This is a genomic window from Gramella sp. MAR_2010_147 (assembly GCF_900105135.1).
In the GTDB taxonomy this organism is placed as follows: Bacteria; Bacteroidota; Bacteroidia; order Flavobacteriales; family Flavobacteriaceae; genus Christiangramia.
This window is the reverse complement of the sequence record NZ_LT629741.1, coordinates 634,385-692,055: the sequence shown is the minus strand read 5'-3', so window position 1 is coordinate 692,055 and position 57,671 is coordinate 634,385. Positions and strand designations below refer to the sequence as shown.

The following is a 57,671-nucleotide window of genomic DNA, read 5'->3' as shown; positions in this document are numbered from 1 at the left end:
AATTTGAATCTGGAAAATTAAAAAAGTTTAAACTATTCTTTTTTAAACCCTTGTTAAACTTAATGCTCACGTTTGGAAATAAATTCCAATCATTTCAGCGATCTGGATTAAATTAGAGTATAGTTTCTTTTAGATAAAGAAAGTTTCATACATAAAAATCTACAGTAGTATCATTGGAATCTTCAAATTTAGAGGTCAAAAAAGTTATTTACACATAAAATTCTGACAACCAAACAATTGAGTTTAAATTACTCCTAGGCATCTTTAAAATTTTAAAATGTTAATTCTTAAAATTTCCTTAAATAAACACAATAGGATTTTTAACTTTACGTTCCAGTTAAACCAAACAAAAAATCCTATACCCTATGAAAAGATTTCAAATTGTCTTGGTCTTGATCGCAGTTAGCGTTTTTATTTCTTGTGATAAAGATTTGGATGACGTAGACCGGTCTACTGCCGAAGCAAATGAATTAAATATCATTGTTCAGGAAGGAGAATGGCGCATCACCCATTTTACATTGAACGGTAGTGACAGAACCGCGAATTATACAGATTATATTTTTACTTTTGAAAAAGACAATAATCTTTCAGCCACTTCTTCTATAGATCAGGTTATTGGAACATGGAGAATTAGTAATGATTCCGGGAGTGAATTTGATTCTTATAATGATGTAGATTTTAATATCTTCTTTATGTCCAGTGAAAAACTTGGAGAACTAACCCGAAATTATGATGTTATTTCAGCTACCAGGAATGAGATTAATCTTGATCTTCAAATGGACGAAAATGGAGATACCGCAATTTTAAGCCTAAGCAAAATATAGATCCTGAATTTCAATGAATAAAAAGGACGTTAAACAACATAAGTTTAGAGCCCTTTTCATTTAGAACTCAAGAATATTACAGGTCTTTTATAAATTAGAAGTAACTATCTGGATTATTGGATATAAATTTCAAGCAATTCAGCTTCTGTAGCTTCGATTCCAATTTCAGTTGCGATGGCAGGTATCATCAGGCTTTCTCCTTTTTTCAAAATCTCAGTACTTCCTTTTAAGTTTATTGTTGATTCACCCTCCACACACATAAGAATAACAAAAGAATCAAGCTGAGAATAGTCCTTTTTTACGCCCCCTTTTACCGGTAAATAGTTGGTAGTAAAATATTTACAGGATGTGATTTGAGAAGAAATATTCTTTTGCTTAGCATAATTGAGCTTATAGTCATCTTTCTTTATAAAATCTATGGCATCTATTGCCAGATCTGTATGCAGGTCCCTTCGCTTACCTTCAGCATCTACCCTGTCCCAATCGTATATTCTATAGGTAATATCTGAAGTTTGCTGAATTTCTGCAAGTAAAACACCTCCGCCAATCGCATGAACCTTTCCGGTATTTATGAAGACGGAATCCCCCTTTTTAACTTTTTCAAAATTTAGAACCTCTACTATTTTTCCCTTTTCCAGGTATTCAACATATTCCTTTTTTTCAAGATCTTTTTTAAACCCAATAATTAATTCTGAATTATCATCTGCCTGCATTACATACCACATCTCGGTCTTTCCAAAAGAACTGTGACGTTTTTTTGCAAGTTTATTATTTGGATGTAATTGTACTGAAAGATCTTTTTTAGCGTCAATAAACTTTATAAGTAATGGGAATTCATTGCCGAATTGCTCATAAATCTTCGTGCCCACTAATTTTTCTTTATATTCAGAAATTAGCTCTGAAAGAGACCTGCCAGATTCGGTACCATTTGAAACTTTTGAGATATGGCCTTTTACACCAGAAATTTCCCAGCTTTCACCAATATTTTCCTTCGTAGTCTCCTTATTTAAAAGATCTCTTAATTTATTTCCACCCCATATTTTTTCCTGAAGTATAGGTTTAAATTTGATTGGATAATTAAGCATCTGCTAATATTATTTTTTAGTGACTAAATATAAATTTCTAAATAACCTGTCCCGATGATTATCTGGATTGGCATTCATATTTATTTCATCAATTTTTTCAATATTAAATTCGGAAAGAAGATTTCTCATTTCCCCAGTTTGTTCCTTGGTTACCAGCAAAAGAAACTTTTGTGATTTTGGAATGGTGTAATCATTCCCGTTCTTAATGGCTTCAATTGGCTCTCCATATTCCCAAATGAATTCTGGCGTAAAACCATTGAATTCATATAAAGGCATAGGATGCTTTTCTAAATAATGGTCAACGGTTGTAATACTCTTGAAAGCCGGATTTAGTTCAAGCTTCTTTACTATAGGCAGGCCAAAGAAAATAACACATATTATGAACCAAACCGTCAAATAAAAAACTGGCTTAAACCGGTTTCTCCTTAAATAGTAAAATATAAGTATGCCAATAGCAACCAGGCATACAGAGGTTAGAATAAACCATGGCCATATTTTTGTGAACTGGTCTTTAAACAGGTAGAAACCAACTAGAGGAAAGATTAAACCTATAACAGCGATAATGGAAAAATTGAAATAAACGACCAGCTTTTCCTTTTTCGGCATCATATCAAACCTCCTGAAAAGGTATTCTATATAAAAAGCTGTATTTAGTGCTAGTGGGATTAGTACTGGTAATAAATATCTTGCTTTTTTTTCAGGAATTATTGAAAGAAGGATTACGGCACTCAAAGTCCAGACAAGTGTAAATTTATACCCGGTTTTATTAAATACCCGGTTTTTGAGATAAGGATATAGCAAGCCAACAAACGCAGGAATTGTCCATATACCGGTTTGAATTACAAAACTCCAGTAATAGTAAAATGGTCTTGTATGATAATCCAGCCAGCGCCCAGTCTCTCTTTCAGTGATTTTAGATACAGCATTTGTGTCAAAAAAATAGACATACCAACTCCAGGACGCTGAAACTACGAAAGCCACCAGAATCATCAAAAGCAGTGCCTGCCATTTTCCTCTAAAGTTTCTGTATTTATAAACAATCCCATATGATATTAAAAATGGTAAGAGTAATGCATACATAGACACTGGTCCTTTACTTAAGAACGAAAAGCCTAATAACAAGCCTGTAAGTATCCCATTGATATACTTATTTCCTTCTTCAGTAAAAATTCTATACATACCGTAAATGGCCATCATCATCCAGCCATGCGTGTGAATGTCCCATTGTCCATCCCTTCCGGAGTGGAGTATATAGAAAGAAGTTACCGCTATTAACCCTGCAATGAATGCAAACTTTCTGTGGCCGGTAAATTTTAGTCCAAGTTTATATGTAAAAATAACCGTTACGGTTCCCATGATTGCGGCAGGCAATCTTAATGCAAATAGACTCTTCATACCAAACAGAAACATAGAGACAGCTGTTAACCACGTTGGTAGCGGCGGTTTTTCATATCTGGGTTCGTTATTTAAGGTTGTGAATATCCAATGATCCATCGTGATCATTTCTCGTGCTGTAGCAAAATTACGGGCTTCCATGATATTTACGATTATCGCATCGAGATTTACGAAAAAAACCGCTATACAAACCATCACTAATAAAAGAAGATAATTATCCTTTAACTTCATTTTTCTGAATATAAATATTTCTAATATACATGATCAATCCAATTCCATGACCAGCCAATAAAACCGGGTCTCTTCTAATTACAGCATAAATAATAATAATGGCCGATCCCAGTAAACTAAGCAGCCAGAAACCAAGTGGCAAACTGGAAACTTTCTTTCTTTCTGAATAAACCCATTGATAAATAAATCTCAATGTAAATATTACCTGTCCTAAAGATCCCAATATCAATAACCAGAATGGAATCGCATCGTTTCTGAACAATTTTGCCGCATCATATTGATCATTATTGAAACCATAGATAACTATTAGCAACGGAAATATCCATAAAAATAGCCTGAAAATTTTTGGAAACCTATACCACTCACCCTGTAATTGTAGGTTTCTTATATAAATAAAATAAGTAAGGGTTTGTCCCATCATAATGGCAAAATCATCCCTTAAATATCCGTATACAAAAAGCAAAAAAGAAGCAAACAAACTTAAATGCCAGAAAAAGATTGGGGTGATAATTTTTTTACTCTTTTCTGAAAGGAACCATTGAAGAATCATTCGGCCTGAAAAAAGTAATTGTGCTGTAAACCCTAAAAAATAAATTAACCAGCTATCCATTACTTTAAATCAGTTTAAAAAGTGAAAGAAGATGAATAAAAAGCATATCACTAAACTGAATTATAGGTATCATAAATTAACAGGGAAAATTTGAGCTAAATTAATATTATTTCCCGAACCTCATATATGGTCTTTTAGCGATTAATTATAGCTGTTTACAGATTTTTTAGTAGAGAACACACTTCGATAGATAATTACTTATATATTTATCTCACCAAATCTATTTTAACTCCCTGCTTGGCTAACTGAAAAACAATTAGTTATGCTAGCACAACAGGCTTATATCCTTAATACGGAGGAGGATTATCAGCAGATCGATACTGTAAAAGACTGGATTCAAAATATACATGAATCCGGTACATTTTTTCATCTATCATTGAAAACACTGGAATTGATGCGTCGTTTTAGTACCTTATATACTCAGGTTTTTGATAAGGATGATATACATCCAAGTACCCTGAATCAATTGATTATTACTTCCAGGGGGCTGGAAGTAGAATTAATCAGAGAAAATTAGAAAAATCTTAAGGCACTATATACTGATAATCAAAAACTTCCTTCTGGAGGTTTTTCTTTTTTTAGAAAAGTATGATTTTTTAAATCAAAAACATTGTATTATTTATAAAGTGGCTTATATTTGCAACCGCAAAACGGTGGCATAGCTCAGCTGGATAGAGCACCTGCCTTCTAAGCAGGCGGTCCCAGGTTCGAATCCTGGTGCCATCACTTCGCAAATTATAAAGCCCTGATTTTCAGGGCTTTATTTGTTTTTATACTAACCTTTTGCACGACAGTTGCACGGCAACCACTAAATTTAGACTTAATTAGTTTCGTATCAATTTCTGTTTTGATTCTGTTTTTGTTTAAAACGGTTTCAGTTTTAATAAATAAATTTTGATAATTAAACCAAATTAGTTGATAATCTGTTTAATAACTTTTCTTTCAATTGTAAAAACATAGTTCTTAGTGTCGTAATTTTACCCCTAACCGTATAATTTCAGTTCTTTAATCTACTGTTATAATGGATCATAAGTAAGAATTGAAATAAAGGCTATTTAAGTAAAATTAATGATATGTTTGAAGGTAAAAACTCAAAAAAAATAGATTATTTAGAAGAAGAAAGACAGAAACTTTGGGAAAGATTAATTCTTTTAGAAAAAAAGATTGATGAAAAACCCTCAGATATTGAAAAGGAAGCTAAACAAGCTTCTAAAAAGGCTGCTGAATATAGAAACCGTACAGAAGAGCGTCTAAATCAAGCTGAAATCTATATCGAAAAATTTTCAACCATTGAAAATGAAATAGAATCCAAACATCGAGAGATAAATTTAAAACATACCGTTGTTCTTGACCGAACGAATGAAATATTAACCAATGGTGAAAATCTGGAAAGTACTCTAACTACTATTACAGATATTTTAGAAAAACATCCAAACCTTAAATCGGAAGTTCAACAATTAGATACTTTGATAGAAACAGTTGAGGAGAATTCAAGCAAGGCTAATACCACTTACAAAGGTATATTATCTAAGAAAACTGAAATCGACGAAGTTTATAGAGAAATTATTGGATATGAAGATGAAGATGAGGAGGGCAATATAGTGGAAATAGAAGGGTTGAAAAACAAACTTGATTCCACTTATAATGAACTTAAAACTAAATCAGAAAAATTAGAAGAGGGATTAGAAAAACTAACCATCTCTAGTGAAGAAGATTACAAAAAATATATTGAAACACATCAAGATGAGCTGGATGAATTAAAAGATTCATCCCAATCTGAATATAACCAAATAAACAAAAAAATTGAATCTCTTCTACCGAATGCTCTAACCGCTGGCTTAAGTTCAGCTTTTGTGGCAAAAAAGGCTGAAGAGGAAAAGCTACATACTGAATATAAAGCAAGCTTTAGAAATGGAATAATATTTTTAACCATCGCAGCGGTTATTCCTATTAGCATCAGTGTATTTTTTTTAGCAACAGGCTCAACACTTACAGAGGTTATTGAAAGATCCCCAAAAGTTATTCTGTCTTTTTTACCATTATACATTCCACTTGTTTGGATAACTATTTCGGCAAATAAAAAAGTTAACCTTTCTAAAAGATTAATTGAGGAATACTCCCATAAACAAGTTTTGAGTATGACCATTGAAGGGCTATCCAAACAAATCGAAAATATTGAAAACAGTGTACTATCTGAAGAACTTAGAATAAACCTTATTAGAAATTTCTTAGAGGTCACAAATGAAAATCCAGGAAAATTAATTTCAAACTATCAAAAATCTGACAATCCAATTCTAAATATTTTAGACCGAGATGGAAAAGCAAAGGAAGAAAAAAGTATTGTAGAAACTATTGAAGACAGTACTAAGGAAATAATCGCTACAGCCTCTAATGAAATTGAGGAAAAAATCTCAAAAGAAGTAATTTAAATTAATAGGGATTGAAGAGTGAAAGCAAATAAATTTTATTAAAAATATTAATTTGAATTACGAAGTCTATTTTATCATTTTTTTTTACCAACCTTAACTATTTTGCCATTTACTATGAAATTTTTCTGCAACGATATTTGCACGGCAATGACATATACCAAATAATGTTATAATACTAATAGTATAATAAAAGAACACCATAAGCGTATTTTTTGTATGCTGTTATCGTGTTTTAGTGTAATTTGTATGCACTAATAGTATAAATCCTAATTCTGGTGCCATCACGAAAAGCCTTCCTTACGGGAGGCTTTTTTGGTTTTATAACTTGTTCAGCTTCGTTTAGGCCATAACGGTATATAGAATTCAATTTCTAGAAATACATTGTGTGAGCTATTCTCATATAGATAATTGATAGCTTTTAGGCTAACTTAAGATCTCTTTTCAACCTTATAATTTATATAATTCTTCTTCATCCATAGATATGTAAAGCAATCCATCAATGGTTTAAAGAGCCTATTTCTCAGTCCAAATTTTGGGGTTCCGGCAATTCTAGGGAAGTGTTTTATAGGCACCTGTTTTATACGGCCACCCTGTAACATAATCATAGCAGGAAGAAAACGATGAAGTCCACTAAACATAGGGATTCTTTTTGCGTAATCTGTTCTTATAATCTTTAATGGACAACCAGTATCATCCATTCCATCATGTGTGAACCAGTTTCTTACAGTATTGGCAACATATGAAGATAAATTCTTTATTCCAGAGTCTTTACGTTCATGACGAAATCCGTTTATGAGATCATAGTTTTCAATTTCGTTTAGTAATAGTTCAAAATCAAAAGGATCAGTTTGTAGGTCTGAATCTATATATCCTGTAAGATTTGTTTCTGAATAATCAAATCCGGCTTTAATAGCTGCACTAAGACCACAGTTCTTTTCAAAGCTGATATACTCAAACTCCGGATTTCTATTACAGATTTCGATCATTATCTTTTCAGAGTTATCCTTAGAACCGTCGTTCACGAATAGAACTTTACATTCTATACTGGCCCTGGAAATATATTCCTTCATTTTCTCCTCTACCCTTTTTAGGTTTTCTTCTTCATTATATAAAGGAACAATGATCGTTAGACTGTTATCCATACTGCTAAATAAATTTCGGCAAAAATAGCCTTAAAATTGAGAAATGACAACTTATGCCTATTGTCATGTTTAGCCGTAAAAATTAGTTAAATGGAAACGCTTCATTATACTGAAAGGTCATTATCTCTTAATAGAAATCCATTCACATTAATTTATAAGCCTTTCATAAAAAATTGTCAAAATATTGAAATTGACAAGCATTCACTTTGAATCTTCCTAAATTAGGTGGTTAGACAAGTCTAAACCAATCAACAAATCAATATTAGTGATGCATAACAACCATTTCTAATAATAAGTTTTCTAAATAATGCAGGAAATACCTGACCTATCTGAAAATTCCATTGATCAAATTTTAACAGTCCTTGATGAAAAGAAGGAAATAAACTGTCGGTTACCCGGCAAAGGTATCTTACATATCGAAAAGGAATTACCATATCTTGTGATATACCGAAGAAAAAAAGAAGATAGAGGAACAAGAAGATTTGTCACCAATGAATCATCCTATTTGGTTATAGGTACCGAAGATTTTCAAGGATATCAAAAGTTACTTTATAGAATTTCAGATCAGATATCGGCAAATATGGAGTCTTATCTTTTATTTGAAATTTATGCAGGGACTCGTGATTCTACTGAAATTAAAATTAAAGGACCAGCTCAAAAACTACCTTCAACCTTAGAGACTTTAAAAGAGGATTTTTTAAAAATAAATTCAGAATTCACCGGGCTTTATTTAAATACCGAGATTATAGACACCCCAAACAGGCAGCAAGAAGGTAAAACTCCATTGATGGAAATTGAAGATGCAAAAAGTTGTGGTGCCGTAGTGGTAGGTCTGGAAGTTCCTCCTATTTATAGAAACGAGAATAACCAGTTGTACCCGGTATTTTTCCGGAATTTTAAAGATTATCTCATTAGAGCGATACACCGTTCTTTTTTTGAGTTCATTCGGGTTCAAACAGCGGGAGGAGTTGCCAGTTTTAATGCCCTTGGCAGGAAATATTTAAAGCAGATCGTATTTGATATTGATAAGCAACTGGCAGATATAGAAAGATCTTACCAGTTTCTTTGGCTAGTTTCACCTGCCAATATTCAAAATATCAAGCAGGAGTTTTTTGATAGCAATTATGAAAATGTCATAGATTATCATTACAGATTATTACCTGTAGATCCAGATGTTTTAAAAAGGAAACTTTATAACCTTAAAATTGAAGATATTGACGATCCCGCCATGTCTTTTTTATTCCGGGAAAAGCGGGAAGAACTGGACATGCAGATTACCATGCTGAACGAACGGGGCTCCAGAAACTTTATGTATGACAGTATCAGGCTATATAAAGGAGTAGATAAAAAGCTTTGCGAAGAAGCACGTAATATTCTGGATAAAATCCAGGAAGAAGATCATACCGATACAAAAGACCTGCTGGATTCAAAGGCCTTTAGTAGTATGGCTAGAAAAGAATTTGATTTTTATCGTGAGCAGGATAGAAATTTTAAATGTAAGGTACATATACGGGATGATGTAAACGTGATGATGGTCTCTCATGGCGAATTATACATTCCTGCAGATTATAAAATGAACCGGGTGGAAGCTGAAGCTCTAATTCAGCACGAAGTGGGCACCCATGTACTCACCTATTATAACGGTAGCAACCAACCTTTGAATCAGTTAAGCATTGGACTGGCAGATTACGATCCGCTTCAGGAAGGTCTTGCGGTAATGTCTGAATTTATGGTAGACGGTCTTACTGCAAATAGATTAAGAATACTTGCTGGCCGTGTTATTGCGGGAGAAGCTCTTATGGAAGGAGGAAACTTTCAGGAGATCTTCAGACTCTTAAAACTCACTTATGGTTTCTCTGCTGAAAGAGCTTTTAATATCACCTCTAGAATCATGCAGGGCGGTGGATTTATGAAAGATATTATTTATTTAAAAGGACTGGTATTATTAAAAGAACATTTAAAGAACGGAGGGGAATATGAACCTCTCCTGGCCGGAAAATATGGAATTAAACACACCGGTATTATAAAGGAACTTACAGACAGAAAAGTTTTAAATTCTGTGCAGGTCAAACCTAGTTACCTTCACAGTGAAAAAATGTATGAAAAATTAGAATTAATCAGGCAAGGCCTAAGCCTTCCACAAATGGTATGTAAATGAAAATATGTTTTGTATTAAATGATGTTGCAACGGAAAAAAATGGTACTTCTACGGCGCTTATGACTATGGCACACCAACGAGGTCATGAAGTCTATGCTATGGGAGTTGGAGATTTTACATTCCATCATGATGAACCCATTAGTATTAATGCGGTTTCGGTATCCAAAAGCTTTAAAAGCAAGTCTCCTCAAAAATTTCTGGAGGCACTTCAGGATAAGAAAAATAAATCGAAGAAAATAAACTCTTCTAAACTGGATGTACTATTCATTAGAAACAATCCAACTGAAGAAGCAGATCGCCAATGGGCCGAGCAAGCCGGGGTTGCTTTTGGAAGAATGGTTCAGCAAGAAGAAGTTTTAGTGTTAAATGACGCCTATGCCCTATCCCACGCGTTTATAGATAAATTATATTTTGAAGAGCTTCCGCAGGAAATTAAACCGGCTTCGATTATCACCAGAGATAAAGATCAGATTCTGGAGTTCTGGGAAAACCAGAAAAATAAGAAAATGGTTCTCAAACCGCTGGAAGGTTCAGGAGGAAAAGATGTTTACCTAATAGACGAGCATGAAAAGAATGTAAATCAAATTATCACACATTTAAGCTCTCAGGGTTACGTGATCGCCCAGGAATATCTTCCTGCGGGAAAAGATGGAGATGTTCGTATTTTACTGGTGAATGGTAAGGTGATGGAGAAAGATGGTAAAAAAGCTATTATTAGAAGAGTTAGTGGCGAAGGAGAATTTAGAAGCAACTTTGCTGTAGGAGCTACCGCAGATAGTAGCGATCTAACTCCCGCAATGCAACGCATCATAGATCTTACTGCTCCCAAATTAATTAGGGACGGATTATTTTTTGTTGGCCTTGATGTGGTTGATGATAAATTAATTGAAATTAATGTATTAAGCCCGGGAGGAATGGAACGATTTAAAGATATTGGTCTTCCTGGATTTACAGATTATATTATCAAAGCTATTGAAAGGAAGGTAGAGTTTAAAGAAATTTACAAAAACCAGTTAAGCAATAGAACTTTAGCTACGATGGACTAAAACAGTATTATGGAAAATACATTTGAAAAGGAAATTCCAAGAATCATTGGTAAGTACAGTTCTGGCAATAAAGGGCCTTTACTCTTTGTTACCGGAGGGATTCATGGAAATGAACCCAGTGGTGTAAAAGCGTTGATCACAGTTTTTAAAGAACTTGAAAAGACGAAACCCGAAATTAAAGGAACAATTGTAGGTATTGCGGGAAACAAAAAAGCTTTAAATAAAAATAAGCGATATATAGATGAAGATCTCAACAGGACCTGGACTGAAGAAAATGTAGAAAAAAACCAGCCAGATACTCATGAAGAACGAGAAATGTTTGAGATCATTGAGGTTTTAAAAGAACAATCTAAAGGAGATTTTACAAAAAGATATTTTTTAGATTGCCATACCACCTCCTCTGCCAGCCTCCCGTATGTATCAGTTCAGGAGGTGAATGATAATGATGCATGGGCACACAAATTCCCCACCTATATTATTCGTGGTTTCAGTGATATCATTACCGGGGATATTGATCATTATCTAAGTAGAATTGGCATGACCGGGTTTGTTTTCGAAGCTGGACAGCATACCGATAAAACTTCAGAAGAAAACCATGAAGGAGTGATTTGGCTTGCACTAAAGGAAGCCTGCGATCTTGACCTCAGTAAAATTTCCACTTATCCGGAATGTGTGGACAGGTTTGTAAAAAAGAATGCGCCTCCACAAAAGACCTTTGAAATTATTTACAGACATGGCCTGGAAGATTCAGACGAATTTAAAATGGAGCCTGGTTATGAAAATTTTCAAAAGATTAAAAAAGGAGAACTGTTAGCAAAACAAAATGGCAATGAAGTAAAAAGCGAATGGGATGCTTATGTTTTTATGCCTTTATATCAGGCCCAGGGAAATGACGGTTTTTTTGTGGTAAAAGAAGTATAATTTAATCCTGGAAATAAAAAAAAGGTGGCTAATTTGCTGCCTTTTTTATTTCACAAACTCCAGGCAAACCGGTGTTTTAATTTCAAAAACAGGTTCCTGAGGCTTTAGCTTTCCATTATCTGGATTGATCTTATAGATGGTAACATTACCGGTATCCTGACTCGCTGCATATAGATATTTGCCGTATGGCGAAAGTGTAAAATTTCGGGGTGTTTTACCCGCAACCGGAACAAAATCAATATTGGTAAGTTTTCCTGAGTCTTCAATTTTAAAAATGGCTATACTATCATGACCTCTATTAGAAGCGTAAATAAATTTTCCGGATGGATGCATACGAATATCAGCAGCAGAATTACGTTGTTTGAAGGACGCCGGCAAAGACGAAATATTTTGGATCAAACGAAGTCCTCCATTCTTTAAAACCTCAAAAACACTAATGCTGCTATTCAACTCATTGATAGAATATGCGAAACTCCCATTTTTAGCAAAGCTCATGTGCCTTGGGCCGGCACCTTTTTCAAGGTCAACAAATTGCTGTTCATGTGGCGTTAAGCTCCCCTCTCTAAATTCAAAGATCCATATTTTATCATTACCAAGATCAGCAATGTACGCATAACGGTTATCACCGCTAATTTTTACAGAGTGAGCATGAGATTTATCTGGATTCTTTAAATTGATTTTCTGATTAGGAGCAAGGCTTCCGTCTTCATTTATTTTATAGGACATCACAACTCCACCCACATAATTACTTACAAAAACATATTTACCAGATCTGTCTAAGGCTATATGGCAGGGAGCATAACTACCTGATGAATTTTTACTGATCTGCTTAAGCATTCCATCTTTTAAAATTTCATAAGAATAAATAAATCCATTTGCTCCATCGTTCGCACCTAGTTCACTTACTGCAAAAAGATATTTCCCCATCCTGCCCACTTTTACAAAGGAAGGATTTACAACTTCAGCAACAGTTCCTTTAAACTCAAGTGCGCCGGTATCAGAATTTTGATTAACCAGATAGATACCTTTAGCTTTTCCATCTACATGTCCTTCTTTTTTGGTATAGGTCCCAACATATATCTTATTAATAGAGTCGTTTATTTTACCGCTTTCTTCCTGGGCAATAGACGTATCGACTATCATCATTAAAAGCAAACATAATATTATAGATGTTCTCATACCTCAAATTTTAGACGCTACAACCATTTTTTCCTTTTGAAATAATAAAGCATCAATAAGAAAACGATGATCATTACTCCCCAAAGTACGAAATAACTGTATTTCCATTGCAATTCCGGGATATATTCGAAGTTCATCCCGTAAATTCCTGCGATAAATGTTAGCGGAATAAAAATACTGGCCATAATAGTCAAGACCTTCATCACTTCGTTCATCTTATTACTAATCGTTGTCATGTACATATCCATAAGACCCCAGATCATTTCACGGTATATGTCTATATTTTCTGAAATTTGAATAATATGATCATATAAATCCCTGATAAAATTACCGGTATGTGAATCTATTAGATCGCTATCCATTTTTTCCATTCGGCTAATAACTTCACGAAGTGGGAAGACTGCCCTTCTAATTCTAAGAATATTCTTTTTGAGATCCTGTATTTCAAAAGTAATATCATCACTGGGGCGGGAAGTAAAAAGACTTTCTTCGAGACTTTCAATTCTATCGCTCATATCGTCTATTACCAGAAAATAGTTATCAATAATAGAATCCAGCAGAGCAAACATTAGATAATCTGCACCACGCGTTCTAATTCTTCCTTTGGCGGTTTCTATACGCTCCCTTATCGGATCAAAAACATCTCCATCAGACTCCTGAAAAGTAAGCACATAATTTCTACCTACGATCATGCTAATATGTTCGTTCTCGATCTCTCCATCCTTATAATAGAGCATTTTTGCAACGATAAAAAGGTAATCCTGGTACTCTTCGATTTTAGGACGTTGACCGGTGTTAACGATATCTTCCATGACCAATGGATGGAGTTCATAATAATCTCCAAGCTTCTCGATCTCCTCTACATTACTTAAACCATCTATATTAAACCAGGTGATGCTGTCTTCATCTACAAATTGAAATGCATCTTCAGTAGTTGTAGAACTAAATCGCTCATAGCGTTCACTATTATAATCAATAACATCCAGCTTTGTTTCCGAAGCTTCTTTATGACCTACATAAGTCATGGTTCCCGGAATCTGATTTGCTGATTTGATCGTTTTAGGGCGCTTAAGCATCAGTTTTCTCCTTTTAGCCATAAGTAGAATTAATTTTCAATAAAAATACTAATTATCTCCTAACGGCAATTTCAAATATTTCTTCTGAAACAATGCGAAACATTTATACGTAAATCAACACTTAGAATTGCCAGAAATATACTCTTAATTTTACCTTTGCAAATATGAAAGAAGCTGTGTTGTTGGATACTCTTAAGGAGTATTTTGGTTATGAGAAATTTAGACCTCTTCAGGAAAAGATCATTAAATCGGTTTTTGATGGCCAGGACAATCTCGTGATCATGCCTACGGGCGGCGGTAAATCTATTTGTTACCAGCTCCCGGCAATCCTGCTTCCAGAAATAACACTGGTAATCTCTCCTTTGATCGCTTTAATGAAAGACCAGGTAGATGGGCTGAATGCGAACGGTGTGCCTGCAGCTTACCTAAACAGCAGTCAGGAAGAGGCTGATAAGCAGGCTATTTTTCAGAGAATTGATAACAGGAAGATCAAATTACTATATGTAGCTCCAGAAAGTCTTCAGTTTGTAGACCGCATTTTAACCGATGGTAAGGTGAGTCTTATCGCTATTGATGAAGCTCATTGTATTTCCAGCTGGGGCCATGATTTCAGGCCTGCATATACCCAGCTGGGCTATTTAAAAAATCGCTTCCCCTCCACTCCCATTCTAGCATTAACCGCTACGGCAGATAAGGCTACCCGAAATGATATTTGCAGGCAGCTAAATATTCCCAAAGCTGAAAAACATATCGCCTCTTTTGATCGAAAAAACCTGAGTCTTGAAGTTAAACCAGGTATTAAAAGATTTGAGCAAATTACCCAGTTTCTTAAAAACCGGAAAAGCGAAAGTGGGATCATTTACTGTTTAAGTAGAAAAACAACCGAAGAACTTGCCTCTAAATTGAAGACTAAAGGTTTTAAAGCTGAAGCCTATCATGCTGGAATAGATCACCTGAATCGCTCCAGTATTCAGGATGAGTTTATTAATGATGAAAAGCACATAATATGTGCTACCATTGCTTTTGGAATGGGTATAGATAAATCTAACATTAGGTGGGTGATCCATTATAACATGCCTAAGAACCTGGAGGGTTATTATCAGGAAATTGGCCGAGCGGGACGTGACGGGCTACCATCAGACACCCTTCTTTTTCATAGTTATGCCGATGTGATACAACTTCAGAAATTTGCTTCAAATGCAAAAAATGAAGATGTACAACTGGCAAAACTCGATAGAATGAAACAGTATTCTGAAGCGCTAAGTTGTAGACGAAAGATATTGCTTAGTTACTTTGGAGAATATCTTGAGAAAGATTGTGGCAACTGTGATATTTGTAGAAATCCGCCAGAGTTTTTTGAAGGGACTATCATCGCCCAGAAAGCATTGTCCTGTATCTTTAGATTAAAAGGAGGAGAGCCTATTTCAGCAGTTATCGATGTACTTCGAGGTTCCCAGAATGAAACTATTAGAAGTAATCATTATGAACAGCTTTCTACTTACGGTATAGGAAAAGATATTTCCTGGAGGCACTGGCAGCAGTACCTTATTCAGCTTATAAATCTTGGATATATAGAAATTGCTTTTGACAGGAATAACCACTTACGCCTTACCAAACAGGCCAAACGTATTCTTTTTGAAGGTGAAAAAGTCTATCTCGCAGATGTTAAAGACGAAAAATTACAGACAACTGCTGAAAAAACTGTGACTATAAACAATTCATTGTTTGAAAAGTTAAGACAGCTACGTTTAAAAATCGCAAAAGAAGAAGATATTCCTGCTTATTTGATTTTTAATGACGCTGCTCTTAAGGATATGGAGAAACAGCGGCCAATGTCTGATTCTGAATTTCTACTTATAGATGGTGTGGGAAGAAAAAAGATGGAAGATTATGGTTATCGTTTTATAAAAGAGATCATCGCTTTCAATAAGGAGAAAAGAGAAAAGAAACCGAAGAAAAAAGCAAAAAAGGGAAATACGCTTCAGGAAACATTATCACTGTACAATGATGGTTTAAATGCTGAAGAAATCGCGATAAAAAGAGGTATGGCGAAAAATACCATTTTCACTCATCTTATAAAACTTTATGATGAGGGCGAAGAAATCAACCTTCATCAGTTTATTCCAATCTCAGATCTAAAATCTATAGAGCAGGCAAAAAAAGAGCTGGAAAGTCCCAATTCCCTTAAAACCTATTTCGAGCATTTTGAAGAAGCGATTCCCTATGAAACTATTAAAATATCGCTTAAGATACTGGACGATAAGGAGAATTAAGCTTATTAATCAAATTCTATCTTTCGTAAGATCAACCCGGAAGCTGGAGCTATATAATCCATTTGGTGCTGCGGGGAATCCTTTTGTAAACTATCCTTTATATCCTGTAGACTCAACTCTCCCCTTCCAACCAAAACCAAACTTCCCATCATTAGTCTCACCTGGTGTCTTAGAAATCCGGAAGCATGAATATGAAAAATATAAGATCTTTCCGGAAAAAAATTAGCAATATATTCCGTATTTTCAATTATTTCAGATTTTAGCATTTCACGCTCAAATGTGCTTTTTTCAGAAACACGAACACAGTAATTTTTAAAATTATGAATCCCCTTATATAATTTCGCAGCTTGCTTCATTTTCTCAATATCCAGATTTTCCTGGAAATTGGCCATAAACGGCGCACAGAAAGGATGAAACTTATCGCCTATACTAAAGAGATATGCATATTCTTTTGTCTTGGAATGCTGGATGATATTAAATTTTTCATCAACCTCCTCAATACTTATTGCTCTTATATCCTGCGGTAAGTTCTTATTAAACAATTCAAGAAATTCTTCCAGCTCTTCAAGCGGTTCATGATCCATAAATAACTCAAATGCCGATTCTTCTGCAGAGACCATGGCATCTGTCCTGCTGGTACCCAGGATTTTATATTTAGCTTCGGGCATTACCCAACGCAATGTTTTAGTAATAAGACCTTCCACAGTCTTCACGTCAGGTTGTTTCTGCCAGCCATGTAACCTGTATCCTAAATACTGTACTTTAATAAAATAGTAGAATCGCTTTCTGAACAAATCTGGGGATTTTCAGCAAAGGTATTTAAAATTCTTTCAGAATGCCTTGCTTACATACAATTGCAGAAATCCAATTCTATAGAAAAACTATCACTTTTCACCAGGATTCAGTTTTCTCTTAAAATGCGTCATACCTTTATATTAACCTAAATTACTTAGTTTAGCTAAACAGGTATTAAGAATTTTAAATACAATTTTTAAATGATATCAAAACCGGAGATAAAGATTATAAAACCTAAGAAACTGGTAGGGATTTGTATAACCACCAGCCTGGCAGATGATAAAACCAGTTTATTGTGGAACAGGTTTATGAGATTAAAAGGCGCTATTGAACGTAAGAAAGGAGAAAACCTTTATTCTGTACAGGAATATGGCGAAAAATTTATGAAAGGTGAGTTTGATACCCAATCTGAATTCAATAAATGGGCTGCATCAGAAGTTTTACATTTTGAAAACATTCCAAAAGGATTGGAGAAATTAGAAATTCCGGCGGGAAAATATGCAGTTTTTACACATAAAGGAACTGCACGGGAATTTGCTGAATCTTCTAACTATATCTTTAATGAATGGTTGCCTGCTTCAGAATACTTATTAGAAGATCGTCCTCACTTTGAAGTTTTGGGAGAAGCTTACAAAGGTCCAGAAAACCCTGAATCAGAGGAAGACATCTGGATTCCTGTAAGACCTAAATAACTTCTGAAAATGCATTCTACTCTTAATAATTAACTGCCGAAAGAAAACACTTTTGAAAGAACTCAGCATTTTAAACCAGTTCCAGGGTTTTTTAAAAACTCCCAATATTTTTCCAAAGGACCACCCGGCAGACTTCAATATTTTTAATTTTCCAGAAGTGCCTATCACCGATGCCTTGATCGCCGATCTTGAGAAGTTAGATCATCCACGAAATTCGGTTTTGGGTAAAAGAATGGAAAGTTTCTTTGAAATCGCCATAAAGCATAGTTCTCAGTACCAAATTCTAGATTCCAATATCCAGATTATTCATAACAAACAAACCCTGGGAGAACTCGATTTTTTACTCCTGGATAAACAGGCTTCTAAAGTGTTGCATGTGGAGCTGGTTTATAAGCTTTATATCTATGATGAAACTGTGGATCTGGAAATACAAAGATGGATTGGTCCAAACAGGCGGGATAGTTTCTTTGAAAAACTGGGTAAATTAAGATCAAGGCAATTTCCACTACTTTATAAACCTGAAACATTAAACTACCTTGATAAATTGAACATTTCAATTGATAAGATTGAACAGCAATTATGTTTCAAAGCCCAATTATTTACTTCAGGTTCAGTATTCCAGAAAAAACAAAATCTGGTAAATCCAGATTGTCTCGCAGGAAACTGGTATCATTTAAATCATTTCATCAAAATGAAATGGGATGAGAACTTATTTTATAGTCCGAAGAAGAAAGACTGGAGTTGTGATCCTGAGGATAACACAAACTGGATGAATCAAAAAGACTTTCTGAAAAACATTCAATCTCTTCTTGAAAAAAATAAAGCTCCTCTTGTTTGGATGAAAACAAGATCAGCATTTTATAAATTTTTTATAGTTTGGTGGTAATTAACATTACATGTTAGAATTTTTTCAGGATATCAATCTATTGTTTCTGGTACTACTTTTTGTTGCCGGAGTTGTTGCATTTATCGTTTCTACAATTTCTGGAGGTGGCGGCGCTCTAATATTGGTTCCTTTTTTAAATTTTTTGATAGGTTCTACTAAAACGGCTCCTGTTGTAAATCTGGGAACCTTTATTGGGCGACCTGCGAGACTTATTCTATTCTGGGAATATATCAACTGGAAAGTTTTCTGGTATTATGTTCCGGCAGCAGTTGCAGGTGCCTGGGTTGCCGGGTGGTTTTTTACCAGGCTAAATGCTTCCTGGCTACAAATTCTTGTCGGGATATTTCTTATTAGTACTGTATTTCAATATCGTTTTGGAAAAAAGCAAAGATCGTTTCCCGTGAAGCTTTGGTACTTCATTCCGTTAGGTTTTATTGTCTCCATTTTAGGGACCATTATAGGTGCTTTGGGACCTATTTTGAATCCCTTCTACCTTAATCTGGGTCTTGATAAGGAAGAATTAATCGCGACCAAGACAGTGAATTCTTTTTTTCTGGGGTTTGCACAGTTAGGCAGCTATACCTTCTTCGGACTTTTATATAAAGAATTATGGGTCTATGGCATTGCACTGGGACTGGGAGCGGTAGTAGGAAATATTATAGGAAAGAAGTTTTTGTCTAAAATGAAAAGTAGCACCTTCAGAAAATTGTTGATTTTATTGATGGTCCTCAGTGGTATTTTACTCATATATAACCAACTCAGCTAACTTATTCTTTTAAATTTGTAGACCTAAAAAACAAACCTATGCAACCGGAATACCGGAAAGCGATAAAAGCATCCTATTTTAGTATTGCTGGAAATGCCCTTTTAGCTATTGCCAAAGCAGTCACCGGTATTTTTGGGAATTCCTATGCGCTTATTGCAGATGCTATAGAATCTACTACCGATGTATTTTCTTCTCTTTTGGTATTACTGGGTTTGAGATATGCCAATAAACCGGCAGATGAAAATCATCCCTACGGTCATGGCAAGGCTGAACCACTTATTACTTTCATGGTTGTTGGATTTCTTATAATTTCTGCAACCATTATTGCGTATGAAAGTATTGAAAATATAAATACGCCACATGAAGTTCCCGAACCCTATACGCTTATTGTTCTTTTAGTGATCATTATTATAAAAGAGGTTTCCTATCGTTTTATTGCAAAAAAGGGATCTGAAACCAATAGTTCTGCATTAAAGGCAGATGCCTGGCACCACCGCAGCGATGCAATCACTTCTTTCATGGCTTTTATCGGGATTTCTGTCGCACTGTATATGGGCAAAGGCTATGAGAATGCAGATGACTGGGCCGCCCTGTTTGCTTCAGGCGTCATTCTTTTTAATGCTTATCTTATACTGAGACCTGCACTTGGTGAGGTTATGGACGAACATCGTTATGAGGATATTGAATTGCAGATTAGGGACATTGCCCATGCGAACATTGGGGTGGTAGACACCGAAAAATGCTTTGTAAGAAAAACCGGAATGACCTATCATATAGACCTTCACATCGCAGTAGATGCAAAAATTAGCGTAAAGGCCGGTCATGATATTGCCCACAGGGTGAAAGATGAGATATTGGAAAAAATTCCTCAAATAGCAGATGTTCTTATTCATGTAGAACCTGATGATGAATTATAAATTCTAATGCTGAATTAGATTTCTTTCAGAATTATTAAGAAACATTTAGCAGAAACATGGCGTCATAAGCTTTGAAATAGTGCTGTTTCGACGTATCTTCTCATGAAGAATTAACCACTAAAAATAGTATTATGTCGATGATTAATGAGCAAGATTTTAAACAACTATCAAATTATAAGAATGAAACCTGTGTTTCCATTTTTATCCCTACCCAAAGAGCCGGAAAAGAAGTTCTGGAAGAAAAGAATAAAAAACACCTTCATTCTGAATGGACCGAGGTAAAAAAGAAGCTAAAAGAAAAGAATATAGATGATAAGATTATTGATAAAATAGGAAAACCAATTCAGGAATTAATTGATAATCGTGATTTCTGGAGACATCAGTCAGATGGATTGGCGATATTTTCTTCTGAAGATTTTTTTGAAAATTATACTGTTCCGGTCAATTTTGAGGCCTATCACTATATATCCCAGGAATTCTATATAAAACCATTGGTTCCTGCCATGAATGGTGATGGGAAGTTCAATATACTGGCCATTCAACTGGAAGATGTGAAATTCTATGAAGCTACAAAATACAGCATCATGCCTGTAGAAGTTGATGATCTTACGCCTTCAAGACTGGAAGAAAGAGTTGGTTTTGACTATAAAGAAAAAGCGCTGCAATTCAGAACCCAGGGAGAAGGCGGTGAAAAAACTCAATTTCATGGTCATGGTGGTAGTGAAAGGGACGATCGCGTAGAAATAAAACAATTCTTCAGGGCTGTAGACCAAGGTTTGAAAGATCACTTAAACAGGGAAAAACTTCCGCTGGTGGTTTACTGCCAGGATTATCTGTTCCCAATTTACCAGGACGCAAACACCTATAATCATTTAGTTGAAGAAGTAATTCAGGGAAATCCCAATGACAGCGATATGCTGGGCATACATCAAAAAGCACTTGAAATCGCAGAGCCATTTTTAAATGAAAACAGGGATGAGAAAAAGGAAAAGTACAAAGAACTGAGCCAGACTGAAAATACCACTTCCGCTGTTAGTGATATTATTTCTGCTGTTCACCAAGGTAAAGTAGACACTTTATTTATTGAAAATCGTGCAGAGGTTTGGGGAAAATATAATAAAGACAAAATGGAAGTCAGTTTTTCTGAAAATCAGGAAAATGGTAATATTTCTTTATTAAACCTTGCAGCGAAGAAAACGATAGAAATGGGAGGTAAAGTCTATCTTGTGGAACATGAATTTATGCCTCAGAAAAAATCAAAAATGAATGCTCTTCTAAGATTCTAAAAATTATGAAGAGGTTGTCTAAAAAATAGTATTACGTTATACCAGATTTAATTCAGGATCTTAACAAGATTGAAAATCAAATTCAATAAGAAGCTAAAACAGGTTCTGCATTGCAAAATAGGGACTTTTTAGACAGCCTCTTTTTCTAAATTTAAATTCGGCCCGTACAGGCCTAAAAATTTAAACCTTAACTTTAGTCCCCAAAAATATTATAACATGGAAACTAATTTAGCCGTACTTATAGACGGTGACAATATACCTTCAGCTCATGTAAAAGAGATGATGGAAGAGATTGCCAAATATGGTAACCCTACGATTAAAAGAATTTATGGTGACTGGACCAAGCCCCACCTTAATAAATGGAAAAATGTTCTATTAGAGAACGCTATTCATCCTATTCAGCAATACGGCTACACCCAGGGTAAAAATGCGACAGACTCTGCCATGATCATCGATGCTATGGATATTCTATACTCCAACAAAGTAGATGGTTTTTGTCTTGTCTCTAGTGATTCAGATTTTACAAGGCTGGCTACCAGGCTGCGTGAAGCGAGCATGAAAGTAATTGGTATTGGAGAGAAGAAAACACCAGATCCGTTTATCGTTGCCTGTGATAAATTTATCTATATCGAAATCTTAAAACATAATACCAAAGAAACTGAATCTGATAAAAACAGCAAAGAAAGAGGTGCCAGGAAAGCGAATATTGATAAGATCACTCCTAAAGTGGTCAGACTTATTTCCCAGACTATTTCTGATGTAGCCGATGAGGATGGGTGGGCGTTTCTTGGTGATGTTGGGAGCCTGCTTCAAAAGAAGCAACCAAATTTTGATTCAAGAAATTATGGTTTTCAAAAATTGACACCTATGATACATTCTATTGATAAGTTTGAAATTGAATCAAGGGAAAATGCAAATTCTAAATTCAAACTTATTTATGTTAGAAATAAATAATAGAAAATGAGAAATATCAAGAAGCTTCATAAAGCAGAATATCGCCCTATGGGAGATTTAGAGACCTGGTCTCCCCTACCTACCAGGCATCTGCAAATGGTAGATCCCTTTATATTTCTAAATCATCACGGGCCACAGGTTTATGGCCCAAACAACAACGGTCTGCCATTCGGGCCGCATCCCCACCGCGGAATGGAAACCGTAACCTTTATTCTGGATGGTGACATCGCTCACAAAGATAACAACGGTCATTACAGTGTGATTAAAAGTGGTGGTGTACAATGGATGACTGCGGGACGAGGATTATTGCATTCAGAAATTTCTTCGGAAGAGTTTAAAGAGAATGGAGGTCCTATTGAAATTTTACAATTATGGATAAACTTACCAAAAAGGTTGAAAATGATGGAGCCAGCCTATCGCGGACTCCAGGAAGATAAAATCTCTATATGGCAAAATGAAGAAGAAACTATCAAAGCCCAGGTAGTTTCGGGTAACTTTAAAGGAATTCGAGGTGCCTTTGACACTCCAACTTCGGTAAGTTTATCGGTGGTTCACTTTGATCAGGATTCTAAAACTCACCTGGAAATTCCAAAAGCTGATAATATTTTCTTTTATGTGGTTCGCGGAAAATTAGAGGTTAATGAAATTGAAGTACCTGAACTTCATCTGGCTGAATTTTCTAAAAATAGCGAGATCTTGAATGTCTCAGCCACAGAAAAAAGCATTCTCTTACCGGGTCATGCCGAACCTTTTAACGAAAAAGTGGTTTTTGGCGGACCTTTCGTCATGAATTCTGAAGAGGAGATCCAGCAGGCATATGAAGACTATAAATCGGGCAAAATGGGAAGCTGGGAAGATTGATTATAAATTCTAATCTCTCCCAATACTATTTATACACCTCCTCCCTCTTTCATAGATAGAGGGAATCAGAATCTTTATAGTCATCATCCCAAATTTATTTTAACTATCTCAACCTACATACAAATTTAGGGAGTTTAAAAAAGTGCAGCCTGAAGAAACATTTCTGCTAGGGCTTTCACAAACTTAATGTCTTGCTTCCAGTACTTTTACAATATCTTTAATACCAAAGCCTTTCGCTTTCAGGAGAATCATATAATGGAAAAGAAGGTCGGCGCTTTCATTTAGGAATAGATCATCATTATCATCTTTAGCTTCAATAACGGTCTCTACCGCCTCTTCTCCTACCTTTTGTGCGATCTTATTAATTCCTTTATCAAAAAGGGACACAACGTAGCTGTTGTCATTTTCTTTACGTAACCCGGGTTCCGTCTCACTTAATTTTTTTCGACTTTCAATGACCCCTTCAAGTTTTGACAAAAATCCATAATCCACCGTATTTTCTTCAGCCCAGCAAGTATCGGTTCCCTTGTGACAAACAGGTCCTTCGGGCAATACTTCAACTAATAACGTATCATTATCACAATCCAGTTTTACATTAACCAAATTCAGAAAATTACCGCTTTCCTCACCTTTCGTCCATAAACGCTCTTTAGTTCGACTATAGAAAGTTACCTTTTTGGTCTCATTGGTTTTCAAAAAAGCTTCTTCATTCATATAGCCCAACATCAAAACCTTTTTAGTGGTAGAGTCCTGGATTATTGCCGGTACCAAGCCATCATTATTCTTATTAAAATCTATGTTCATTTTATTTTTTTATAAGTCATCCTAAACTTGTTTCAGGATCATTTGATTTTCTATTTAAGTGCTGAAATATTTCCGAAAGACGTTCATTATAGCTGGAACTTAAGAACTATAATCTTACGGGAATTCCGGCTGTTTTTAATTGACTCTTAAGATCTGATATTTCGATCTCCTTAAAATGAAATACACTGGCCGCCAGAGCTGCATCTGCTTTACCTTCCTTAAAACTATCCTGGAAATGTTGAATATTTCCCGCTCCTCCTGAAGCGATGATCGGGATGTTAAGTTCTTCAGATAGCCTGGCTAATGCCTCATTGGCAAAGCCATTTTTAGTGCCATCATGGTCCATCGAGGTAAAAAGAATCTCTCCAGCTCCACGCTGTTCCACTTCGTTGGCCCATTCAAAAAGGTCAAGATCTGTTGGAACTTTTCCACCTACCAGGTGTACTTTCCACTTACCCTCAATATTCTTGGCATCTATCGCAACAACAATACACTGACTCCCGAATTTCTCTGAAAGCTGATTAATTAGATCAGGGTTTTTAACCGCAGATGAATTAATAGAGACCTTATCAGCTCCATTCTTCAAAAGAATATCCACATCTTCTACAGAAGAAATACCACCACCAACAGTGAATGGAATATTCAATTGCTCTGCCACATCCAAAACCAGTTTCGCTAGTGTCTTTCTTTTCTCTTCTGTAGCTGAAATGTCCAGGAACACCAGTTCATCAGCTCCCTTTTCAGCATAAGCTGCTGCCAGTTTTACAGGATCACCTGCATCTCTAAGATCAATAAAATTGACTCCCTTCACCGTCCTGCCATTCTTAATATCGAGACAGGGTATTATTCTTTTTGTTAGCACAATTAAATGTATGTTTTAATAATTTGTCATCCTGGAACAATTTCAGAATAACGGTTTCTCTTTCCTATTGATTTAATATATAATCTTCCAATTGTTTTAAACTAATCCTATTTTCATAGATCGCCTTTCCAATAATTACTCCTTCGCAGCCCAACTCATTCAACTTCGGAAGTTCATCAAATTCTGAAATTCCGCCGGAAGCGATCAGGTGGATATTCTTCGTTTCAGAGAGGATTTCTTTATAGAGCTCAAATGAAGGGCCTCCCAGCATTCCATCTTTAGAAATATCAGTACAAATCACATATTTCACGCCTTTCTCTTCATTATTCTGAATAAACGGAATGATCTCCTCATTTGAATCTTCCAGCCAGCCAGAAACCGCAATTTTTCTCTCTTTTACATCGGCTCCAAGAATGATCTTCTCATTCCCGAATTTTTGAATCCAGCTTTCAAAAACTTCAGGATTTTTCACCGCTATACTTCCGCCGGTGATTTGATTTGCGCCATTTTCAAAAGCGACTTGTAGGTCTTTATCGGTTTTTAGTCCGCCTCCAAAATCGATCTTTAGAGAAGTTTTGGTAGCAATTGTCTCTAAAATTTTATGATTTACAATGTGGCTGGACTTAGCTCCATCAAGATCTACAAGATGTAAATATTCAATTCCATGATCTTCAAAAGATTTAGCCACTTCCAGTGGGTCTTCATTATAGATCTTCTTGGTATTATAATCGCCTTTAGAAAGTCTCACGCACTTACCTTCGATGATATCTATTGCGGGAATGATTCTCATTTTAGTATTTAGATTTTAGATTGAGAATTAAGTGTATTCTTTAATCAATTCTGTTTTTAATAATTCGAACTTTGTCGATCTAACTTTGTACTTATTATTTTTCACCTCTATCTTCATAAGCCTATCTTCAAAAAATTCTTAAGAATCAGTTCTCCGGTTTTACTGCTTTTCTCTGGGTGAAATTGTACACCGTAAAAGTTATCACGATGTAAGGCGGTAGAATAGTTCACCCCATATTCAGTTCTGGCAATCTCATCCTTACACTCTGGAACATAGAAGCTATGCACTAAATAGACATACTCTCCCTCTTCAATATTTGTGAATAAAGTCGTTTCCAAATTCGTGATCTGATTCCAACCTATCTGTGGAACTTTTACTTTATTATTAAATTTTTTGACATCGGCCTTAAAAATCCCCAAACCCTTGGTGTTTCCTTCTTCAGAATAATCGCACATTAACTGCATTCCCAAACAAATCCCCAGTACTGGTTGAGTAAGTGTTGGAATAACCTGGTCCAGTCCGGTTGACCTTAACATTTTCATCGCACTGCCTGCTTCACCAACTCCCGGAAAAATCACTTTATCGGCATTTCTTATCTCTGAAGCATCATTACTTAATTCAGCTTCAAAACCAAGACGTTTTATTGCAAATTTGATGCTTTGAATATTCCCCGCTCCGTAATCTATAATTACTATTTTCTGATTCATTTTCATAATAATATTTCAACAAGAAATGTGATATTTCAAGCTATATAAACCTAATCTCCCAATTCTAAAATCGTACTTCTTTACAACATTCCTTTTGTTGATGGCAGGATCATTTTTTCTGTATCTCTTTTTACAGCCATTTTTATTGCTTTCGCAAATGCCTTAAAAATAGCCTCGATCTTGTGATGTTCATTGTTACCTTCAGCTTTAATATTCAGGTTCGCTTTAGCGCCATCTGTAAATGATTTGAAGAAATGATAGAACATTTCTGTTGGCATCTTGCCTATCATTTCCCTTTTAAAGTCAGCTTCCCAAACCAACCAGTTTCTTCCTCCAAAATCTATCGCAACCTGGGAGAGGCAATCATCCATGGGCAAACAGAAACCATATCTTTCAATCCCAAGTTTATTGCCTAGCGCCTTACTAAATACTTCACCTAAAGCAATAGCCGTATCTTCTATTGTATGGTGTTCGTCCACTTCAAGATCACCTTTTACGAGGATTTTCAGGTCCATTTGACCGTGACGGGCTAGTTGATCTAACATATGATCAAAAAAGTCAATTCCGGTGCTTATTTCGCTTCTGCCGGTTCCGTCAAGATTCAATTCAATGCTAATATCAGTTTCATTGGTTCTTCGTTCAATAGCAGCTGTTCTATCCTGAAGTTTTAAGAATTCATATATTTCTTTCCAGGAACTGGTCTTTAGAACTATTCTTTTTTCGACTTCAGATTTATCATTCCTCACTTCATCTTCGGCAAGATCCTCATGATTATCAATAAAAATTCCTTTTCCGCCGAAGTTCATGGCAAATTCTATATCGGTTAGGCGGTCTCCCACCATAAAGGAATTCTTCAAATCATATTCTGAGTTATCCATAAACTCATTTTCCAGTAAACCTGTATTCGGTTTTCTTGTTGAAGCATTCTCTTTGGCAAAAGTTCTATCGATCAAAATATCACTGAATTCAACACCTTCATTTTTAAAGCATTTAACAATAAAATTTTGAATTGGCCAGAAATCGGTTTCAGGAAAACTATCGGTGCCTAAACCATCCTGATTGGTAACCATCACGATCTTATAATCTAATTCTTTTGCTATTTTGCCCAAATATGTAAATACTTCCGGATAGAACTCCAGTTTTTCCAAATTGTCAATCTGGTAATCTTCCGGCTCGTGAATAAGGGTGCCGTCACGATCTACAAATAATATTTTATTCATTATCCAATTCTTTAAATGCTTTAATTAATCGCTTATTTTCTTCTTCTGTACCTACGGTAATTCTAATACAATTTTCACATAATGGCTGATTGCTTCTATTTCTAATCACGATGCCTTTTGCCAGAATTTCGTCATATCTTTTATTGGCATCATCAACCTCAATAAGAAGAAAATTAGCATCAGATTTATATATTTTAAAAATAAAATTTACTTTAAGTAATTCTTTAGATAACACACTCCTTTCTATCAGTATTTTAGACACTTGCGACCTTATATTGTCTGAATTTGAAAGATTTTCTAAAGCCTTATTTTGAGTAAGTTCATTTACATTATAAGGGGGTTTTATCTTATTTAAGATCGAAATAATTTCTGCTGAAGCATATAGAATTCCAAGTCTAATCCCGGCTAAACCAAATGCCTTTGAAAATGTTTGGGTGATAATTAGATTAGGATAATTCTCCAGTTTTAACAACCAACTCTCCTTTTCAGAAAAATCTATATAAGCTTCATCAATGACAATAAGTCCATTGAATTTTTCAAGAATCACCTGAACGGTTTCAGGTTCAAAAGAATTACCGGAAGGGTTATTCGGTGAACATAAAAAGATCATTTTAGTGTTCCTGTCTACCTGATTGAATATCGCCGTTATATCTGGTTCAAAATTATGATTAAGAAGAACCTCTCTATTTTCGATATTATTAATATCTGCAAGCACTTTGTACATCCCGTAAGTTGGAGGAAGTGTAATAACATTATCGTTCCCCGGTTCACAAAACGCACGAAAAATAAGATCTAAAACTTCGTCACTTCCGTTTCCAAGAAGAATATTCTTTGAAGGGATATTTCTAACCTCTGCCAGCTTTTCCTTTACTTTACATTGCTGGGGATCTGGATACCTGTTCAATCCATTATTATTATTAGGATTTTCATTAGCATCTAAAAATATCATCTCACCTCCCTGAGTTTTAAACTCGTCACGAGCTGAAGAATATGGCTTTAGAACAGCCACATTGGGCCTAACCAGTTTGTTTAAATCAAAAACCCCCATTTAGCCTAAATCTTTTAATCTTAAACTTACCGCGTTTTTATGAGCCTGCAGTCCTTCGGCTTCAGCCATTAATTCAATCGATGGTCCAATCTTTTTGATCCCTTCTTCCGTGATTTTCTGAAAAGTGATCGTTTTCATAAAACTATCCAGGTTCACACCACTATATTGCTTCGAATAGCCATTGGTAGGCAGCGTATGATTAGTTCCGGAAGCATAATCCCCGGCACTCTCCGGAGTATAATTGCCTATAAAAACCGAACCTGCGTTTATAACCCCGTTTATAAAATAATCTTCATTTTCAGAGCAGATAATAAAATGTTCTGGTCCATATTCATTGATCAATTCTAATGCCTTCTCTTTAGATTTCACCAAAATAAGCCTTGAATTCTCAACCGCTTTCTCGGCAATTGCTTTTCGCGGAAGCCTGTCTAATTGAGATCCAATTTCATCTGAAACTAAATTGATCAACTTTTCAGAAGTGGAAACCATGATTACCTGGCTATCTGCTCCATGTTCTGCCTGGCTTAAAAGATCAGAGGCTACATAAGCAGGATTAGAAGTATCATCTGCGAACACCAGTAATTCAGAAGGACCTGCTGGCATATCTATGGCAACCTGATATTTTGTAGCCAACTGTTTAGCCACGGTTACAAATTGATTCCCTGGACCAAATATTTTATAAACCTGCGGCACACTTTCAGTCCCGAAAGTCATGGCGCCGATGGCCTGAATCCCTCCTATTTTAAAAATCTGGGTTACGCCGCACAATTCTGCTGCATATAAAATTGCAGGGTTTACATTGCCTTCTTTATCTGGTGGAGTGCACAATACGATCTCTTCACATCCCGCTAGTCTCGCAGGAATTGCAAGCATCAAAATTGATGAAAACAAAGGGGCAGTTCCGCCGGGAATATAAAGACCTACTTTTTGGATTGGCTTCTTTTCCTGCCAGCAACTTACACCTTTGGTAGTCTGCACCAGGACACGATCGGTTTTTTGTGCGGAATGGAACTTTTCGATATTAGTTTTTGCCAGCTTAATTGCTGATTTCAATTCTTCTGAAATTTCCTTTTCAGCATATGCAACTTCATTTTCAGAAACCTTTAGGTCTTCTATTCTGATACCATCAAAAAGCTCTGTATACTTAGAAACTGCTGAATCTCCCTTCACTTTAATTTCATCAAAGATTTGATTCACCGTTTGCTCAATATCGGCAACCGTCTGAGTGGGTCTTTTCAGAATTTCGTTCCAATCAGATCTTGACGGATTTATTATTTTTTTCATAGTCTAAAATTTCAGCAGATATTAAATTACCATTTTTTCTATTGGTGCAACCAAAATTCCTTCTGCTCCATAATCCCTAAGCTCATCCAGCACCTCCCAAAAACGTTCTTCATTTATCACGGTGTGAACAGAACTCCAACCTTCTTCTGCTAAAGGCAGCACCGTTGGGCTTCGCATACCTGGTAAAAGACTTATCACATCTTTAAGACGTTCATTCGGTACATTCATAAGGATATATTTAGAAGTTCTTGCATTCAAAACAGATTTCATTCTAAACTGCAATTTTTCAAGAATGCCTTTTCTTTCTTCAGAAATTTCAGGTGAAATAGCAAGAACTGCTTCACTTTTCAACATTACTTCAACCTCTTTTAGCCCATTTTTAAATAAAGTGCTACCACTTGAGACAATATCACATATAGCATCTGCCAGGCCTATATTAGGCGCAATCTCTACAGATCCGTTAATAATATGAAGTTCTGCAGAAATTCCGTTTTCTCTCATGAATTCATTCACCGTATTGGGGTATGAAGTTGCAATCTTAAGTCCATCTAAATCTTTTATCCCGGAATAATTAAATGACTTTGGAACCGCTAAAGAAACACGACATTTTGAAAATCCGAGTTTCTCACCTCTAATAATATCCTGACCTTTTTCAATCAATACATTTTCTCCAATAATCGCTACATCAACCACACCGTCCCTGAGATATTGAGGAATATCACCATTTCTTAGGTACATCACTTCCAGGGGGAAGTTTCTGGAAGAAGCTTTCAATTGTTCCTTTCCGTTGTCTATGGAGATACCGGCATCTTTCAAAATACTAATGGAATCCTCAAATAGACGACCTGATTTTTGAACTGCAATTCTTAATTTTTCTTGACTCATAATAATAGTTGGTGATTAGAAATAAAAAAACCCGTTTGATTGCTCAAACGGGTTATGATATTTTAGTAAAAGTTACAACATATCAAATTCACCTCGCCTGAGCGTGGATATAAAAATGATGATGATGTACTGTATAGTTTCTCATTATGCAGGCAAATCTAAATAAAATTTCCAAAACTGAAACCTGAAATTTCATTTTTAAGATTTATTTTTTAATTATCCCCTAAGATAATTGGCATTCCACCCTCGCCAGAACCAATAACCACCACCTTACTATTAGGTGATTTTGCAAGTTCTACGGTGGCCTGAATACCTTTTTCTTTTAGAACTTTATCGGTTAAAGATTCACTCAGAATTCTGTTGGCCGTTGCCTTACCTTCAGCATCAATACGCTGGCGCTCTGCTTCCTGTTCGGCCTTGGTTAATCTAAATTCATACTCTAAAGATTCCTGTTCCTGTCTAAGCTTTCTTTCAATCGCATCCTTAATAGTGGAAGGCAAAGAGACATCTCTAACCAAAACTTCATTCACCTGAACATATTGTTCTTCTAGTAAAAGATTGGTTTCATCAAAAATCTCCTTTTGAATGGCTTCCCTTTTGCTAGCATAAAGCTGCTCAGGATTATATCTTCCTACCACTGCTCTTGTTGCTGAACGAATCGCCGGCTGAAGCAAACGCTGAATATAAGCCTCTCCTTTCTCCTGGTGAAGTTTTCCCAAAACTTCATATTCCGGTTGAAACCAAACTGAAGCATCTAAGGATATTTCTAATCCATTTGAAGAAAGAACGGTCATTTCTTCATCTAGAGACTGTTGACGCACCTCATAAACAAATACTTTGTTCCAGGGAGCCACAAAATGAAAACCTTCAGATAAAGGTGGTTCATCGGTTACCACACCTTCATCAAAGGTTCGGTATAAAACTCCGGCCTCACCAGAATCTATAGTAACTGTTGATTTTGCGATAAAAATGATTAAAACGACAATACCAATAAAAAGAGGCACTGCTATCTTTGGTAATCTTTCCATATATAAAAATTGAAATTTAAATTAGACCTAAATATTTCCGGTAAAACCACTCAGCGGCAAGAATTATAATTACTATAAACAGCAGGTAATACCAGTCTATCAAAGGTACGGTATTTTGTCGGCTTTTCTGAAGAGGTTTGAACTTATCATTGGTAAGAAGGTTATTTATAAGGTCTTTCATTTGATCTGGATAATAAATCCTACTTTGATTATTTTCTGCAAAATACTGCATGGCAGTTAGGTTAGAAGATACAAGTTGCTGCTCGGTGTTATATTCTACCACCTCAAAATTTCCTGATTTAGAAAGATTTTCCCCCACCACATTTACAGTAAATGAATACATACCAGGATCCAGATTCCCTCCATCAAACTGATAGAAGTTATTTTTTAAAATTAGATCTGAACTAAATGCTTCCTCAGACTCCTCATTTTTCACGGTAATTCTTAAAGGAGCACCAGGATCAAATTGATAATTTTCATCAAAATATTGCGCAGTGATCACAATATTCTGATTGGCATAATAGAAATTCTCAGATGCTACGGTTAATCGTTGTTTGGAAGTATTCTTAGCAAGGTTCTGCACTAGTTTTCCAAAAAAGTCGTCAAACACCTCAAATGATCTATTGTCCAGATAAGACTTCGCCCGCCACCTCCAGATATTCTCTCCAAGCAAAAAACCAGATTTTGGTGAGCTTTGAGATACCGCCAATAATGGCTCGTCGGTATCAACACCCTGAATTTTCTGAAACAACATCACATTAAATCTATCATCATCAAAGGTTAAGGGCCCAAATTTATCCAACAAGGGAGGAAAGTCATCAAAGCCAATATTTTCAAACTGAAATGAACTAAATGTATTATTATATACAGGGAAATAATCCTGAGGCTGATTTACAGAATTTCTAGAGTACCCCAGATTAAGGCTATTTAGAAAATTCCAGTCTGTTTTACTACCGGTTATCACCAAATAATTATGCTTACCATTTAAAATTTCAGTAAAAACATTATTAAACTTTCTATTGACCTGAAACAATACAACTAATTGATAATCTGATAATTCTATATTATTTTCGTTCAAATATTTAATATCCACAGCTCTTTGCTCATTGCTTTCAATGGATTTCTGAAGAGCGCCGAGATCTGGATGAGGGATTTCTGATAATATCAAAACAGACGTTCTTTCATCTATGACTTCAACTGCAAAATTCTGCTTGTTATTAAGTATATTTTTTTCGTTCTCCAGAGTCTCAATTTCTAGACTGTAAGATTTAACTCCAAGCGAACTGGCAGGTAGATCTGTTCTAACTATTTGAGATCTTATCCCTTCAGAAAATTTAATATTTTGAGTGTACAGAACTGCGTCACCCGATTTGATCTTGACGCTTGCCTCTATATTCTGCTTTCCGCTATAATTAATAAATGTTTCTACGGGAAAGCGATTGTTTAGAAATGCATATCTGTTTGAGTTTATTCTTTTAATACTTAGATCCTGATAAGCCGCGGTATCTCCTATTGTAACAGGAAAAACAGTAGTTTCTTCATTGATCTTATAATATTTAAAATCTCTTCCCAGATTTTGATTAGCATCTGTAATTAAAACTAAAGCAGATTGCTTTCCTGAAAAAACAGCTTCAGTTTCAGAGAGTGCAGAATGTATATTTGTTTGGGTTGCTGAAAAACTGAGTGAATCATCAAATTCCAATTGTTCCCCAAAAGTCAGTTGTTGTACCTGAAAGTTCTCCCTTATTTCTTTATTTTCAGCAAGAAACTCTGAAATAGACCGGAGGTTTTCATCCTCGTTCATATAAGCAACCGACTGAGAATTATCCCTTAGTAAAATGAGTTGTGGTTCTTCTATCTCAACCTCTAAAGAATTGATCTTAGGATTTATTAAGATCAAAAGAACCAGGAAAATAGCGATTGCCCTAAGACTAAAAAATAAGTAATCTTTTCTGGTCTTATTAGGCTTTTTATATAAATACAGAAAAAAAGCAAACCCCAGCGCTATGATTAGTGCCAGGGTTATATATAAAATTGTACTTAATATCATTAAAAATGGAAGTTACAAGCTTAATGTTCTAAGTTAATCAAAATCATTACGTAATAACAAATTCTTTAATTACACGCTAACTTCCCGCTTTATCAAGCCTAGATCTAGGTATGCATACCTCCATCAACATGTATCACCTGTCCCGTTACATAAGAACTTAAGTCACTCCCAAGATAAACACAGGTATTGGCAATATCCTCTGGCTTTCCTCCTCTTTTTAATGGGATAGCATCCCTCCATCCCTGTACTGTTTTTTCATCCAGCTTTTCAGTCATTTCGGTTTCAATAAAACCTGGTGCTATCACATTTGTTCTAATATTTCTGGAACCTAACTCCTGTGCCATAGATTTTGAAAAACCTATAATTCCGGCCTTTGATGCTGCATAATTTGCCTGACCTGCATTTCCAGTCACTCCAACCACTGAACTCATATTGATGATACTCCCATTTCGCTGTTTTAACATGGTACGCTGTACAGCCTTTGTCATATTAAAAATAGATTTCAGATTTACCTCAATCACCTTATCAAAATCTTCTTCACTCATTCTCATTAGAAGGTTATCCTTGGTGATCCCGGCATTATTAATAACAATATCTATAGAACCAAAATCTTCAACAACCTGGTCTACTAAATCCTGAGATTCCTTAAAACTAGCTGCATTAGATTGATATGCTTTTGCTTTAATCCCTAGAGATTCCAATTCTTTGGCCAACTCTTCTGCAGATTGAGAAGATGAGTTATAAGTAAAAGCAACATTAGCTCCATGTTGTGCGTAAACCTGAGCAATTCCTTTCCCTATTCCGCGGCTACCTCCTGTAATTATAGCATTTTTTCCTTGTAATAATTTCATCTGTTTATGTTTATTTGTTTCTAATCGGTCAGATGCAATTCACCAGAAATCATTTCGAATAGAATCGAAATTTCATTGTGGCTCATTTCAAATTGATTGATCTTGATTCATTGATTTCCCAAATATAAGAAAACCAGAAAGGCAGGAAATAAAAAACCGAATGAACTTAACAGGAAGCTTCATTAACGAGTAATCAACCTTATTTCTATCTCAAGGATAGTGTCTGTTTTTGATGAAATTCACCTTGCTGTGTCAACAATAGAAAGAATATTGATTTAGATAAATAATATTTCTTCTATAATAAAGCCTCAAAAAGTCATAAATTTAGTAGAGTAAGATTACTAATAAGCAAAATAATATATGCCTAGAAAAGTAAAAATATATTCTGCTTTTGCTATAGTTGCCATCTTAATAGCGTGTTTGGCACTATGGAATCCTCTCAGGCTCAAACCTGCAAGCAATGATCTATATAAGGCCGAAGATATTATCCTTGTGGCTGCCCATCGAGGTTCCCATAAGAATCTTCCTGAAAATTCATTTTCCTCAATAAACGAAAGTATTAGAAATGAAATAGATATAGTTGAAGTTGATGTGAGAAAAACTAAAGATCAAAAATTCATCATCCTGCATGATGAAAAGCTTGATCGCACTACCACAGGAACTGGTTTAGCTCACAAAAAAAGCTATGCAGAAATTAAAAGGTTTCAGCTAAAATTTGACAATAAGGCAACAAACGAAAAAGTTCCGGGATTAAGAGAGGTGCTTCAGAGATCAAAGGGAAAAATTATAATTAATCTTGATTGTAAGTTTGACGATATAGCGTCCTTAAAAAAAGTAGTGAAAATTATTTCAGAATATCAAATGGAAAGTTCTGTACTATTAAATATCAGTGATTTGAAACTCATACCCGTTATACATAAATATAATCCGGATATCCGAATGATGCCTGTTGTTCAAAGGGAGCGAAAAATAAAGCAACTAATAAACTACCAATATATTAAGATCGTCCAGGTGCCCAACCAGTCTTATTCAGAAAAACTCCTGGAGGAATTGGATAATAACGATATTTCAATTTGGGTCAACTCTCTTAAAAAATATGATAAGTTGGAGAGTGAGGGTAAAAATGGTTTTGAAAAGTTGATCAAGATCAAAAAAGTAGCGGTCATTCAAACAGATCATCCTGAAGACTTACTGATATTTCTTCGTAAAAAAGGACTTCATCCTTAAAACAAAATCCCCCTTGAACCGAAGTAAAAGAGGGATTAATATATTTATACCGCTGTTCTTAAGAGTTAAGAACTTCAGCTACTTTCTTTCCAATTTCAGCTGGAGAGTCCACCACGTGAATTCCATTCTCTTTAAGAATCTTTTTCTTAGCCTGCGCAGTATCTTCGCTGCCTCCAACGATTGCACCTGCATGACCCATAGTTCGACCTGCAGGAGCAGTTTCACCGGCAATAAAACCAACAACTGGCTTCCTATTACCATTTTTCTTCACCCACTGAGCTGCATCTGCTTCTAACTGACCACCGATTTCACCGATCATTACGATACATTCAGTCTCATCATCATTCATCAACAATTCAACAGCCTCTTTCGTGGTAGTTCCAATAATTGGATCTCCACCAATACCAATAGCCGTAGTAATTCCAAGACCCTGCTTCACCACCTGATCTGCAGCTTCATAAGTTAAAGTACCAGATTTAGAAACGATTCCTACTTTTCCTTTTTTGAATACAAAACCTGGCATAATACCAACCTTTGCTTCACCCGGAGTAATCACACCAGGACAGTTAGGACCAATCAATTTACAATCACGATCTTTGATGTAATCTGCAGCCTTTACCATGTCAGAAACCGGAATACCTTCAGTAATCGTAATAATCACCTTAATACCTGCGTCTGCTGCTTCCATAATCGCATCTGCAGCAAAAGCTGGCGGTACAAAAATAATGGTCACATCTGCTCCTGTTTGCTCTACAGCATCAGAAACCGTGTTGAAAACCGGTTTGTTAAGGTGCTTTTGCCCTCCTTTACCTGGAGTTACACCACCAACCACATTTGTACCATATTCTATCATCTGCTCAGCATGGAAAGTACCTTCACTTCCCGTGAAACCCTGCACAATTACTTTAGAATCTTTATTAACTAAAACGCTCATAAGTGTCTTTTGAATTTTGGATTACAAAAGTATGTTTTTAAATATAAAACCTAAAGTCATTTTATAGAATATTGGCAGAAATATCCTTAAAATTCCTATAAAATTACTCCTAAGCAAAAAATCCCGAATCAATTGATTCGGGATTTTGCAATATATGGATTAGCATTTAATTATCGCTTATTTCAAATCGGGCTTTATTCTCTCCACTGCCCTTCTTTACATGAATCTGGATATTATCGTTATTCTGAACGAGTTGTTTCGCTTTTTCGGCATCTATTTCTTTTCCGTTATAATAGAAACTACCCCCCTCCCGTTTAATATCATCAATGGCATCTGCGGGATTTGGTGGAGCAGGCGGATTTGGAGGAACAGGAATATCCCGATGCTTTCTTGCTCTATCCATATCTACATGTTCTCTTTCAACTTTTCTACGTTTTCGCTCAATCTCTCTCATCTTTCGATTGATCTCAATTTGCTTTTCTCTTACTTTTTCTTGCATTTTTGCACGCTCTTCACGAGTTAAACGGGCATCATCTTTTATTTCTTCTTTAATTTCCTGAATTTCTTTTCTTTCTTCTGCAATCATTTTTCTTTCTGCATCTTTCATATGTCTCCATTCCCTAGCTCTTTCTCTGTGAGCATCCTTCGAATGAATACTATGTTCTGCCTCAGGTGCTGGTGGTGGCGGTGGTGGTACATCTCCAGCAGCAGGCGGCATTGGAGGTGGCGGTGGCAAAAATCCGTGTCCGGAGATCTTTGCCAATTTTGTATTGGCAAACTCCCTGTCTAACCTTTCCATAAAAGCTGGCTCAGAATTTTTAGTATTCATATGGATACTAGCGTTTTTAAGATCTTCATCAGACCAATTCGCTGTAATATCATTTACAGCATCTGTAAACTCTTCCGGTTTTGTTGCCTTTTCGTTTAACCAAAGCTTATTACCCTCTACCTTAATTTTAATTTTTGGCTCTTGAATACCATTAACTAAATTTCCATTCTTAATTGTAGCATGCTTATTATCTTCAATTTTCAATGGGGCTTCAATAAAACTAATGGGATTTTCTTCTGAGGCCAGCACAGGCTTCGCAACGATATCTTCATTGAAGAGATATACGCAGCCCCCAAAAACAGGCAGAAAAATAATAGACTTTAGTACCAATCGCTTGAGCGAAAAACTTTTTGTAATCATAATAATTCGTTTTTTGATTAATGAATGACTTATTGGACTTGATAATGAATTGTGATGATGCCCGGAACTATATTGAAATAAAATGTTTGAATATTCTAATGGATTGTAAGCTTTTTGCAGTACGCTTCCATCTGCCAGAAACTCATGGTTAAGCCTGATGGATCTCTGGATGAAAATAAAAACCGGATTGAACCAGAAAATAATATGTAGCAATTCTATAAAGAGCAAATCAAAAGAATGTTTTTGATCTACGTGCGCCTTTTCATGCTCGATCACCGCACTCGCTATTTTCTCATTACGAAATTGCTTCTTATTTAGAAATATATATTGAAAAAAGGAATGTGGAGCCAGTTTTTTTTGCAGTAATACATAGATATAGGGAAGATCTTTAAGTTGATCATTCCTATTAGCCTCCGTTATCAATGCTCTTAAGTTCTTGATAAACCTGAAACTGAAGACTAAAAAGCCAATAATATAAATGATCAATAAAATATTAGGAAGTTGGTCCTGCCACCAGGGGGTTTCTAAGGGTACAGCTTTTGTGCCTGGAGCGTTCCAGACTGTAGTCTCACCAACTTCTTCAACAGGCACTTCTATTGTATAACTAATTGTGATTAAAGGAAGTATTAAAGACACTACAAGCGTTAGGATCAAATAGACTCTTTTGATCTTATGGAAATTTTCGCTTTCCAGGAATAACTTATAAAAGCTGAAAAGCACTAAAAGACATAAACCTGATTTTATAACAAATGCTATCATCTTACTTATCCTTTAACTTTTCATCTATGAGCTTGCGCAAATCCTTAAGTTCCTTTTCAGATAAATTTGATTCCTCTGTAAAAAAGGAAGCAAATTGTGAAGCTGAATCATTAAAGAAACTTTTTATCATCCCGTTCATCTGCTTAGAGAAATAGCTCTTTTTAGTAACCTTTGGAAAATATTCGCGTGACCTCCCCTCCTGAACGTACCCAACAAAATTTTTATCCTGCATGCGTTTCAACAAAGTAGCCACAGTAGTGAGTGCAGGTTTAGGCTCTGGATAAGCCTCCAATAATTCTTTCATAAAGGCTTTTTCCTTCTTCCAAAGGATCTGCATCAATTGTTCTTCTGAGTTTGAAAGTTCCATACTTACATTTTGTTACTCTACAAATGTAGAGTAATTTTTTAATTCTACAAACATAGAATTAAAATAAATTAAAAAAACCCTTAACACATTTGTCAAGGGTTTTGATCTTTACTTTTTATCTAGGTCCAGGGACTTTCATCTATTTCTTCTCCCAACTGGCTAATTTGAACGCCTTTAAATAATTTTCCATCTTTAATTTCCCAAATTGCGATAAAATGGGCCAAAGGCATCTCTTCTTCAGGGTTTTCAATAGTTCGAACGTGATAAGTAAAATGGATCGCTACATCATCATTTTTAGCAACCACTTTGTCAACTTCCGCTCTAAGAGACTCATAAGATTCAGCAAGTTGTTCGCTAATTTCTGCAATTCCCTTAAGGTTTAATTTTCTTAGACCGGTTGTTCCATACCAGGAAAGTTCAACCTCGGGATGAAGAAAACTTCTTAGAACGTCTTCATCCTTATAGAAATTGGATTCATAGAATTCTTTTACAATCTCTTTTGTTCTTAAACCCATAGTATACTTATTTTAAGTTTTTAACAATCTCGGGCAATTTACGAATTGCCGCGTATTCTCTCAATTTAGAACGTACTTCTCCAAAAGGCGTGCCCCAATAAGTGGTGTTGGGTTCCGTATCCTTTGAAACTCCACATTGCGCCATTAAAACCGTGCCGGTAGCAATCCTTATATCACTTCTAATCCCTACCTGGCCCCAGATGGTTACATCATCTTCCACAACTACGCATCCCGCAATTCCAATCTGCGATGCAAGCAAACAGTTCTTTCCTATTACCGTATCGTGCCCTATCTGAATTAAATTATCCAACTTAGAACCTTCTCCAATAATAGTATCTCCCGTTACACCTCTATCTATAGAATTGTTAGTGCCTATTTCTACATTATCCTGCACCACAACGCGGCCTCCAGACAGTAACTTATCAAACCCTTCAGGTCTTTTCTTATAATAGAAAGCGTCTCCTCCAAGCACAGTCCCGCTATGAATAATTACATTATCTCCAAGAACACAGTTATCACCAATAGTGACATTAGCGTGAATCAAACAGTTCTTTCCAATTTTTACATTATTCCCTATAATCGCATTTGGCTGAATTATAGAACCCTCTCCAATTTCCGCCGAATCTGAAATACTTGCATTCAAGCTCTGAAAAGGTTTAAAATGCCTTGTAAGTTTATTAAAATCTCTGAACGGATCATCTGAGACTAAAAGCGCTTTGCCTTCAGGACAATTAACTTCCTTATTTATAAGGACGATGGAAGCGGCAGACTCTAATGCTTTGTCATAATATTTTGGGTGATCTACAAAAACGATATCGCCCGGGGTAACTACGTGAATTTCATTCATTCCCTGAACCGGAAAATCATCGTCACCTACATAATCACAATCAATTATTGCTGCTATTTCTTTAAGGGAATGGACGTGAGAAAATTTCATAAAGTCTGGTTACTCCTTAATTCTTTCTTTGTAAGTACCCTTATCTGTTTCAATTTTGATCTTATCACCCTCATTAATGAACAAAGGAACATTTACTTCAAAACCGGTTTCAACCGTAGCAGGCTTTGTGGCGTTGGTCGCCGTATTTCCTTTTACTCCAGGTTCTGTATGTGTAACTTCAAGAACAACGCTTGCCGGCATATCTACTGAAAGCGGCATATTATCCTCAGTATTAATAAGGATAGTAACAACCTCCCCCTCTTTTAAAAGTTTTGGCTGATCTAAAGCATTTTCAGTTAGTCTTATCTGAGTGTAATCTTCCACATTCATAAAGTGAAAGAACTCACCATCTTCATAGAGGAACTGAAATTTATGAGTCTCCACTCTAATATCTTCGATTTTGTGTCCTGCGGAAAAAGTGTTTTCCAGAACTTTCCCGGTAGTTACACTTTTTAATTTTGTTCTTACGAAAGCCGGGCCTTTACCTGGCTTTACATGAAGAAATTCAATAATCTTATATATATCGTGGTTGTATCGAATACAAAGTCCGTTTCTTATATCACTAGTTGATGCCATTCTTTATTTAGTTTGAGCTGAAGTATCCTTTCATGATACCTCGCTGTGAGTTTTTAATAAATTCTAATATTTCATCCCTTTCAGCCGTTGCCTGCATTTCTGCTTCAATAATAGCCACCGCCTGAGAATTGTTATAATTTTTCTGATATAAAATCCTGTAAATATCCTGTATTTCCCTGATCTTTTCAGTAGAAAATCCTCTTCTTCTTAAACCAATGGAGTTTATACCCACATAACTTAGAGGTTCACGTCCTGCCTTTACAAATGGCGGAACATCTTTTCTAACCAAAGAACCTCCGGTTACAAAAGCGTGTTTTCCAATACTACAAAACTGCTGAATCGCTGCCATTCCCGCAAGAATTACATGTTCACCAACATTTATATGACCTGCAAGGGTACTGTTATTCGAAAAAATACAGTTGTCACCTACAATACAATCGTGCGCGATGTGACAATAGGCCATGATCCAGCAGTTATTACCAATTACTGTCTTCATCCTATCTGTGGTACCCCTGTTTATGGTCACACATTCTCTAATGGTAGTATTATCTCCAATAACCGTTAGAGTATCTTCATCATTAAATTTTTTATCCTGTGGAACTGCCGAAATTACTGCGCCGGGGAAAATACTACAATTTTTCCCGATGCGGGCACCTTCCATTATACTAACATTGGAACCAATCCAGGTACCTTCTCCAATCACTACATTATTATGTATTGTCGCAAAAGGTTCAATTACCACATTTTTGGCAATTTTAGCTCCCGGATGCACATATGCTAAGGGTTGGTTCATAACTTTTATTTTGATTTTACGATTTGTGCCATTAATACGGCTTCCGTGGCAAGTTGTCCATTTACATATGCATAACCCTGCATCTGGCAAATTCCACGTCTTATTGGAGCTAATAATTCTAGCTTAAAAATTAAAGTGTCTCCCGGAACTACCTGTCTCTTAAACCTCACATTATCGATTTTCATGAAAAAAGTGAGATAATTCTCAGGATCTGGAACCGATTTTAATGCTAAAATCCCTCCGGTTTGTGCCATAGCTTCAACCTGTAAAACTCCTGGCATCACTGGTTTTCCTGGAAAATGACCAACGAAAAATGGTTCATTCATGGTGACATTCTTCATCCCGATCACATGGGAATCTGTAAGCTCATAGATCTTATCCACCAAAAGAAACGGAGATCTGTGAGGTAAAGTATCCATGATATCATTTACATCCATCAATGGTGGTTGAGTTAGATCTACCTTAGGAACATTATTCCTTTTCTCCGCCTTGATCACCTTTGCCAGTTTTTTGGCAAATTCAGTATTTACATGATGTCCCGGCTTGGTTGCAATGATCTTTCCTCTAATTCGAGTTCCTACCAGCGCAACATCTCCCAGTACATCAAGTAATTTATGTCTTGCAGCTTCATTTGGGTAATGCAGGTTGAGATTATCAAGAATTCCATTTGGTTTTACTGAAATCTCATCCCTGTTAAAAGCGATTCTAAGCTTTTTGAGAGTTTCTTCACTAATCTCTTTATCTACATATACGATCGCATTATTTAGATCACCACCTTTAATAAGGCCATGCTCCAACAATGTTTCGATCTCATGTAAAAAACTAAAGGTTCTTGAATTGGCAATTTCAGTTTTGAATTCAGATAAATGCTCTATAGAAGCATTCTGAGTCCCAAGTACTTTGGTACCGAAATCAACCATAGTAGTTACCTGGTATTCATCAGCAGGCATTGCTATGATCTCACTTCCGTTTTCATCACGGTAGCAGATGATTTCATTCACTACATATTCATCTCTATCTGCCTCCTGCTCAACCGTTCCTGCCTTTTCAAGGGCTTCTACAAAGAATTTTGAAGATCCATCCATTATTGGAGGTTCTGATGCATTCAATTCTAAATAAAGGTTGTCTATCTCTAATCCAACACAGGCCGCCAGTACATGTTCTGAGGTTTGTATGGTTACTCCATTTTTTTCAAGGTTTGTGCCTCGTTGTGTATTTACCACGTAGCTTACATCTGCCTCTACCTGAGGATTTCCTTCAAGATCGGTTCTTACAAAAACATATCCTGTATTTTCCGGTGCAGGTTTGAAGGTTAACTTTACCTCTTTACCTGTATGGAGGCCAACACCTTCCAGAGAGACTTCCTTCTGAATGGTTCTTTGTTTTGAAATTCTATCAGCCATTATTTATCTTTTTTTCCAGTTGGTGTATAATATTCATAGTTTTTGGCAAATTCTTAAAATGAATATATGATTTATTGTAATCACTATATCCTATCGCAGGAGATCCCTGGAGCATTTCGTCATCTCTAATATCACGGCCAATTCCCGATTGCGCCTGTATTTTAACGCGGTTTCCAATGGTTAAATGTCCTGCGATTCCAACCTGGCCACCTATCAAACAATTCTTACCAATTTTAGTTGAGCCGGCAATTCCTGTTTGAGCAGCTATAGCCGTGTTTTCGCCAATTTCAACATTATGAGCGATCTGAATATGGTTATCGAGCTTTACTCCTTTTCTAATAATTGTGGAGCCAAGTGTTGCTCTATCTATAGTAGTAGCGGCACCAATATCTACATAATCTTCAATGATCACATTTCCTATTTGAGGCACTTTACTATATTCTCCTTGATCTCCCGGGCTAAACCCAAATCCGTCTGCACCTATCACAACACCGCTATGGATAGTAACCTCACTACCTATAAGACTTTCAGAATAGATTTTCACACCCGGAAAAATTGTTACGTTATCCCCAATCTTCACATTGTCTCCAATATATACATTAGGATAGATCTTTGCATTTTCGCCAATTTTCACATTATCACCAATGTAAGCAAAAGAGCCTAAATAAAGTCCTTCTCCATATTCGGCTGATTCTGAAATGTGACTTGGTTGCTCAATTCCTGATTTATTCAGTTTGATCTGATTGTAGTATTCAAGTAAAGTAGAAAACGCCTTATAGGCATCCTTCACTTTAATAAGTGTCGTATTTACGGGTTGCTCTACTTCAAAATCATTATTTACAATTGTGATTGAAGCATTGGTGGTATATAAAAAAGAAGTGTATTTAGGATTGCTCAAGAAAGTTAGGGAGCCTTCAGACCCCTCTTCAATTTTGGCTAATTCTGAAACTTCCGCTTCAGGATTGCCTTCAACTTTGCCGTCTAGTATCTCGGCTATTTGCGTTGCAGTAAACTTCATTCTGGCAAAAGTAAAAAAAATGAGTTAATCTTTAACTTTTGGGTAACACATATAGTATTTAGTTACCGTATTTGTATGGGCTTTTAAATTAAATTGATCTGAAACCTTTACTACATCGTTGATCTTTCCGTTTTTGTGAAGGATATTAATGTTATCTTTTTCTTTTTTGTATGCCAGATTCGCTATCTCTCCCTCAAAAACGAAATAGGATGCTTCTTTTTCTGAAATATTGTATTTTTTCTGAAGCGCTAAAGATCTCTTTTCCAATTTTTCTCTTGAAGGTCGCTTCTTTTTGATTTTTACCTTGAGTAAATTACGATTGATGATCATTTCACATAGATTGCTCAAAACAAAATCATCTGAATACATCCAGTCTTTCATTGCTGAAATCACATCATTATCATCAAGACGAGAAAACATCGCAAGCGTTTGTGCATCAAAATATTCTCTGGTGATCTTGTTTTCAAGAAAATACATTAAAGATCCGCTGGCGTTTAGCTTTTCTCCTTTTTCAATTAACTCCTTGGCTCTTTTCAAAACTCTTATTAAAAGCTGTTCAGCAACCAGGCTGGTCTTGTGAAGGTATACCTGCCAATACATTAATCTACGACCAATGAGAAACTTTTCTACAGAATAGATTCCTTTTTCTTCAACCACCAATTCATCATTCACCACATTTAACATGGTAATTAAACGTTCACTATTGATGTTTCCTTCAACCGCCCCGGTATAAAAACTATCCCGCTTCAAGTAGTCTAAGCGATCCATATCCATCTGACTGGAGATAAGCTGATTCATAAATTTTCGGTGATAGCTCCCCTTGAATATATTAATTGCCAGCGTTAAACTTTGGTTAAACTTTGAGTTCATTTCCTCCATAAAAAGGAGTGAAATGGTCTCATGATCAACACCTTCCACAAGGCTATGTTCCATAGCATGACTAAATGGGCCATGACCAATATCGTGCATTAAAATTGCGATAAGTAGAGCCTCTTCTTCCTCATTAGAAATCCCCACGCCTTTGTACCTAAGGATCCTCACTGCTTTTTGCATTAGATGTACACAACCCAATGCATGATGAAATCTGGTATGATGTGCTCCTGGATACACCAAATATGAAAGACCCATTTGGGAAATTCGGCGTAGTCTTTGAAAGTAAGGATGTTCAATGATCTTAAAGATCCGCTCATTGGGAATGGTAATAAAACCGTAAATTGGATCGTTTAATATTTTAAGTTTAGTTTGCGATGCCAAGCTGTATTTTTTCTATAATTCAAAGCAAAGATACATATATGAAATGAGCCATATCCAAAAATGGAATCCAACCAAAATAAATATGGACGAATCGCAACTAATCGCTTAAAAGAAATAAATTAAAAGGGTGGAATGAGTTACAGAAATATCTTTAAAAACCTTGAAAAGACTGCTGTAATCCTCATTAAAAACTAAAAAACAAATAACGAATATGGGTAATATCAAAATATTGTGGGTAGATGATGAAATTGATTTATTGAAACCTCACATCATGTTTCTGGAATCACGTAATTATGACGTTCAAACCTGTAAAAGCGGGACAGAAGCATTGGAAGAGATAGAAAAAGAAAATTTTGATATTATATTTCTTGACGAAAATATGCCCGGTTTAACAGGACTCGAAACGCTGGCAGAAATAAAGGAAAAAAGAGAAACCGTTCCTATAGTAATGATCACCAAGAGTGAGGAAGAGTATATAATGGAGGAAGCCATTGGATCTAAAATTGCAGATTATCTAATTAAGCCTGTTAATCCAAACCAGATCCTGCTAAGTATCAAAAAGAACTTAGATCACTCCAGGCTGATATCAGAAAAGACAACCTCCAACTATCAACAGGAATTTAGAAAAATCGCCATGGAAATGGCTCAGGTAAATTCTTATGAAGAATGGGCAGAGCTTTATCAAAGACTGGTATATTGGGAAATTCAACTGGAAGAAATTGAAGATTCAGGAATGTTTGAAATTCTGGAGTCCCAAAAACAGGAGGCGAACAATCAGTTTTTCAAATTTATCGCTAAAAATTATCAGTCCTGGTTTGAAAAAAATGCCGAACCACCGGTAATGTCGCATACACTGTTCAGAAAAAAAGTGTTACCAGAATTAGAGAAAGATCAGCCAACCCTATTGATAGTGGTAGATAATTTAAGATACGATCAATGGAAAGCTCTGGAGCCCATTATCAATCCATATTATAAAAAGGAAAAAGAAAGTTCATATTACAGCATTTTACCCACAGCTACTCAATATGCCCGAAATTCGATATTCTCCGGCCTAATGCCTAGCGAAATGGAAAAGTTATTTCCAAAATACTGGAAAAATGATACCGAAGATGGTGGTAAGAATCTGCATGAAGCTGAATTTCTTACCGAACAATTAAAACGCCTTGGGAGCGATTTGAAATTTGAGTATCACAAGATAACAAGCTTAAAGGGGGGTAAGAAACTGGCAGATAATTTCAAATCTCAAAAATCTAATGATCTTTCTGTTGTGGTCTATAACTTTGTAGATATGTTATCCCATTCTAAAACTGAAATGGAAGTAATTAAAGAACTTGCTGCAAATGACAAATCTTATAGAAGTTTAACCCAAAGCTGGTTTAAAAACTCTCCACTTTTAGAAATAATTCAAAAAGCACAACAGTCCGGGTTTAAATTAATTATTACCACAGATCATGGAACTATAAATGTAAAGAATCCATCTAAAGTGATTGGCGACAAAAATACCAGCCTTAATTTAAGGTACAAAACAGGTAAAAGTCTTACTTATGAAAATAAAGAGGTTCTTGCCATAGAAGACCCCAAATCTGTTCATCTACCTACCATCAATATGAGCAGCTCCTATATTTTTGCCAAAGAAGATCTGTTCTTTGCGTATCCTAATAATTATAACCACTATGTAAGTTATTATAAGAACACCTATCAACATGGAGGGATTTCCCTTGAAGAAGTTGTAATCCCTTTTGTAGTCCTAAATCCCAAATAATCGACGAAAAACATTTTTAATCGATAAAAAACATTATTTCATTTCACACTAGTCTGAAAACCAGATAAGTGTGAAATTTGATATATTTTTTATATATCTTTACAATCCCAAATCTGACATATTGAATTATGGAGTTAACCTATAGACTTCAAGAACTGGATGTAGCCGTAAATTACATACTTAGTAATACAAAGAGCAGAACCTTGCTTTTTTACGGTGAGATGGGTGCTGGTAAAACCACGCTCATTAAGGAGATAGTAAAAGCACTTGGCGTGCAGGACACTGTCTCTAGTCCTACGTTTTCACTAGTTAACCATTACGAATCAGAAAAGGGACCAGTGTTTCATTTCGATTTTTACAGGATCGAAAAGGATACTGAAGCATTAGATATGGGTTTAGAAGATTACCTGGATTCGGGTGAATGGAATTTAATAGAATGGCCTGAAAAAATTGAAAATTTACTAGGGGATAACACCCAAAAATTGCTAATTCAGGTAGAATCGGAAAACACTCGAAAGTTAAAGTTTTGTTAATGAAATCAAAAAAAGTAAAAATAGGCGCGTAAAATAGTTTGTAAGAATTTTTTTACTTTTACATGCGTTTTATAAAGTGAATTAAAAAGAATTAATTCATTGAACGATTTATAAATAAATTTAAACTAACATATTTTAAGTTTTTAAAGCGGTTTTTCGGGCAATTTTTAGCTCGAAAAAGGGCGCAAAGGTACGACTAATGTTTTAACTTACAGGTTTTTAAGTTGTTATATGTTTGTTCTAGAAAACAAAACGAATTAACAATCTTAAAACCTATAATTATGAAACTTAAAGCAGTACTTTTCGCAGCAGCAATATTTGGAGCTAGTTTTTTTGTAACTTCAACTTCAAACGACAACGATACTAAGCATGATATCAAAGAACAAGCCGTACAAAAATCAACGATCAGGGTACCTTCTGCTGGGTAGTCTTGTTGCTATTTGTATAGCATTTTCACCATATTTATTTTATTTATATGAGATTTTCCCAAACGGTCCCGTTTGGGAAACTCCTTTTTTTACCTATAAGAGTCTTTATTTCGAAAATGTCTTAACTGCAGCCTGGACTTATCTTGGAAAGATCACTCCTTTGTTTTTATTGTTACTGTGGTTTTTCACCTGCAAGCACTGGTGGTATCATGTAATACTTATTCCAATTGCAATGTATTGTTATCAATTGGTGGTAGTCATTTATGATGATGTTTATCTAAGGACTGACTATATGGATATTAACCAATTAATTTATTTAGCGCCTTTCTTTATTATTATTTTATCAATTGTTTATTTAATTCGAATTAAAATCTTCGATCGTATTTACGGCTTAGATCTTTCCGAACTAGACGAAACCGAGATTTCTGTTTTTTCACCAGTTTCAGATAAAGATCTTAAGGAGATTAAAGATTTCCAGGATGAAGAGAATCCTGAAGATTTTGGAAATAATAACAATGTCCTTTTTGAAGACTACTACCGCAAACTATAAACCTATTTTCTTCTTTTCATAAATTTAGTTGTAATTTAACTGCTTTAACTTATATATATGGGCAAACAGCAGGTGTCACCCTTTACCAAAGAACAACTAATACCACAAGAGGAAACCCTTGAGATCTACAAGAAAAAGGGACAGCTCTTTATTGGAATTCCCAAAGAAACAGCTTATCAGGAAAAACGAATTTGTCTAAGTCCGGATGCCGTAGCGGCAATTACAGCTCACGGTCATAGGGTGATGATAGAGTCTGGTGCCGGAAAATGGGCCAGGTTTAGCGATAAGGATTATTCTGAAGCCGGAGCAGAGATCACCAAGGACACAAAAAAAGTCTTCTCTTGCCCTACTATCCTGAAAATTGAACCACCTTCTATGGATGAACTTGCATTCATAAATCCACAAACCATATTAATTTCTGCTTTACAGATAAAAACACAATGTAAAGAGTACTTTCAAAAGCTTGCCGAAAAAAGGATCACCGCTCTTGGGTTTGAATTCATTAAAGATGATGATGGCAGTTATCCAATAGTACGTGCCCTAAGCGAAATTGCAGGAACTGCTTCGGTACTTATTTCATCTGAGATCATGAGTAATCATGCTGAGGGAAACGGATTGATGTTTGGGAATATAAGTGGAGTGCCACCAGTAGAAGTAGTCATCATTGGCGCAGGAACTGTTGGAGAGTTCGCAACACGATCGGCAATTGGCTTGGGTGCAAGTGTAAAAGTTTTTGATAGCTCTCTTACCAAACTCAGAAATATCCAGGCCAATTTGGGAAATACATTCTATACCAGTACAATTCAGCCAAAAAATTTATCAAAAGCCCTGAAAAGAGCAGATGTTGTAATTGGTGCGGTTCGTGGTAAAGACAGATCTCCAATTTTAATTACTGAAGAGATGGTAAGATCTATGAAGCGTGGCGCTGTAGTTATAGATGTTAGTATAGATATGGGTGGCTGCGTAGAAACCAGTGAGATTACATCACATGATGAGCCTATATTTTCTAAGCATGACGTGATTCACTATTGTGTACCCAATATTCCATCGAGATATGCCCGTACTTCCTCATTATCAATAAGTAACATTTTCACTCCTTATCTATTGCATATCGCGGACGAAGGAGGCTTGGAAAATACCCTGAGATTTGACAAAGGTTTACGCAATGGTTTGTATTTTTACCACGGAATTTTAACCAGTAAATCTATAGCCGATTGGTTTAACCTTTCCTACCGTGATATAAATCTATTGATATTTTAGAATATGAAGTTTGCTCACCGCCTTGCCTATTATGGTTTAGGCCTTTTTTTTGGAATTGTTATTTTAATCTTCTTTCTTGGAGGAAAAAAGACATCCTGTGATTATTCTCCAAATGCGAGAGTTCTCAAAAATATCAGGATCAAGAAGCGCCAGTTTTCTAAAAACTCAATGAATTTTTTCTCATCCAATAATATTGATACTTCTGTAGTTTCTGAGATTCTAAACAAAGGAGATGTAGATTTTAATAAAAGTGATACAGATGCTAAACCCTGTAATATTTACATAATTTATGGAGCTTCCAATTTTTCTAATATTGAATTAGAAATTGAAAACTGCGATAGTACAGCTATCGTTAAAAATGCATCTATAAAAAAAGACGAATAAAAAATTCGCCTTTTTAATTAGTGTTGAAGAAAACCTTTAATTAGCAAAGATCTGTTCTGCGTGAGCTTTGGTCTTTACTTTTTTTATCACCTCTTCAATCATTCCTTTTTCATCAATGATAAAGGTTGTCCGATGAATTCCATCATATTCTTTCCCCATAAATTTTTTAGGTCCCCAAACGCCATAAGCATTAATCACTTCTTTCTCTTCATCAGCTAAAAGTGGATATTTAAAATCGTACTTATTCTTAAAATTCTGTTGTCTTTTTTTTGAATCGGCACTTACTCCTAAAACCTCATACCCCTTTTCCTTCATTGCATCATAATTATCGCTTAGATTGCATGCTTCTGCAGTACAACCTGGTGTACTGGCTTTTGGATAGAAAAATAGCACCAATTTTTTTCCTTTATAGTCTGAAAGATTAATTTTGTTACCGTCCTGATCTTCAGCTTTAAATTCGGGGGCCTTATCCCCTTCTTTCAATGTTGTCATAATTCTTACTTTTGCACTAAATTAAAACTTTATGACCAAACAGGAAAAGGTACAGTTCATTATTGAAACGTTAAATGATATATACCCGGAAATCCCTATTCCATTAGATCATAAGGATCCTTATACATTATTAATAGCCGTACTTCTTTCTGCTCAAAGCACTGATGTTAAGGTAAATCAAATTACCCCCAGATTATTTGAGATAGCTGATAATCCATATGCGATGATAAAACTTTCAGTAGAAGAGATCAGGGAGATCATTAGACCTGTTGGACTTTCACCTATGAAATCTAAAGGAATTCACGGACTATCAGAAATTTTAATTGAAAAATATAACGGACAGGTTCCTGCCAGTTTTGAAGCCTTAGAAGAATTACCTGCAGTAGGTCATAAAACTGCCAGTGTAGTAATGGCTCAGGCATTTAATGTACCGGCTTTTCCAGTAGACACCCATATTCACAGATTGATGTATCGCTGGAATTTAAGCAATGGCAAAAATGTAACACAGACAGAAAAGGATGCGAAGAGATTATTCCCTAAAGATCTATGGAATAAATTACATCTTCAAATTATTTGGTACGGGAGACAGTATTCTCCTGCAAGAGCCTGGAATCTTGAAAAAGATGTGATCACCAAAACGATTGGAAGAAAGAGCACTATAAATGAGTATTTGAAGAAAAAGAAATAAAAAAGACCCGCAGGCTAATATTACAGGTCTTCTTATAAATTAATTCAGAAGCGATTCAAACTTCATCTTCTTGTATTCAATTACATTAAGAGCTTTCGAATAATTCAAAAGAAACGCAATCGTCTCTTTTTTTGGTTGTGGATGATTGATTTTTTCTTCTTTTGAAGATTTTTTAAAGTAAAGTTTCCCCATTTGTTATTGTTTTGTGATGGTTTAATAGAATAACGAAACAATTGGGGGGATATTGCTCTTATTAATTGGTTAAAATTAAGTTTCTCTTTTCTATAATTTTTCGAAGATTTATAAGCGCATATCGCATTCGCCCTAAGGCTGTATTAATACTAACTCCGGTACGTTCTGAAATTTCTTTGAAACTCATATCTTTATAGATACGCATGGTTAGAACCTCCAATTGATCTTCAGGCAATTCCTTGATTAACTCCTGTACATCCATTTCAATCTGATCTTTGATCAGTTGTTTTTCAGCATTTAAACTCCCATCACTTAAAACTGAAAAAATATTAAAATCCCCACTATTGTCAAATTTGGGCATTCTTTTATTTTTCCTGAAATGATCTATGACCAGGTTGTGTGAGATACGCATTACCCATGGAAGAAACTTCCCTTCTTCGTTATACTTTCCTCGCTTCAAAGTACGAATTACTTTAATGAAGGTGTCCTGGAAAATATCTTCTGCGATATCCCTGTCAAAGACTTTCGAAAAAATAAAACTGTAAATACGATGTTGGTGACGATTGATGAGGGCGCCAAGTGCGTTTTCATTTCCATCAAGATAATCACGAACGAGCGAGGCGTCAGTTACCTTAGTGTTATTCATAACAGTTACTTTAATGTACAGGAATAAGTAATTCCCGTGGATTAGGTTATTTAGTTTTAAAAAAGTAACTGTGCTTAATAGGCAACTATGATTTTCGGTTATGGCTCAAATATAGTAAGATAAAATTGAGAATTACAAATAAAACCTTAATATTTTAACAATACTATAAGTTTTTTCTAGCTTTATTTCCCGCTCCATATTGAGTAACTTTGCCGTTTTAGCAGAAACGAAGCATGACAGCAAATATATCTAAAGTAGATCCAAAGCAAAATATTATTATCAAAGGTGCAAAGTTGCACAACCTAAAAAATATCAATGCTATTATTCCCCGGAATAAGCTTGTAGTGATTACTGGTTTATCTGGTTCAGGTAAATCAAGTTTAGCTTTTGACACTTTGTATGCTGAAGGTCAGCGTCGCTACGTTGAGAGTCTAAGCTCCTATGCCAGGCAGTTTTTGGGACGTCTTAATAAGCCTAAAGTAGACTATATTAAAGGGATAGCTCCTGCTATTGCCATTGAACAGAAAGTAAATTCTACCAATCCAAGATCTACGGTTGGAACCTCTACTGAAATATATGATTATTTAAAACTGCTCTTTGCAAGAATTGGGAAAACCTACTCCCCTGTTTCAGGAAATGAGGTAAAAAAAGATACGGTCACAGATGTTATAAATTTCATAAAAGATTTTCCTGAAAGAGAGAAACTTCTATTGCTGGCTCCCATTCATGTTGAAGAAGGTCGTTCTCTTGAGAAAAAAATTAAAATTCTGGCTCAGCAAGGATATAGCCGAATAAAATTGAATGATGAAGTTGTAAGAATTGATGAAACCGACCTTAGTAAAGCTAAGGATGATAATACCTGGCTAGTTGTAGACAGAATTATTACAAAAGACGAGGAAGATTTCTATAATCGACTGGCAGATGCAGTTGAAGCAGCTTTTTTTGAAGGAAAAGGAGAATTGTTTATAGAAAAACTTTCCGATAACAGCTCGAGGCATTTCAGCAATAAATTTGAACTGGATGGTATAAGTTTTCTGGAACCCAATGTACATTTATTCAGTTTTAATAATCCATATGGAGCCTGTCCTAAATGTGAGGGTTATGGAGATGTTATCGGGATTGATGAAGAGTTAGTAATTCCCAATACCGGATTATCTGTTTATGAAAACGCGATCTTTCCGTGGCGCGGTGATAGCATGAGTTGGTACAGAGACCAGCTGGTTAATAATTCTCATAAATTCGATTTCCCAATTCATAAACCATATTTCGAATTGAGCGATGAGCAAAAAGATCTGGTTTGGAATGGAAATCAATATTTTGAAGGACTCAATCAATTCTTTGAATTCCTTGAAAGTAAAGCTTATAAAATCCAGAACAGGGTTATGCTCTCTCGGTACAGGGGAAAGACAAAATGTTCAGCTTGTAAGGGTAAACGTTTAAGGCCGGAAGCACAATATGTAAAGATCAATGATCACAGCATTACAGATCTGGTAGAAAAACCTTTGGATAAGGTGAGACCGTTTTTTAAGGATCTGGAGTTAAATGAATATGATGAAAAAATAGCCAAACGTTTATTAACTGAAATAAAAAACAGGCTAGAGTTTCTTTCCAATGTAGGTCTTGATTATTTAACCCTAAATAGAAAGTCCAATACGCTCTCTGGAGGGGAATCGCAAAGAATAAATCTTGCGACTTCTTTGGGAAGTAGTTTGGTTGGTTCTATGTATATACTAGACGAGCCTTCTATTGGACTGCATCCAAAAGATACCGAAAAACTTATAGGTGTATTAAAACATCTTCGTGATCTGGGAAACACGGTGATTGTGGTGGAGCATGATGAAGAGATCATGAATGCTGCAGATGAGATCATCGATATTGGTCCCGAAGCAGGAACTAAAGGTGGTCATGTGGTCGCGACAGGAACCATGAAAGATATCTTAAAATCTGATTCTCTTACCGCAAGCTATCTTAATGGAAAAATGGAAATTGAAATTCCAGAGAAAAGAAGGACATCGAAAAATAAGATCAAAGTTCTTGGTGCAAGAGAAAATAACCTGAAAAATATCGATGTAGAATTCCAATTAGGAGTATTTACAGCCATTACAGGGGTTTCAGGCAGTGGCAAGAGCACGTTGGTAAGAAAAATTTTATATCCTGCGGTACAGAAGGAAATTGGAGGATATGGCGAAAAGGCCGGGCAGTTTAGTGGTACTGAAGGAAGTTTTAAAAGTCTTGGAACCGTAGAGTTCGTAGATCAGAACCCTATTGGACGATCTTCCAGGTCTAATCCCGTTACTTATATTAAAGCCTATGATGATATTCGAAACCTTTTTGCTAGTCAGAGACTGGCTAAGTTAAGAGGCTTTAAGGCGAAACATTTCTCTTTTAATGTAGATGGAGGTAGATGCGAAACCTGTAAAGGTGAAGGAGAGGTTACCATAGAAATGCAATTTATGGCCGATGTCCATTTAGAATGTGAAGCCTGTAATGGAAAGCGTTTTAAGAAAGAAGTGCTTGAAGTCACCTTTCACGACAAGAATATTGATGATATTCTAAATATGACGATAGATGACGCTACTAGTTTCTTTGAAGATCACGATCAAAGTAAGATCGTAAAGAAATTAAAACCTTTAAAAGATGTAGGTCTGGGGTATGTGCAATTGGGACAAAGCTCCTCTACCTTATCTGGTGGTGAAGCACAACGAATAAAATTAGCTTCATTCCTTGTCAAAGGAAATACAAAGACCAAAGCACTATTTATTTTTGATGAACCCACCACAGGATTACATTTTCACGACATCAAGAAATTATTAAAATCTTTTAATGCGTTAATTTCAAAAGGTCATACTGTTATTGTCATTGAACATAATATGGATCTTGTTAAATGCGCCGATTATGTTATAGATCTTGGCCCTGAAGGTGGTGAGAACGGAGGTTACCTGGTTGCCGAGGGAACACCAGAAGAACTAAGCAAAGTCAAAAAATCTTTTACTTCAAAATATCTTAAGGAAAAACTTTATTAACAATAACTATTTAATTTACAGTGATTTAAAAATTTAAATTAAGAGAGACTACTCCGTCAGCTTACTGTTTACGGACTTTGGCACGCGCTTTGTATCTGTTAAGAAAAATGTTCTTAATTAAATACGCTACTACCATGAGAAACCTGACCCTTATTTTCGCATTCTTATTTATTGGATGGTCAGTATCTGCATCCGTAAATTCTAAGCCAGCCACCACTACTTATACTAATTATAACGATTCATTCATTTTTGTTGAAGGAGGCGTTGAATTTGCGGTTTATCCCAATGGTGAATTCGATTTTTATTTTAATCCAGATTTTGCAAGAGGTAACTCTGTACATATATCTTCTCCTAATGTAAATATAAGCTATAATTCAGGTTATAACTATGAACCATTTGTGCAGTATGATGATTATGGTGCAGTAATCCAGATTGAAAATATTCCTATTTATTATGATTATTATGGGCGTATTATCCAGGCTGGTGATATCTATATGAGATATAATAATTTTGGCCGTCTTGCTAGGGTAGGGAATTTACATGTACATTATAATCATCATCGTCACATTACTCACTATACCGGTTATATAAATCCTTATAATAGACGATATGTATACAGGCCATGGCACGATTACTATCGCCGACCTAATGTAAATGTAAGTATCGTATTTGGGAGACCTTATCGTGCCTATTACGAGCCACAAAGAATATCTTATGATAATTATGTTACGGTTTACAACAACTATTATATAAATAATAAAAGAAAAAGAAATTTTTACAGACCGTCTCAAAAAGTAAGATCTTATAATTATGGTTCCAGAACTAATACTAAGCGTAGTATCGCCCAGGTAAGATCTCGTGGAAGCAGTAATATTGGAAACACCAGAAACACCTCTGCAAGAAGCAAATCTTACTCTAATAGAAATAGATCTACTTCGGTAAATTCCAGAACCACTAGAAAAGATACTGATAGAGGAGCTATAAATACTAATAGATCTCGGGTAGTAAGTGAGAGTAAAGCAAGAAGTACAAATTCCAAAGGCAGATCATCAAGAATAGAGAGCACTCCGCAGAAAAGACAAACTTCAACAAGAGAAAGATCTTTTAAAAGTCCTCAGCAAAGATCTGCAAGAATAGAAAGCAGAACGACAGGTAGAGTGGAAAGATTGGGTTCTGCCACTAAAGGAAGATCAGTTCAAACCAGAAGTAATTCCAGAGTGGAACGTTCGGCTCCAGCTACTAGAAGTAGATCTATAGAAAAAAGCTCAAGAAGTTCTGCAAGGAAATCAGCAATAAAACGTCCAACAAGTAGGCAAAGTAGTTCTTCAGTTAGAACAAGAACTTCTTCAGGAACTTCAGGGTCTCAAGGAATTAGATCAAAAAATTCTTCCAGATCAAGAAGTTCGGCACGAAATGTGGATAATAGAATATAGATGACAAGTTCATAATTTAATTTTTTGGTTGGTTAGTTAGAAAACCCTTGAAGCTCCCAAGCTGATGGGGTTTTCTCGTTTTATGACCTTTTCAAAAATCTATCGATCATTTGATTGATATCTTCTGAAAACCGAAACGAATAAATAATCCCAAGATATAATACACCGGCAAGAATGGATTTTAAAGTAATATTCAGAAATGGATGTAGCGGAAAATTTAAAAAGTAAAATCCTAAACTAAACGCTATCACTA

55 protein-coding genes and 1 tRNA gene (1 of these 56 cut by a window edge) are annotated in these 57,671 nt (G+C 35.6%); 24 read left to right on the top strand and 32 right to left on the bottom strand.

From position 1 onward, the window contains the following. Positions 1 to 365: 365 nt before the first annotated feature. Entirely contained in the window at positions 366 to 824 is a 459-nt protein-coding gene (locus tag BLT95_RS03005) for a hypothetical protein (RefSeq protein WP_089664630.1), read from the top strand. Positions 825 to 937: 113 nt separating this feature from the next. Here BLT95_RS03005 and BLT95_RS03000 read toward each other — a convergent pair whose 3' ends face one another. Genes BLT95_RS03000 through BLT95_RS02990 form a run of 3 tightly spaced genes read right to left on the bottom strand, consistent with a single transcriptional unit; the run spans position 938 to position 4,145 of the window. Next, positions 938 to 1,909, bottom strand: a complete 972-nt coding sequence (locus tag BLT95_RS03000) for a type I phosphomannose isomerase catalytic subunit (RefSeq protein ID WP_089664628.1) — start codon at positions 1,907 to 1,909, stop codon at positions 938 to 940. 9 nt (positions 1,910 to 1,918) lie between these two features. Then, positions 1,919 to 3,535 (bottom strand): glycosyltransferase family 39 protein, encoded by a 1,617-nt coding sequence (locus BLT95_RS02995; RefSeq protein ID WP_089664627.1) that lies wholly within the window; start codon positions 3,533 to 3,535, stop codon positions 1,919 to 1,921. Continuing rightward, entirely contained in the window at positions 3,519 to 4,145 is a 627-nt protein-coding gene (locus BLT95_RS02990) for a lipid-A-disaccharide synthase N-terminal domain-containing protein (RefSeq protein WP_089664625.1), read from the bottom strand. The genes BLT95_RS02995 and BLT95_RS02990 overlap by 17 nt, the downstream gene beginning before the upstream one ends. Positions 4,146 to 4,407: 262 nt before the next feature. Between BLT95_RS02990 and BLT95_RS02985 the strand changes: the two genes are divergently transcribed. The 3 genes from BLT95_RS02985 (at position 4,408) to BLT95_RS02975 (ending at position 6,574) form a co-directional block, all read left to right on the top strand. After that, positions 4,408 to 4,662, top strand: a complete 255-nt coding sequence (locus tag BLT95_RS02985; RefSeq protein ID WP_089664622.1) for a hypothetical protein — start codon at positions 4,408 to 4,410, stop codon at positions 4,660 to 4,662. 135 nt (positions 4,663 to 4,797) lie between these two features. Further along, a tRNA-Arg gene (locus BLT95_RS02980) sits at positions 4,798 to 4,871 on the top strand. 347 nt (positions 4,872 to 5,218) lie between these two features. Beyond that, complete coding sequence (locus tag BLT95_RS02975) at positions 5,219 to 6,574, top strand: hypothetical protein (RefSeq protein ID WP_089664620.1); 1,356 nt, start codon at positions 5,219 to 5,221, stop codon at positions 6,572 to 6,574. 428 nt (positions 6,575 to 7,002) lie between these two features. Here the strand turns inward: BLT95_RS02975 and BLT95_RS02970 are convergent, their stop codons facing one another. Beyond that, positions 7,003 to 7,716, bottom strand: coding sequence for a glycosyltransferase (locus BLT95_RS02970; protein WP_089664619.1), 714 nt, complete (start codon positions 7,714 to 7,716; stop codon positions 7,003 to 7,005). Between the two features lie 307 nt (positions 7,717 to 8,023). Between BLT95_RS02970 and BLT95_RS02965 the strand changes: the two genes are divergently transcribed. Genes BLT95_RS02965 through BLT95_RS02955 form a run of 3 tightly spaced genes read left to right on the top strand, consistent with a single transcriptional unit; the run spans position 8,024 to position 11,841 of the window. After that, a complete protein-coding gene (locus tag BLT95_RS02965) occupies positions 8,024 to 9,874 on the top strand; it encodes a tyrosine/phenylalanine carboxypeptidase domain-containing protein (protein WP_089664617.1) in 1,851 nt (616 codons plus the stop codon). Continuing rightward, positions 9,871 to 10,920 (top strand): glutathione synthetase, encoded by a 1,050-nt coding sequence (locus tag BLT95_RS02960; protein ID WP_089664614.1) that lies wholly within the window; start codon positions 9,871 to 9,873, stop codon positions 10,918 to 10,920. Before BLT95_RS02965 ends, BLT95_RS02960 begins: the two co-directional genes overlap by 4 nt. Positions 10,921 to 10,929: 9 nt before the next feature. Beyond that, positions 10,930 to 11,841: a succinylglutamate desuccinylase/aspartoacylase family protein gene (locus tag BLT95_RS02955; RefSeq protein WP_089664611.1), complete on the top strand. Its 912-nt coding sequence runs from the start codon at positions 10,930 to 10,932 to the stop codon at positions 11,839 to 11,841. A gap of 45 nt (positions 11,842 to 11,886) precedes the next feature. Here BLT95_RS02955 and BLT95_RS02950 read toward each other — a convergent pair whose 3' ends face one another. Both BLT95_RS02950 and corA read right to left on the bottom strand, forming a co-directional pair. Further along, on the bottom strand, positions 11,887 to 13,020 hold the full coding sequence (locus BLT95_RS02950; protein ID WP_089664610.1) for a lactonase family protein: 1,134 nt from the start codon (positions 13,018 to 13,020) through the stop codon (positions 11,887 to 11,889). A 17-nt stretch (positions 13,021 to 13,037) separates the two neighbouring features. Then, positions 13,038 to 14,117, bottom strand: coding sequence for a magnesium/cobalt transporter CorA (corA, locus tag BLT95_RS02945; protein ID WP_089664608.1), 1,080 nt, complete (start codon positions 14,115 to 14,117; stop codon positions 13,038 to 13,040). 143 nt (positions 14,118 to 14,260) lie between these two features. Here corA and recQ point away from each other — a divergent pair, with 143 nt between their 5' ends. Beyond that, entirely contained in the window at positions 14,261 to 16,369 is a 2,109-nt protein-coding gene (gene recQ, locus BLT95_RS02940) for a DNA helicase RecQ (protein WP_089664607.1), read from the top strand. Between the two features lie 5 nt (positions 16,370 to 16,374). On the opposite strand, the gene truA is transcribed toward recQ, so the two are convergent. Next, on the bottom strand, positions 16,375 to 17,163 hold the full coding sequence (truA, locus tag BLT95_RS02935) for a tRNA pseudouridine(38-40) synthase TruA (RefSeq protein ID WP_089664605.1): 789 nt from the start codon (positions 17,161 to 17,163) through the stop codon (positions 16,375 to 16,377). A 201-nt stretch (positions 17,164 to 17,364) separates the two neighbouring features. Here truA and BLT95_RS02930 point away from each other — a divergent pair, with 201 nt between their 5' ends. The 7 genes from BLT95_RS02930 (at position 17,365) to BLT95_RS02900 (ending at position 23,526) form a co-directional block, all read left to right on the top strand. Continuing rightward, positions 17,365 to 17,856: a GyrI-like domain-containing protein gene (locus BLT95_RS02930; protein ID WP_089664603.1), complete on the top strand. Its 492-nt coding sequence runs from the start codon at positions 17,365 to 17,367 to the stop codon at positions 17,854 to 17,856. Between the two features lie 52 nt (positions 17,857 to 17,908). Continuing rightward, entirely contained in the window at positions 17,909 to 18,742 is an 834-nt protein-coding gene (locus BLT95_RS02925) for a DUF1853 family protein (RefSeq protein WP_089664600.1), read from the top strand. A 10-nt stretch (positions 18,743 to 18,752) separates the two neighbouring features. Beyond that, on the top strand, positions 18,753 to 19,508 hold the full coding sequence (locus BLT95_RS02920; protein ID WP_089664598.1) for a sulfite exporter TauE/SafE family protein: 756 nt from the start codon (positions 18,753 to 18,755) through the stop codon (positions 19,506 to 19,508). Positions 19,509 to 19,546: 38 nt separating this feature from the next. Beyond that, positions 19,547 to 20,425: a cation diffusion facilitator family transporter gene (locus tag BLT95_RS02915; RefSeq protein ID WP_089664596.1), complete on the top strand. Its 879-nt coding sequence runs from the start codon at positions 19,547 to 19,549 to the stop codon at positions 20,423 to 20,425. A 131-nt stretch (positions 20,426 to 20,556) separates the two neighbouring features. Beyond that, positions 20,557 to 21,711, top strand: coding sequence for a hypothetical protein (locus BLT95_RS02910; RefSeq protein WP_089664595.1), 1,155 nt, complete (start codon positions 20,557 to 20,559; stop codon positions 21,709 to 21,711). 216 nt (positions 21,712 to 21,927) lie between these two features. Beyond that, positions 21,928 to 22,665: an NYN domain-containing protein gene (locus tag BLT95_RS02905; RefSeq protein WP_089664593.1), complete on the top strand. Its 738-nt coding sequence runs from the start codon at positions 21,928 to 21,930 to the stop codon at positions 22,663 to 22,665. Between the two features lie 6 nt (positions 22,666 to 22,671). After that, positions 22,672 to 23,526 (top strand): pirin family protein, encoded by an 855-nt coding sequence (locus tag BLT95_RS02900; protein ID WP_089664590.1) that lies wholly within the window; start codon positions 22,672 to 22,674, stop codon positions 23,524 to 23,526. Positions 23,527 to 23,709: 183 nt separating this feature from the next. Here the strand turns inward: BLT95_RS02900 and hisIE are convergent, their stop codons facing one another. From hisIE to fabG, 11 genes are all read right to left on the bottom strand, one after another. Continuing rightward, positions 23,710 to 24,330, bottom strand: coding sequence for a bifunctional phosphoribosyl-AMP cyclohydrolase/phosphoribosyl-ATP diphosphatase HisIE (hisIE, locus tag BLT95_RS02895; protein ID WP_089664588.1), 621 nt, complete (start codon positions 24,328 to 24,330; stop codon positions 23,710 to 23,712). Between the two features lie 106 nt (positions 24,331 to 24,436). Then, the gene (hisF, locus tag BLT95_RS02890) at positions 24,437 to 25,192 is read right to left on the bottom strand and encodes an imidazole glycerol phosphate synthase subunit HisF (protein ID WP_089664586.1); all 756 of its coding nucleotides are present in this window, start codon (positions 25,190 to 25,192) and stop codon (positions 24,437 to 24,439) included. Positions 25,193 to 25,256: 64 nt separating this feature from the next. After that, the gene (hisA, locus tag BLT95_RS02885) at positions 25,257 to 25,982 is read right to left on the bottom strand and encodes a 1-(5-phosphoribosyl)-5-[(5-phosphoribosylamino)methylideneamino]imidazole-4-carboxamide isomerase (RefSeq protein WP_089664584.1); all 726 of its coding nucleotides are present in this window, start codon (positions 25,980 to 25,982) and stop codon (positions 25,257 to 25,259) included. Positions 25,983 to 26,095: 113 nt separating this feature from the next. After that, entirely contained in the window at positions 26,096 to 26,695 is a 600-nt protein-coding gene (gene hisH / locus BLT95_RS02880) for an imidazole glycerol phosphate synthase subunit HisH (RefSeq protein ID WP_089664583.1), read from the bottom strand. Positions 26,696 to 26,769: 74 nt separating this feature from the next. Further along, entirely contained in the window at positions 26,770 to 27,909 is a 1,140-nt protein-coding gene (gene hisB, locus BLT95_RS02875) for a bifunctional histidinol-phosphatase/imidazoleglycerol-phosphate dehydratase HisB (RefSeq protein WP_089664581.1), read from the bottom strand. Continuing rightward, the gene (gene hisC / locus BLT95_RS02870; RefSeq protein WP_089664579.1) at positions 27,902 to 28,957 is read right to left on the bottom strand and encodes a histidinol-phosphate transaminase; all 1,056 of its coding nucleotides are present in this window, start codon (positions 28,955 to 28,957) and stop codon (positions 27,902 to 27,904) included. The genes hisB and hisC overlap by 8 nt, the downstream gene beginning before the upstream one ends. Then, entirely contained in the window at positions 28,958 to 30,241 is a 1,284-nt protein-coding gene (hisD, locus tag BLT95_RS02865) for a histidinol dehydrogenase (RefSeq protein ID WP_089664577.1), read from the bottom strand. A gap of 21 nt (positions 30,242 to 30,262) precedes the next feature. Continuing rightward, the gene (gene hisG / locus BLT95_RS02860; protein ID WP_089664575.1) at positions 30,263 to 31,126 is read right to left on the bottom strand and encodes an ATP phosphoribosyltransferase; all 864 of its coding nucleotides are present in this window, start codon (positions 31,124 to 31,126) and stop codon (positions 30,263 to 30,265) included. Between the two features lie 212 nt (positions 31,127 to 31,338). Next, positions 31,339 to 32,154 carry a prohibitin family protein gene (locus BLT95_RS02855; RefSeq protein ID WP_089664573.1) on the bottom strand — a complete coding sequence of 272 codons (816 nt, stop codon included), beginning with the start codon at positions 32,152 to 32,154 and terminating at the stop codon, positions 31,339 to 31,341. 16 nt (positions 32,155 to 32,170) lie between these two features. Next, positions 32,171 to 34,204, bottom strand: coding sequence for a hypothetical protein (locus BLT95_RS02850; protein WP_089664571.1), 2,034 nt, complete (start codon positions 34,202 to 34,204; stop codon positions 32,171 to 32,173). 104 nt (positions 34,205 to 34,308) lie between these two features. Further along, positions 34,309 to 35,055, bottom strand: a complete 747-nt coding sequence (gene fabG / locus BLT95_RS02845) for a 3-oxoacyl-[acyl-carrier-protein] reductase (protein ID WP_089664569.1) — start codon at positions 35,053 to 35,055, stop codon at positions 34,309 to 34,311. A 360-nt stretch (positions 35,056 to 35,415) separates the two neighbouring features. Between fabG and BLT95_RS02840 the strand changes: the two genes are divergently transcribed. After that, positions 35,416 to 36,282 carry a glycerophosphodiester phosphodiesterase family protein gene (locus tag BLT95_RS02840; RefSeq protein ID WP_089664567.1) on the top strand — a complete coding sequence of 289 codons (867 nt, stop codon included), beginning with the start codon at positions 35,416 to 35,418 and terminating at the stop codon, positions 36,280 to 36,282. A 58-nt stretch (positions 36,283 to 36,340) separates the two neighbouring features. Here BLT95_RS02840 and sucD read toward each other — a convergent pair whose 3' ends face one another. The 10 genes from sucD to BLT95_RS02790 form a co-directional block, all read right to left on the bottom strand. Further along, positions 36,341 to 37,216, bottom strand: coding sequence for a succinate--CoA ligase subunit alpha (gene sucD, locus BLT95_RS02835; protein ID WP_089664566.1), 876 nt, complete (start codon positions 37,214 to 37,216; stop codon positions 36,341 to 36,343). Positions 37,217 to 37,382: 166 nt separating this feature from the next. Beyond that, positions 37,383 to 39,164 carry a M56 family metallopeptidase gene (locus BLT95_RS02830; protein WP_089664564.1) on the bottom strand — a complete coding sequence of 594 codons (1,782 nt, stop codon included), beginning with the start codon at positions 39,162 to 39,164 and terminating at the stop codon, positions 37,383 to 37,385. 1 nt (position 39,165) lies between these two features. Beyond that, positions 39,166 to 39,531: a BlaI/MecI/CopY family transcriptional regulator gene (locus BLT95_RS02825; protein WP_089664562.1), complete on the bottom strand. Its 366-nt coding sequence runs from the start codon at positions 39,529 to 39,531 to the stop codon at positions 39,166 to 39,168. A 119-nt stretch (positions 39,532 to 39,650) separates the two neighbouring features. Further along, positions 39,651 to 40,046 (bottom strand): nuclear transport factor 2 family protein, encoded by a 396-nt coding sequence (locus BLT95_RS02820; protein ID WP_089664560.1) that lies wholly within the window; start codon positions 40,044 to 40,046, stop codon positions 39,651 to 39,653. Positions 40,047 to 40,053: 7 nt separating this feature from the next. Continuing rightward, on the bottom strand, positions 40,054 to 40,983 hold the full coding sequence (locus BLT95_RS02815; RefSeq protein WP_089664559.1) for a UDP-3-O-(3-hydroxymyristoyl)glucosamine N-acyltransferase: 930 nt from the start codon (positions 40,981 to 40,983) through the stop codon (positions 40,054 to 40,056). Positions 40,984 to 40,992: 9 nt separating this feature from the next. Then, on the bottom strand, positions 40,993 to 41,559 hold the full coding sequence (gene efp / locus BLT95_RS02810) for an elongation factor P (protein WP_089664557.1): 567 nt from the start codon (positions 41,557 to 41,559) through the stop codon (positions 40,993 to 40,995). 7 nt (positions 41,560 to 41,566) lie between these two features. Continuing rightward, positions 41,567 to 42,352, bottom strand: a complete 786-nt coding sequence (lpxA, locus tag BLT95_RS02805) for an acyl-ACP--UDP-N-acetylglucosamine O-acyltransferase (protein ID WP_011709652.1) — start codon at positions 42,350 to 42,352, stop codon at positions 41,567 to 41,569. A 5-nt stretch (positions 42,353 to 42,357) separates the two neighbouring features. Next, entirely contained in the window at positions 42,358 to 43,755 is a 1,398-nt protein-coding gene (locus BLT95_RS02800) for a bifunctional UDP-3-O-[3-hydroxymyristoyl] N-acetylglucosamine deacetylase/3-hydroxyacyl-ACP dehydratase (protein WP_089664556.1), read from the bottom strand. Then, positions 43,748 to 44,773 carry a UDP-3-O-(3-hydroxymyristoyl)glucosamine N-acyltransferase gene (gene lpxD / locus BLT95_RS02795; protein ID WP_089664554.1) on the bottom strand — a complete coding sequence of 342 codons (1,026 nt, stop codon included), beginning with the start codon at positions 44,771 to 44,773 and terminating at the stop codon, positions 43,748 to 43,750. The genes BLT95_RS02800 and lpxD overlap by 8 nt, the downstream gene beginning before the upstream one ends. Before the next feature lie 24 nt (positions 44,774 to 44,797). Next, a complete protein-coding gene (locus BLT95_RS02790) occupies positions 44,798 to 46,027 on the bottom strand; it encodes an HD domain-containing protein (protein WP_089664552.1) in 1,230 nt (409 codons plus the stop codon). A gap of 211 nt (positions 46,028 to 46,238) precedes the next feature. On the opposite strand from BLT95_RS02790, the gene BLT95_RS02785 reads away from it, so the two are divergent. The 5 genes from BLT95_RS02785 to BLT95_RS02765 all read left to right on the top strand — a co-directional run bounded on the left by BLT95_RS02785 (position 46,239) and on the right by BLT95_RS02765 (position 50,944). Further along, complete coding sequence (locus tag BLT95_RS02785; protein ID WP_089664550.1) at positions 46,239 to 47,789, top strand: PglZ domain-containing protein; 1,551 nt, start codon at positions 46,239 to 46,241, stop codon at positions 47,787 to 47,789. 128 nt (positions 47,790 to 47,917) lie between these two features. Beyond that, on the top strand, positions 47,918 to 48,322 hold the full coding sequence (gene tsaE, locus BLT95_RS02780) for a tRNA (adenosine(37)-N6)-threonylcarbamoyltransferase complex ATPase subunit type 1 TsaE (RefSeq protein WP_089664548.1): 405 nt from the start codon (positions 47,918 to 47,920) through the stop codon (positions 48,320 to 48,322). Positions 48,323 to 48,691: 369 nt separating this feature from the next. After that, the gene (locus tag BLT95_RS02775) at positions 48,692 to 49,300 is read left to right on the top strand and encodes a hypothetical protein (protein ID WP_089664546.1); all 609 of its coding nucleotides are present in this window, start codon (positions 48,692 to 48,694) and stop codon (positions 49,298 to 49,300) included. Positions 49,301 to 49,357: 57 nt separating this feature from the next. After that, the gene (locus BLT95_RS02770; protein WP_089664544.1) at positions 49,358 to 50,560 is read left to right on the top strand and encodes an alanine dehydrogenase; all 1,203 of its coding nucleotides are present in this window, start codon (positions 49,358 to 49,360) and stop codon (positions 50,558 to 50,560) included. 3 nt (positions 50,561 to 50,563) lie between these two features. Next, on the top strand, positions 50,564 to 50,944 hold the full coding sequence (locus tag BLT95_RS02765) for a DUF4258 domain-containing protein (protein WP_089664542.1): 381 nt from the start codon (positions 50,564 to 50,566) through the stop codon (positions 50,942 to 50,944). Between the two features lie 36 nt (positions 50,945 to 50,980). Here BLT95_RS02765 and bcp read toward each other — a convergent pair whose 3' ends face one another. Continuing rightward, positions 50,981 to 51,436 carry a thioredoxin-dependent thiol peroxidase gene (gene bcp / locus BLT95_RS02760; RefSeq protein ID WP_089664541.1) on the bottom strand — a complete coding sequence of 152 codons (456 nt, stop codon included), beginning with the start codon at positions 51,434 to 51,436 and terminating at the stop codon, positions 50,981 to 50,983. A gap of 31 nt (positions 51,437 to 51,467) precedes the next feature. On the opposite strand from bcp, the gene nth reads away from it, so the two are divergent. After that, positions 51,468 to 52,124 carry an endonuclease III gene (gene nth / locus BLT95_RS02755; RefSeq protein ID WP_089664539.1) on the top strand — a complete coding sequence of 219 codons (657 nt, stop codon included), beginning with the start codon at positions 51,468 to 51,470 and terminating at the stop codon, positions 52,122 to 52,124. Positions 52,125 to 52,163: 39 nt separating this feature from the next. Here nth and BLT95_RS14385 read toward each other — a convergent pair whose 3' ends face one another. Together BLT95_RS14385 and BLT95_RS02750 are read right to left on the bottom strand one after the other, a co-directional pair. Next, positions 52,164 to 52,316 carry a hypothetical protein gene (locus BLT95_RS14385; protein ID WP_172822561.1) on the bottom strand — a complete coding sequence of 51 codons (153 nt, stop codon included), beginning with the start codon at positions 52,314 to 52,316 and terminating at the stop codon, positions 52,164 to 52,166. Between the two features lie 61 nt (positions 52,317 to 52,377). After that, positions 52,378 to 52,962: a sigma-70 family RNA polymerase sigma factor gene (locus BLT95_RS02750; RefSeq protein ID WP_089664537.1), complete on the bottom strand. Its 585-nt coding sequence runs from the start codon at positions 52,960 to 52,962 to the stop codon at positions 52,378 to 52,380. 233 nt (positions 52,963 to 53,195) lie between these two features. Between BLT95_RS02750 and uvrA the strand changes: the two genes are divergently transcribed. Next, a complete protein-coding gene (gene uvrA / locus BLT95_RS02745; protein WP_089664535.1) occupies positions 53,196 to 55,985 on the top strand; it encodes an excinuclease ABC subunit UvrA in 2,790 nt (929 codons plus the stop codon). Between the two features lie 134 nt (positions 55,986 to 56,119). Beyond that, positions 56,120 to 57,418: a hypothetical protein gene (locus tag BLT95_RS02740; protein WP_157718006.1), complete on the top strand. Its 1,299-nt coding sequence runs from the start codon at positions 56,120 to 56,122 to the stop codon at positions 57,416 to 57,418. Positions 57,419 to 57,498: 80 nt separating this feature from the next. On the opposite strand, the gene BLT95_RS02735 is transcribed toward BLT95_RS02740, so the two are convergent. Next, a protein-coding gene (locus BLT95_RS02735; RefSeq protein ID WP_089664530.1) for a polysaccharide biosynthesis C-terminal domain-containing protein crosses the window boundary here: on the bottom strand, positions 57,499 to 57,671 show its final stretch. The gene runs 1,285 nt beyond the window's last position; only the last 173 of its 1,458 coding nucleotides appear in the window; the start codon falls outside the window, past its right edge; its stop codon occupies positions 57,499 to 57,501.

Bases quoted from the DNA above. Each gene is read 5' to 3' on its own strand.
- BLT95_RS03005 (WP_089664630.1), top strand. From the start codon at position 366: ATGAAAAGATTTCAAATTGTCTTGGTCTTGATCGCAGTTAGCGTTTTT.
- BLT95_RS03000 (WP_089664628.1), bottom strand. From the start codon at position 1,909: ATGCTTAATTATCCAATCAAATTTAAACCTATACTTCAGGAAAAAATA.
- BLT95_RS02995 (WP_089664627.1), bottom strand. From the start codon at position 3,535: ATGAAGTTAAAGGATAATTATCTTCTTTTATTAGTGATGGTTTGTATA.
- BLT95_RS02990 (WP_089664625.1), bottom strand. From the start codon at position 4,145: ATGGATAGCTGGTTAATTTATTTTTTAGGGTTTACAGCACAATTACTT.
- BLT95_RS02985 (WP_089664622.1), top strand. From the start codon at position 4,408: ATGCTAGCACAACAGGCTTATATCCTTAATACGGAGGAGGATTATCAG.
- BLT95_RS02975 (WP_089664620.1), top strand. From the start codon at position 5,219: ATGTTTGAAGGTAAAAACTCAAAAAAAATAGATTATTTAGAAGAAGAA.
- BLT95_RS02970 (WP_089664619.1), bottom strand. From the start codon at position 7,716: ATGGATAACAGTCTAACGATCATTGTTCCTTTATATAATGAAGAAGAA.
- BLT95_RS02965 (WP_089664617.1), top strand. From the start codon at position 8,024: ATGCAGGAAATACCTGACCTATCTGAAAATTCCATTGATCAAATTTTA.
- BLT95_RS02960 (WP_089664614.1), top strand. From the start codon at position 9,871: ATGAAAATATGTTTTGTATTAAATGATGTTGCAACGGAAAAAAATGGT.
- BLT95_RS02955 (WP_089664611.1), top strand. From the start codon at position 10,930: ATGGAAAATACATTTGAAAAGGAAATTCCAAGAATCATTGGTAAGTAC.
- BLT95_RS02950 (WP_089664610.1), bottom strand. From the start codon at position 13,020: ATGAGAACATCTATAATATTATGTTTGCTTTTAATGATGATAGTCGAT.
- corA (WP_089664608.1), bottom strand. From the start codon at position 14,117: ATGGCTAAAAGGAGAAAACTGATGCTTAAGCGCCCTAAAACGATCAAA.
- recQ (WP_089664607.1), top strand. From the start codon at position 14,261: ATGAAAGAAGCTGTGTTGTTGGATACTCTTAAGGAGTATTTTGGTTAT.
- BLT95_RS02930 (WP_089664603.1), top strand. From the start codon at position 17,365: ATGATATCAAAACCGGAGATAAAGATTATAAAACCTAAGAAACTGGTA.
- BLT95_RS02920 (WP_089664598.1), top strand. From the start codon at position 18,753: ATGTTAGAATTTTTTCAGGATATCAATCTATTGTTTCTGGTACTACTT.
- BLT95_RS02915 (WP_089664596.1), top strand. From the start codon at position 19,547: ATGCAACCGGAATACCGGAAAGCGATAAAAGCATCCTATTTTAGTATT.
- BLT95_RS02910 (WP_089664595.1), top strand. From the start codon at position 20,557: ATGTCGATGATTAATGAGCAAGATTTTAAACAACTATCAAATTATAAG.
- BLT95_RS02905 (WP_089664593.1), top strand. From the start codon at position 21,928: ATGGAAACTAATTTAGCCGTACTTATAGACGGTGACAATATACCTTCA.
- BLT95_RS02900 (WP_089664590.1), top strand. From the start codon at position 22,672: ATGAGAAATATCAAGAAGCTTCATAAAGCAGAATATCGCCCTATGGGA.
- hisIE (WP_089664588.1), bottom strand. From the start codon at position 24,330: ATGAACATAGATTTTAATAAGAATAATGATGGCTTGGTACCGGCAATA.
- hisA (WP_089664584.1), bottom strand. From the start codon at position 25,982: ATGAGAATCATTCCCGCAATAGATATCATCGAAGGTAAGTGCGTGAGA.
- hisH (WP_089664583.1), bottom strand. From the start codon at position 26,695: ATGAAAATGAATCAGAAAATAGTAATTATAGATTACGGAGCGGGGAAT.
- hisB (WP_089664581.1), bottom strand. From the start codon at position 27,909: ATGAATAAAATATTATTTGTAGATCGTGACGGCACCCTTATTCACGAG.
- hisC (WP_089664579.1), bottom strand. From the start codon at position 28,957: ATGGGGGTTTTTGATTTAAACAAACTGGTTAGGCCCAATGTGGCTGTT.
- hisD (WP_089664577.1), bottom strand. From the start codon at position 30,241: ATGAAAAAAATAATAAATCCGTCAAGATCTGATTGGAACGAAATTCTG.
- hisG (WP_089664575.1), bottom strand. From the start codon at position 31,126: ATGAGTCAAGAAAAATTAAGAATTGCAGTTCAAAAATCAGGTCGTCTA.
- BLT95_RS02855 (WP_089664573.1), bottom strand. From the start codon at position 32,154: ATGGAAAGATTACCAAAGATAGCAGTGCCTCTTTTTATTGGTATTGTC.
- BLT95_RS02850 (WP_089664571.1), bottom strand. From the start codon at position 34,204: ATGATATTAAGTACAATTTTATATATAACCCTGGCACTAATCATAGCG.
- fabG (WP_089664569.1), bottom strand. From the start codon at position 35,055: ATGAAATTATTACAAGGAAAAAATGCTATAATTACAGGAGGTAGCCGC.
- BLT95_RS02840 (WP_089664567.1), top strand. From the start codon at position 35,416: ATGCCTAGAAAAGTAAAAATATATTCTGCTTTTGCTATAGTTGCCATC.
- sucD (WP_089664566.1), bottom strand. From the start codon at position 37,216: ATGAGCGTTTTAGTTAATAAAGATTCTAAAGTAATTGTGCAGGGTTTC.
- BLT95_RS02830 (WP_089664564.1), bottom strand. From the start codon at position 39,164: ATGATAGCATTTGTTATAAAATCAGGTTTATGTCTTTTAGTGCTTTTC.
- BLT95_RS02825 (WP_089664562.1), bottom strand. From the start codon at position 39,531: ATGGAACTTTCAAACTCAGAAGAACAATTGATGCAGATCCTTTGGAAG.
- BLT95_RS02820 (WP_089664560.1), bottom strand. From the start codon at position 40,046: ATGGGTTTAAGAACAAAAGAGATTGTAAAAGAATTCTATGAATCCAAT.
- BLT95_RS02815 (WP_089664559.1), bottom strand. From the start codon at position 40,983: ATGAAATTTTCTCACGTCCATTCCCTTAAAGAAATAGCAGCAATAATT.
- efp (WP_089664557.1), bottom strand. From the start codon at position 41,559: ATGGCATCAACTAGTGATATAAGAAACGGACTTTGTATTCGATACAAC.
- lpxA (WP_011709652.1), bottom strand. From the start codon at position 42,352: ATGAACCAACCCTTAGCATATGTGCATCCGGGAGCTAAAATTGCCAAA.
- BLT95_RS02800 (WP_089664556.1), bottom strand. From the start codon at position 43,755: ATGGCTGATAGAATTTCAAAACAAAGAACCATTCAGAAGGAAGTCTCT.
- lpxD (WP_089664554.1), bottom strand. From the start codon at position 44,773: ATGAAGTTTACTGCAACGCAAATAGCCGAGATACTAGACGGCAAAGTT.
- BLT95_RS02785 (WP_089664550.1), top strand. From the start codon at position 46,239: ATGGGTAATATCAAAATATTGTGGGTAGATGATGAAATTGATTTATTG.
- tsaE (WP_089664548.1), top strand. From the start codon at position 47,918: ATGGAGTTAACCTATAGACTTCAAGAACTGGATGTAGCCGTAAATTAC.
- BLT95_RS02775 (WP_089664546.1), top strand. From the start codon at position 48,692: ATGATATCAAAGAACAAGCCGTACAAAAATCAACGATCAGGGTACCTT.
- BLT95_RS02770 (WP_089664544.1), top strand. From the start codon at position 49,358: ATGGGCAAACAGCAGGTGTCACCCTTTACCAAAGAACAACTAATACCA.
- BLT95_RS02765 (WP_089664542.1), top strand. From the start codon at position 50,564: ATGAAGTTTGCTCACCGCCTTGCCTATTATGGTTTAGGCCTTTTTTTT.
- bcp (WP_089664541.1), bottom strand. From the start codon at position 51,436: ATGACAACATTGAAAGAAGGGGATAAGGCCCCCGAATTTAAAGCTGAA.
- nth (WP_089664539.1), top strand. From the start codon at position 51,468: ATGACCAAACAGGAAAAGGTACAGTTCATTATTGAAACGTTAAATGAT.
- BLT95_RS14385 (WP_172822561.1), bottom strand. From the start codon at position 52,316: ATGGGGAAACTTTACTTTAAAAAATCTTCAAAAGAAGAAAAAATCAAT.
- BLT95_RS02750 (WP_089664537.1), bottom strand. From the start codon at position 52,962: ATGAATAACACTAAGGTAACTGACGCCTCGCTCGTTCGTGATTATCTT.
- uvrA (WP_089664535.1), top strand. From the start codon at position 53,196: ATGACAGCAAATATATCTAAAGTAGATCCAAAGCAAAATATTATTATC.
- BLT95_RS02740 (WP_157718006.1), top strand. From the start codon at position 56,120: ATGAGAAACCTGACCCTTATTTTCGCATTCTTATTTATTGGATGGTCA.